General features: G+C 68.0%; 51 protein-coding genes (2 of these 51 cut by a window edge). 12 read left to right on the top strand and 39 right to left on the bottom strand.

The genetic code is table 11. From position 1 onward, the window contains the following. The 6 genes from P2T65_RS05765 to P2T65_RS05740 form a co-directional block, all read right to left on the bottom strand. On the bottom strand, positions 1–69 hold the 5' portion of the coding sequence (locus tag P2T65_RS05765; RefSeq protein WP_276199381.1) for an MFS transporter. It extends 1,086 nt beyond the left edge of the window; only the first 69 of its 1,155 coding nucleotides appear in the window; its start codon is at positions 67–69; the stop codon falls past the left edge of the window. A 9-nt stretch (positions 70–78) separates the two neighbouring features. Then, positions 79–1,407, bottom strand: coding sequence for a protease (locus P2T65_RS05760; protein ID WP_276199380.1), 1,329 nt, complete (start codon positions 1,405–1,407; stop codon positions 79–81). Positions 1,408–1,480: 73 nt separating this feature from the next. Continuing rightward, positions 1,481–2,689 (bottom strand): NnrS family protein, encoded by a 1,209-nt coding sequence (locus P2T65_RS05755; RefSeq protein ID WP_276199379.1) that lies wholly within the window; start codon positions 2,687–2,689, stop codon positions 1,481–1,483. A gap of 35 nt (positions 2,690–2,724) precedes the next feature. Continuing rightward, positions 2,725–3,465: an ATP-binding cassette domain-containing protein gene (locus P2T65_RS05750; RefSeq protein WP_055458569.1), complete on the bottom strand. Its 741-nt coding sequence runs from the start codon at positions 3,463–3,465 to the stop codon at positions 2,725–2,727. Then, on the bottom strand, positions 3,462–4,292 hold the full coding sequence (locus P2T65_RS05745) for an ABC transporter permease subunit (RefSeq protein WP_276199378.1): 831 nt from the start codon (positions 4,290–4,292) through the stop codon (positions 3,462–3,464). Before P2T65_RS05745 ends, P2T65_RS05750 begins: the two co-directional genes overlap by 4 nt. Continuing rightward, the gene (locus P2T65_RS05740) at positions 4,282–5,241 is read right to left on the bottom strand and encodes an ABC transporter substrate-binding protein (RefSeq protein WP_276199377.1); all 960 of its coding nucleotides are present in this window, start codon (positions 5,239–5,241) and stop codon (positions 4,282–4,284) included. Before P2T65_RS05740 ends, P2T65_RS05745 begins: the two co-directional genes overlap by 11 nt. A 224-nt stretch (positions 5,242–5,465) precedes the next feature. Here P2T65_RS05740 and P2T65_RS05735 point away from each other — a divergent pair, with 224 nt between their 5' ends. The 3 genes from P2T65_RS05735 to P2T65_RS05725 are packed head-to-tail and all read left to right on the top strand — an operon-like array spanning position 5,466 to position 6,565. Further along, positions 5,466–5,936, top strand: coding sequence for an Rrf2 family transcriptional regulator (locus tag P2T65_RS05735; protein ID WP_055458572.1), 471 nt, complete (start codon positions 5,466–5,468; stop codon positions 5,934–5,936). Next, a complete protein-coding gene (locus P2T65_RS05730; protein ID WP_055458573.1) occupies positions 5,933–6,238 on the top strand; it encodes a DUF6522 family protein in 306 nt (101 codons plus the stop codon). Before P2T65_RS05735 ends, P2T65_RS05730 begins: the two co-directional genes overlap by 4 nt. A 21-nt stretch (positions 6,239–6,259) precedes the next feature. Then, positions 6,260–6,565 (top strand): HPP family protein, encoded by a 306-nt coding sequence (locus P2T65_RS05725; protein WP_346348315.1) that lies wholly within the window; start codon positions 6,260–6,262, stop codon positions 6,563–6,565. Positions 6,566–6,712: 147 nt separating this feature from the next. On the opposite strand, the gene P2T65_RS05720 is transcribed toward P2T65_RS05725, so the two are convergent. From P2T65_RS05720 to P2T65_RS05700, 5 genes are all read right to left on the bottom strand, one after another. Next, positions 6,713–6,997 carry a putative quinol monooxygenase gene (locus P2T65_RS05720; protein ID WP_019400149.1) on the bottom strand — a complete coding sequence of 95 codons (285 nt, stop codon included), beginning with the start codon at positions 6,995–6,997 and terminating at the stop codon, positions 6,713–6,715. 72 nt (positions 6,998–7,069) lie between these two features. Continuing rightward, positions 7,070–8,440: a Gfo/Idh/MocA family oxidoreductase gene (locus P2T65_RS05715; RefSeq protein ID WP_071924715.1), complete on the bottom strand. Its 1,371-nt coding sequence runs from the start codon at positions 8,438–8,440 to the stop codon at positions 7,070–7,072. A gap of 20 nt (positions 8,441–8,460) precedes the next feature. Continuing rightward, positions 8,461–9,723 carry a TRAP transporter large permease gene (locus tag P2T65_RS05710; protein ID WP_063188741.1) on the bottom strand — a complete coding sequence of 421 codons (1,263 nt, stop codon included), beginning with the start codon at positions 9,721–9,723 and terminating at the stop codon, positions 8,461–8,463. Further along, positions 9,720–10,301, bottom strand: coding sequence for a TRAP transporter small permease subunit (locus tag P2T65_RS05705; RefSeq protein ID WP_055458578.1), 582 nt, complete (start codon positions 10,299–10,301; stop codon positions 9,720–9,722). Before P2T65_RS05705 ends, P2T65_RS05710 begins: the two co-directional genes overlap by 4 nt. Continuing rightward, complete coding sequence (locus tag P2T65_RS05700; RefSeq protein ID WP_055458579.1) at positions 10,298–11,281, bottom strand: TRAP transporter substrate-binding protein; 984 nt, start codon at positions 11,279–11,281, stop codon at positions 10,298–10,300. The genes P2T65_RS05705 and P2T65_RS05700 overlap by 4 nt, the downstream gene beginning before the upstream one ends. Before the next feature lie 229 nt (positions 11,282–11,510). Between P2T65_RS05700 and P2T65_RS05695 the strand changes: the two genes are divergently transcribed. Next, positions 11,511–12,410, top strand: coding sequence for a LysR substrate-binding domain-containing protein (locus P2T65_RS05695; RefSeq protein WP_055458580.1), 900 nt, complete (start codon positions 11,511–11,513; stop codon positions 12,408–12,410). Between the two features lie 3 nt (positions 12,411–12,413). Here P2T65_RS05695 and P2T65_RS05690 read toward each other — a convergent pair whose 3' ends face one another. The 7 genes from P2T65_RS05690 to P2T65_RS05660 form a co-directional block, all read right to left on the bottom strand. Beyond that, entirely contained in the window at positions 12,414–13,112 is a 699-nt protein-coding gene (locus P2T65_RS05690; protein ID WP_055458581.1) for a class II aldolase/adducin family protein, read from the bottom strand. Positions 13,113–13,126: 14 nt separating this feature from the next. Next, entirely contained in the window at positions 13,127–14,560 is a 1,434-nt protein-coding gene (locus P2T65_RS05685) for an FGGY family carbohydrate kinase (protein ID WP_276199376.1), read from the bottom strand. A 12-nt stretch (positions 14,561–14,572) separates the two neighbouring features. After that, entirely contained in the window at positions 14,573–15,421 is an 849-nt protein-coding gene (locus tag P2T65_RS05680; RefSeq protein ID WP_055458583.1) for a sugar phosphate isomerase/epimerase family protein, read from the bottom strand. 2 nt (positions 15,422–15,423) lie between these two features. Continuing rightward, positions 15,424–16,440 (bottom strand): ABC transporter permease, encoded by a 1,017-nt coding sequence (locus P2T65_RS05675; protein WP_071924710.1) that lies wholly within the window; start codon positions 16,438–16,440, stop codon positions 15,424–15,426. Continuing rightward, positions 16,437–17,438 (bottom strand): ABC transporter permease, encoded by a 1,002-nt coding sequence (locus P2T65_RS05670; protein ID WP_071924709.1) that lies wholly within the window; start codon positions 17,436–17,438, stop codon positions 16,437–16,439. The genes P2T65_RS05675 and P2T65_RS05670 overlap by 4 nt, the downstream gene beginning before the upstream one ends. After that, positions 17,431–18,948 (bottom strand): sugar ABC transporter ATP-binding protein, encoded by a 1,518-nt coding sequence (locus tag P2T65_RS05665; protein ID WP_276199375.1) that lies wholly within the window; start codon positions 18,946–18,948, stop codon positions 17,431–17,433. Before P2T65_RS05665 ends, P2T65_RS05670 begins: the two co-directional genes overlap by 8 nt. A gap of 83 nt (positions 18,949–19,031) precedes the next feature. After that, a complete protein-coding gene (locus P2T65_RS05660; protein ID WP_055458951.1) occupies positions 19,032–20,015 on the bottom strand; it encodes an autoinducer 2 ABC transporter substrate-binding protein in 984 nt (327 codons plus the stop codon). Between the two features lie 193 nt (positions 20,016–20,208). On the opposite strand from P2T65_RS05660, the gene P2T65_RS05655 reads away from it, so the two are divergent. Continuing rightward, a complete protein-coding gene (locus tag P2T65_RS05655; RefSeq protein ID WP_276199374.1) occupies positions 20,209–21,312 on the top strand; it encodes a LacI family DNA-binding transcriptional regulator in 1,104 nt (367 codons plus the stop codon). Between the two features lie 18 nt (positions 21,313–21,330). On the opposite strand, the gene P2T65_RS05650 is transcribed toward P2T65_RS05655, so the two are convergent. The 20 genes from P2T65_RS05650 to P2T65_RS05555 all read right to left on the bottom strand — a co-directional run bounded on the left by P2T65_RS05650 (position 21,331) and on the right by P2T65_RS05555 (position 49,291). Beyond that, positions 21,331–22,170: a DUF296 domain-containing protein gene (locus tag P2T65_RS05650; protein WP_276199373.1), complete on the bottom strand. Its 840-nt coding sequence runs from the start codon at positions 22,168–22,170 to the stop codon at positions 21,331–21,333. A 10-nt stretch (positions 22,171–22,180) separates the two neighbouring features. Next, entirely contained in the window at positions 22,181–22,936 is a 756-nt protein-coding gene (locus tag P2T65_RS05645) for an SDR family oxidoreductase (RefSeq protein WP_055458589.1), read from the bottom strand. Between the two features lie 10 nt (positions 22,937–22,946). Beyond that, positions 22,947–24,566 (bottom strand): acyl-CoA synthetase, encoded by a 1,620-nt coding sequence (locus P2T65_RS05640; protein ID WP_055458590.1) that lies wholly within the window; start codon positions 24,564–24,566, stop codon positions 22,947–22,949. Continuing rightward, a complete protein-coding gene (locus tag P2T65_RS05635; protein WP_055458591.1) occupies positions 24,563–25,420 on the bottom strand; it encodes an IclR family transcriptional regulator in 858 nt (285 codons plus the stop codon). The genes P2T65_RS05640 and P2T65_RS05635 overlap by 4 nt, the downstream gene beginning before the upstream one ends. A gap of 3 nt (positions 25,421–25,423) precedes the next feature. Further along, on the bottom strand, positions 25,424–26,227 hold the full coding sequence (locus P2T65_RS05630) for an SDR family oxidoreductase (RefSeq protein WP_055458592.1): 804 nt from the start codon (positions 26,225–26,227) through the stop codon (positions 25,424–25,426). 169 nt (positions 26,228–26,396) lie between these two features. Further along, positions 26,397–27,404, bottom strand: a complete 1,008-nt coding sequence (locus tag P2T65_RS05625) for a TRAP transporter substrate-binding protein (protein ID WP_063188763.1) — start codon at positions 27,402–27,404, stop codon at positions 26,397–26,399. Between the two features lie 38 nt (positions 27,405–27,442). Continuing rightward, a complete protein-coding gene (locus P2T65_RS05620; protein WP_276199372.1) occupies positions 27,443–29,311 on the bottom strand; it encodes a TRAP transporter large permease subunit in 1,869 nt (622 codons plus the stop codon). 234 nt (positions 29,312–29,545) lie between these two features. Next, positions 29,546–32,392 carry an EAL domain-containing protein gene (locus tag P2T65_RS05615; protein ID WP_276199371.1) on the bottom strand — a complete coding sequence of 949 codons (2,847 nt, stop codon included), beginning with the start codon at positions 32,390–32,392 and terminating at the stop codon, positions 29,546–29,548. Between the two features lie 327 nt (positions 32,393–32,719). Then, on the bottom strand, positions 32,720–33,715 hold the full coding sequence (galE, locus tag P2T65_RS05610; protein ID WP_276199370.1) for a UDP-glucose 4-epimerase GalE: 996 nt from the start codon (positions 33,713–33,715) through the stop codon (positions 32,720–32,722). 50 nt (positions 33,716–33,765) lie between these two features. Beyond that, a complete protein-coding gene (locus P2T65_RS05605; protein ID WP_063188769.1) occupies positions 33,766–34,980 on the bottom strand; it encodes a hypothetical protein in 1,215 nt (404 codons plus the stop codon). Beyond that, a complete protein-coding gene (locus P2T65_RS05600) occupies positions 34,980–36,167 on the bottom strand; it encodes a polysaccharide pyruvyl transferase family protein (RefSeq protein ID WP_055458598.1) in 1,188 nt (395 codons plus the stop codon). Before P2T65_RS05600 ends, P2T65_RS05605 begins: the two co-directional genes overlap by 1 nt. 40 nt (positions 36,168–36,207) lie before the next feature. Continuing rightward, on the bottom strand, positions 36,208–37,569 hold the full coding sequence (locus P2T65_RS05595) for a glycosyltransferase family 4 protein (RefSeq protein WP_276199369.1): 1,362 nt from the start codon (positions 37,567–37,569) through the stop codon (positions 36,208–36,210). A 2-nt stretch (positions 37,570–37,571) separates the two neighbouring features. Beyond that, entirely contained in the window at positions 37,572–39,749 is a 2,178-nt protein-coding gene (locus P2T65_RS05590) for a hypothetical protein (protein ID WP_055458600.1), read from the bottom strand. 37 nt (positions 39,750–39,786) lie between these two features. Then, positions 39,787–40,584, bottom strand: a complete 798-nt coding sequence (locus P2T65_RS05585) for a hypothetical protein (protein ID WP_063188773.1) — start codon at positions 40,582–40,584, stop codon at positions 39,787–39,789. A 16-nt stretch (positions 40,585–40,600) separates the two neighbouring features. Beyond that, positions 40,601–41,851: a glycosyltransferase family 4 protein gene (locus P2T65_RS05580; RefSeq protein WP_055458602.1), complete on the bottom strand. Its 1,251-nt coding sequence runs from the start codon at positions 41,849–41,851 to the stop codon at positions 40,601–40,603. Then, positions 41,848–42,687 carry a class I SAM-dependent methyltransferase gene (locus P2T65_RS05575; RefSeq protein ID WP_055458603.1) on the bottom strand — a complete coding sequence of 280 codons (840 nt, stop codon included), beginning with the start codon at positions 42,685–42,687 and terminating at the stop codon, positions 41,848–41,850. Before P2T65_RS05575 ends, P2T65_RS05580 begins: the two co-directional genes overlap by 4 nt. Continuing rightward, on the bottom strand, positions 42,684–44,849 hold the full coding sequence (locus P2T65_RS05570; protein ID WP_276199368.1) for a glycosyltransferase: 2,166 nt from the start codon (positions 44,847–44,849) through the stop codon (positions 42,684–42,686). The genes P2T65_RS05575 and P2T65_RS05570 overlap by 4 nt, the downstream gene beginning before the upstream one ends. A 141-nt stretch (positions 44,850–44,990) precedes the next feature. Next, positions 44,991–45,731, bottom strand: coding sequence for a calcium-binding protein (locus P2T65_RS05565; RefSeq protein WP_055458605.1), 741 nt, complete (start codon positions 45,729–45,731; stop codon positions 44,991–44,993). 390 nt (positions 45,732–46,121) lie between these two features. Beyond that, entirely contained in the window at positions 46,122–47,531 is a 1,410-nt protein-coding gene (locus P2T65_RS05560) for an HlyD family type I secretion periplasmic adaptor subunit (RefSeq protein WP_071924697.1), read from the bottom strand. Beyond that, entirely contained in the window at positions 47,528–49,291 is a 1,764-nt protein-coding gene (locus tag P2T65_RS05555; RefSeq protein WP_276199367.1) for a type I secretion system permease/ATPase, read from the bottom strand. Before P2T65_RS05555 ends, P2T65_RS05560 begins: the two co-directional genes overlap by 4 nt. 251 nt (positions 49,292–49,542) lie before the next feature. On the opposite strand from P2T65_RS05555, the gene P2T65_RS05550 reads away from it, so the two are divergent. Continuing rightward, positions 49,543–50,115, top strand: coding sequence for a MarR family transcriptional regulator (locus P2T65_RS05550; protein ID WP_245280498.1), 573 nt, complete (start codon positions 49,543–49,545; stop codon positions 50,113–50,115). 7 nt (positions 50,116–50,122) lie between these two features. Continuing rightward, a complete protein-coding gene (locus P2T65_RS05545) occupies positions 50,123–51,385 on the top strand; it encodes a glycosyltransferase family 4 protein (RefSeq protein ID WP_071924696.1) in 1,263 nt (420 codons plus the stop codon). On the opposite strand, the gene P2T65_RS05540 is transcribed toward P2T65_RS05545, so the two are convergent. Further along, entirely contained in the window at positions 51,370–52,329 is a 960-nt protein-coding gene (locus tag P2T65_RS05540) for a LacI family DNA-binding transcriptional regulator (RefSeq protein WP_245280499.1), read from the bottom strand. The genes P2T65_RS05545 and P2T65_RS05540 overlap by 16 nt on opposite strands. A 298-nt stretch (positions 52,330–52,627) precedes the next feature. On the opposite strand from P2T65_RS05540, the gene P2T65_RS05535 reads away from it, so the two are divergent. The 5 genes from P2T65_RS05535 to P2T65_RS05515 form a co-directional block, all read left to right on the top strand. Further along, complete coding sequence (locus tag P2T65_RS05535; RefSeq protein WP_082464743.1) at positions 52,628–54,487, top strand: glycoside hydrolase family 2 TIM barrel-domain containing protein; 1,860 nt, start codon at positions 52,628–52,630, stop codon at positions 54,485–54,487. An 18-nt stretch (positions 54,488–54,505) separates the two neighbouring features. Continuing rightward, complete coding sequence (locus P2T65_RS05530; protein ID WP_276199365.1) at positions 54,506–55,486, top strand: TRAP transporter substrate-binding protein; 981 nt, start codon at positions 54,506–54,508, stop codon at positions 55,484–55,486. Positions 55,487–55,562: 76 nt separating this feature from the next. Next, a complete protein-coding gene (locus P2T65_RS05525; RefSeq protein ID WP_055458610.1) occupies positions 55,563–56,087 on the top strand; it encodes a TRAP transporter small permease in 525 nt (174 codons plus the stop codon). Positions 56,088–56,107: 20 nt separating this feature from the next. Beyond that, positions 56,108–57,409, top strand: a complete 1,302-nt coding sequence (locus P2T65_RS05520; RefSeq protein WP_055458611.1) for a TRAP transporter large permease — start codon at positions 56,108–56,110, stop codon at positions 57,407–57,409. A gap of 39 nt (positions 57,410–57,448) precedes the next feature. Then, positions 57,449–57,671, top strand: partial view of a TIM-barrel domain-containing protein gene (locus P2T65_RS05515; RefSeq protein WP_276199364.1) — the beginning only. The gene runs 2,150 nt beyond the window's last position; the window shows 223 of its 2,373 coding nt (coding positions 1–223); its start codon is at positions 57,449–57,451; its stop codon lies off the right edge, out of view.

Genomic DNA, 57,671 nt, shown 5'->3' with positions numbered 1-57,671 from the left:
AACCGCCGCCGTGGCGATGATGCCCGCACGGGCCAGGACGGCGCTGCCCCCGACGATGCTGGTGTACACGCGAACCTCTCAGTCGCCGGACGGCACGGCGGCGGCAGCCGAATGGTCGGACGGAGCCGGATGGACGCGGCCGCCGTCCGGCCGCGGCTCGAACTGGGCGATCAGGGCGCCGACGGCCCGGGCGTAGTCGAGGACGATGCCGGGCGTCCAGGCCATCCACGCCGCCCGGCGGCGCAGCAACCCTGCGATCCACAGCTCGGGTGCGCAGAGGAGGCGCAGCAGCAAGGCGGGTGATCGCGCCGCCTCGGCAAAACGGCCCTCAATGGCGACCTCGAGCGCACTCGCAACCGCGCTGGAGCAGTTGCGATCCGTGAGATTGTAGGTCGCATCCGCTCGGTAGACCTGCCAGAACGCGCGCAGCGCCCGCCGATTGAGGCCGGCGAGCCGCACCTGCACGGTCGAGGGGCACCATTCCGCACTCTCCTCGGCATAACTCGGCTTGAACAGACCGGGCACGTCGTTGTCCGGGGTTGCCCTGAGGGCGCGGGCGAACTGGGAGGGCGCCCGGTCGATCTCAACCGCGGGATAGTGGCTGATGTAGATGTCCGGCGGCGCCTCGAGCGCGGCATGACCGGTCGAGACGATGCCCTTCTCGTCCCGGGCCGCGACATAGCGCTCGACGCCCCTGTGCAGGGGCACGATGCCGCCGGTCGGCGTCCACACGTGCACGATGACGTCGCCCTCGTCCGGCCCCTCACCCCGAACGGGAAGGATCCGCCGCGGAGAGCCGGGCCTCAGATCCCGTGCGCGCCCCCTTGCTAGAATCATCGCGACGGACGTGTCGAGCGGCAGCCGTCGGATGCGCAGCGCCAACCCGCACAATCCCATGGCCGATACGATCATCAGGGTGCCGACGTCGGCACCGACTTCCCCCTGCCAATGGCTCGGCCAGGGCACGAAGGACCAGAGGCCGATCAGGAACTCGACGGCCGCCTTCACGATGGAGAGCCGCCAGCGGTGAAAGCGCACGACATAGGCGCTGCTCGCCCGCCAGACGGCGTCACCGACGAGGAGCGCGCCGACCAGGATGCCAACGAGGATGCCGCTGTGCCATGGCGCCTCGATGATCAGGAGAACGATGATGAGGAGAACGGCCGCCTTGCCGAGACGCAGCAGCCGGCGCCCGTCCGGTGCCGAAAGGCCGCTGACCGCGGAGAAGGCGGCATCGACGAGCAGCGGAATGGCGAAATAGGTGGACGAGAAACGCAGGCTGTCGTCGAGCGCGGTCACGACGAAGAAGAGGCCGATCGCCATCCACAGAAGCCCGAGGACCCCCACGAGCCACCACTTGCGACGCACCATGCCGCCGCCGATAAGCAGGAGAAGAAGCTCCAGCATGCTTGGCCACGCCCCCGGACACCGGCATGTCGCTCGCTCCGCAGCCGGCATCGTATCCCGCGACGTCGCCATGCTAGTTCGCCCCCTTGTCCAAAGTGTTAACGGTGGCGGCCGGCTCCGGACAATCGGGCAGCGCAGGGGCGAGCATGAACGGCAGGAAACCCTGCAGCCACAGCCCGAAGGCGCTCGCCCACAGGAGGGCGGCGAGGCCGTAGTGCAGCCCGTGAAGCGCCGCAACAAGCCCTGTCTCGGGGGCGGTGCGCACCAGCGCGGCCATCGCGACGAGCAGGAACGCGGCCCTCGCTTGCCACGGCATCGCCAGTATCCGGCCGGTGTGCCTGAGGCCTGCGATGGCGAAGACGGCGAGCAGCGCGAGGCCGAGGCAGCCCATGCCCAGCATGTGCAGCCCGGCGGCGGGGGAGACCGATGCCCCGAGCTGCCCCGCGCCGATGAGCAGAAGGCCGGTCCCCGCTGCGGCATTCGCGCCGGCCAGAGCCAGCACGTGGCTTGCCAGCACGCTGCGCCCCACGAACCATTCCGCCAACCGGTCCATGAAGGCCGCGCCGGCAGCGAGCGCGAGGAAGGCCGGCGCCGAGGATTGCGGAAAGGCGAGCTGTGCCGCCCCGTAGAGGGCCGTGAGCCCGGCGGCGAGATTCTGGCGTCCGGGATGGGGCTTGTAGGGCGTCGTCTCACCAGAAGGATCGAGCGCCAAGTTAAGCACGACCACGTTGATCCGCGACAGAGACAGCGCGAACAGGATCACGAAGACAAGGAGGCTCGCGACGAGCAGGCGCTGCGCGAGCGCGAATTCGCCCGCCATCCAGGCAAGGCGGATGGCCATTTCAGCCGCAACGAGCACCACGAGCCAAGCCGCGAAGGACCAATGACGCCACAGGCGCCGCCGCGCCATCGGGACGGCGACATGGGCAAGGAGCAGTGACAGGAAGGCGGCATCGCCTGCGAGCGCCAGCGGCACGAGCGCATCGGCGGCGAGAAGCCCGACGATACGCCCTGGCAACCAGACCCCCACGAGGAGGAGCAGCGCCGGGCCGCGGGGCCGGTCCGTATCGGTCCATTCCGGCACGGCCGAGGTCAAGAAGCCGGCGAGCGCGGCGGCACAGGTGCCGAAGACCATCTCATGCGCGTGCCATTGGCCCTGGGGCACCACGCCCGAGAAAGGCAGGTCGAGCGACAAGACCAGCGTCCACAGGAGCGGCCAGAGGGCGCCGTGCAAGGCGGCGACGGGAAAGAAGAGGCGCAGGCCTTCGTCGAGGAGAAGCAACGGCTGCAACCTAACCGAACGTTCGACGGAGACGCTCATTGCAGCCGTCCGGCCCCGTCGAGGATTTCGGCGAAGGCCTCTTCGCATGACCAGGCCGCTACGAGGTCGAAAACGAAGCGCTCGTCCCGCGCGCCCGGCCGGCCGGGTATGGCCCGCAGGTCGATGATGCCGCGCCGGCGGGCCGAGAGCACGACCAGCCGGTCGGCGATGCGCGCGGCTTCACCGAGATCGTGCGTCACGAAGAGGGCGCAGAAGCCCTCGCGCGCCGCCGCCTGCGCGAGGTGATCCTGCATCATGCGGCGCAGCCCGGCATCGACGGCCGAGAACGGCTCGTCGAGAAAGACCACGTCCGGCGCGACGGCGAGCGCACGGGCCACTGCTGCACGCTGGCGCATGCCGCCAGACAGTTCCGGCGGGAACTTGTCTAGATCATCAGCCTCGAGGCCGACCTCCCTTGCTCGCACGGCGGCGATCTCCCGCCTGTGCCGGCGGGGCGTCCCCGCGCAGGCGAGGCCATAGGCGATGTTGTCGCGCGCCGTCAGCCATGGCAGCAGCCGCGGCTCCTGGAAGACCATGGCGTGGCGCCTGTACGCGCGATGCACGCGGCCACGCAGCGGCACGACGAGCCCGGCGGCGATGTGCATTAGCGTCGTCTTACCGCAACCCGACGGGCCGACGAGAGCGACGATCTCGCCGGCGGCTAGGGCGAGGTCGATGCCTTCGATGACAGTGCGGCCGAGGAAGGCATGGCCGACATTTTCCAGCCGCAGCTTCATGGCCTGACGCTCCAAGGCTGTTTGACACTCCCCGACTGCCCGGCCGTGCGCCAGCGCTCGGCCGCCTCGCGCAGCGGCTGCAGAACGAGGTGATCACTGCCGAGCGCGCAGAGGACGACGAGGACCGTCAGGGCCATGACCTGCGGGATGTCGAACAGGGCGCGCGCTCTGGCGAGTGCACCGCCGACACCGCCGGCATTGCCGAGGAGTTCTGCCATCACCGCGACCTTCCAGGCGGTGCCGATGGCCGTTGTCCAGGCCGCGAAGAGATAGGAGAGAAGATGCGGCAGCGTCACATCCCGGAAGCGGCGGAGCGGCCCGGCGCCGAAGGCGCGCGCCATGGCGTCGAGGCCGCGGTCCCGCGTCGCCACCCCTTCCAGCGCTCCCGCGAAGGAGATGGGCAACGCCGCGACGACGACGGTGGCGACCGCCGAGCCGCCCGAGGCGCCGAACCAGATGAGGGCGAGGACGATCCACGAGATCGGCGGCACGCCGAGGATGAAGGTGACGACCGGCTTCATCAGCCTCAGGGCGGCAAAGGAATAGCCGGCGACGGTTCCCGCGGCCGCGCCGATGCCGGCCGCAAGCATAAAGCCGTTGAGCGCGCGCAGCCCCGTCTCCTTCACGGCCGCGCCGAACCCCGGCTCAGTCGCGAGATCGGCGAGTGTCGCGAGTGTCGTCAGCGGATCCGGCAGGATGAAGGCCCCATAGATCTCGTGCGCCATCTGCCAAGCGGCGGCGAGGCACAGGAGCCCCGTCGCCCCGGCCCAGGCCGACCAGAGATAGCGCCCGAACCAGGCGGCCACCCCCTTCGCGTCAGAGCGCATAGAAGCCGGCATCGGGCTGGCCGCCGCCGATAATGCGCGGGTCGTCTTCGGCCAAGGCGGCAAAGAAGCCTGTCAGCGCCTCGCGGGCGGCGGAGGCACGCAGGGCGACGAGATTGCTGGAGGCGATCGCACGCCCGACGACCGGTGCCGGCAGTTCGAGAGCCGTTGCGGCGGCTCCGCCCGCAGCAGCCGGATCGGCCTTCACGCGGGCAAGGGCGGCTTCGAGCGCCCCCTGCAGGGCTTCGAGCCCCTCCCCGCCTAACCTGTCGGCTAGCGCTGGCATCACAGCGAGGCCGGCCTGCGGCATGGAGGCCGCACCCGTGGCCACCTGCCAGGCCCGCCGGCAATCGACGGCGCGCACCAGTTCCTTGCCCGCCATGCCGCCGCGCAGGATGGCGGCCGAGGCCGCCGGCTCCGACAGGAGCGCGGCATCAACCCGTCCTGCGAGGAGAAGCTGCACGGCCTCCGGCGGCGAGCCGACGTAGTCGAGATGGATATCCCTGCCCGGCGTCAGCGCGGCCTTGGCCAGAAGCCGCCGCAGCACGAGGTCAGGCATGTCGTTGGCGAACGGAACGGCGACACGCCGGCCGGCAAGTCCGACGACCCCCTCCGCGTCAGGCGTGCCGACCACATAGAGCAGACCCTCCGTCAGGACGTTGAGAAGCCGCAGGCCGGCACCCCTGTTGTAGAAATTGGCCGCGACATAGGTCGGCACCACGACCGCCTGCATCGTGCCGCCCGCGATCCCGGCGCGCATCTCGTCAGGCGAGCGCCAGACGCGAAAGTCGAGGGACTGGCCCTGGATACTTCCTGCGGCCACCGCCTGCGCCAGGAGGACGGAGGGTGCCGCGGGCGGGCCCCAGAGCGTCATGGCTGGCGAGGCGGCGAGGGCGGGGCGCACGGCGAGAGCGGCGATGCCGGACAGCATGAGATGACGGCGATCGATCATGACCAATCCTCAGTTTCGTTGGGCTTCCGGCCCGATCACAGACAGGCGGAAGCCCGGGTGGCGCCGGCCCTCCGTCTTGGAATACTTAAAAAGACATATTTTGTATGTCTTTTTTATCGCGCAGGCTTGCCGGCTCCTGTCAAGGGTGGGGACTCGCCCATGTTGAAAAATCGCATCGACGATGCATCTTTTCCGAACACCTTCGCGCATGGGACCCTGCGGGCATGAGGCTCACGAACTTTTCCGACTATGCCCTGCGCATGCTGATGCTGGCGGCATCGGCCGGTGCGCGGCTTATCACCATCGAGGAGACGGCGCGCACCTTCGGCATCTCCCGCGCCCATCTGATGAAGGTAGCGACAGCGCTGACCCGCGCGGGCTTCCTGAAGGCGGTGCGTGGCCGATCCGGCGGCCTTGCCCTGGCGCATGACCCGAAGGACATCAGACTCGGCGACGTCGTGCGGGCGACCGAGCCCGATTTCCATCTCGTCGAATGCTTCGCCACGGACGATACCTGCCTCATCACGCAGCCCTGCCGGCTGCCGCGCATCCTGCGCGAGGCGCTCGATGCCTTCACCGCGACGCTCGACCGCTACACCCTCGCCGACATCCTGCTGAAGCCGGAGGACTTTCTGCAGTCGGCCGCCCGAGATGGGCGGGTCGTATCTCGCTATCGTGACCGGAGCAACCGATGAGACATGCCAGACGCCTGAACCGTAGCAGTGACGGTGGCTTCCTCGTCGACGCGACCCTGCTCGGTGGCCTCCTCGGCATCGCGCCCTCCGCGCTGCCCGAGCTGATGCGCGCCGGTGAGGTCACCAGTCTGTGCGAGCGCGGCGAGGAGGAGCACCAGGGGCAGTACCGGTTGACCTTCTTTCACAAGGGGCGCCGGGTGCGCCTCACCGTCGACGAGGCGGGTGAGGTGCTCCGGCAGTCGGTCGTCGATTTCGGCGAACGCACCTTGCCCGGGGCCATGCATCGCCCGGGCGGGCCCTGACCACCGTCAGTTGATGGAGGGATCGGCGCGCAGGCGCTCGGCGGCGGACATCTGATCGCCGCAACCATCGGTCTCGGCGTGATGAACTTCTTCGGCACGAATGCGGCCATCATGGCGCTCGCCGTTGGTCTCGCCATAGCCGCGATGCTCGTAACGCGCAGGACCCACGCACCGGCCGGCGCCAACCCGCTCCTTGTCATGCTCGCCGGGGCCGACTGGTCCTTCCTCGTGACGCCGGTGCTCACCGGCGCGATGACGCTCGTCGCCGCCGCCCTCCTCTATCACCGCTGCACCGGGCGGAGGGACTATCCGCGCTACTGGTCGTGAAATACCGGCACCTTCTGCAAGATCGAGGTGAGGATCAAGAACCGGCCGCTGGCCGGCAATCCGAAATCCTTGCAGATGACGGTGTTTGGCCTGGTGCGGCTCGTGGAAAACCGCGTGCGCACCCACGCGCTAGGGTGCGCGTGAGCCTCAGCCGATGCGCGTCATGCGCCGCACGTCGGCGGACCTGATGATGCCGCGGCTGCGCTCACCATGGGCCACGAGGTGCGGAGCCGCGAGGTGCCGGTCGAGCGCCGCCTCGTCGCGCCAGTTCTCGTAGAAGATGAAGAGGCCGGGATCGGCGTTGTCCCGGTGCAGGTCGTACTGGATGCAGCCGTCTTCCGCCCGCGTCGGGGCGATGAGTGCTTCGAGCGCCGCACGGGCGGCTTCTTCCTGTCCCTCCTCGGCGCGGATGATGGCGACGACGGTCAGCATGGGCGAACGAACCTCCGGCAAGTGTCCCAACGTGAAGGGGCCGGCGGCGAGCCGGCCCCGTCGCCACCGATCCTACTCGGCCGCGATGCGCCGCGCAGCCGCCTCATGCTCCATGGCGCGGCGCACGCGCACGGCCTCGCTGTCGGCGATCTCGACATCTTCCCAGCGCACGACGCCGCCGGGCGCGACTGGCCGCTTCAGCGCCACCTTGTGCGCAAGGCCGATGGGCAGCGCGCCGATGGCGAGCGAATCCTCCGCCCGCATCACCCGCCCCCAGACGGTGTAGCCGCCTTCGCCGTCGAGCATCTCGCCCGGCACCAGTGCCTTCTTGGCGACGGCCACGACGTCCGAGCGGAAGGCGCTCGGCGCGCCCGTCGCCTCGCCGCGCAGCGCGGCATTGGCGACGCTGACGCCGAGCTCGAGGCCGATGAGATGCACGGTACGGTAGAGCGCGGCATAGCGGCCGGACGGGTCCACGGTGATGTTGTATTCGCGGAAGCAGCGGCGGGCGTAGTCGCCGCGCGCATCACCGTCCGCCGCCTCGAAGACGACGTAGACGCCCCAGCGCAGGTCGTTGACCACCTGGCGCCCGTCGCGCTCGACGCTGGTGACGACCTCGACCATGCCCTTGCGCTCGAGCACGCCGCCGTCGGCGACGGGCCTGAGAACCTGGGGCAGGTCGTGCACGCCGGCGGGCGGAAAGAGGAGGCCGTCCTTCGGCGCGAGCAGACCCGTCGCGTTCGAGATCGCGGCCATCTCGATGGACGATTTGGTGCCGTCGATGAAGGAGTTGAACATCTGCGGGTTCATGCCGCCGAGGGCCGCCTGTTCCGGCGTGATGCCGAAATGCGTCCACACCGTCTCCGGCGTCGACTGGTGGTAGCTCGGCATGTACTTGGTGCCCTTGCCGGCGGCGACGACGCGGAAGCCGCAGGTCTCGGCCCAGTCCACCATCTCGCAGACGAGCGCCGGCTGGTCGCCGTAGGCGAGCGTGTAGACGAGGCCGGCCTTGCGGAATTCCTCCGCGAGATAGGCGCCGGCGAGCACGTCCGCCTCGACATTGACCATGACCATGTGCCGGCCGTTTCTCGCGGCCAGAAGGGCGTGGCGAATGCCGGCGCCCGGATTGCCTGTGGCATCGATGACGACGTCGAGGCCATCAGCCTTGATAAGCGCCTCCGAATCCTCGCCGACGTGCGTGCCGCCCTTCGCCAGGGCATCGGCGAAGGAGGCGGCGGCGACGGCCTCGACGTCCCAGCCGGTGTTGGTCATGGCCTTGCGGGCGCGCTCGGCCGAGAGGTCGGCCACCGCCATGAGGTGCAGCCCGACTGTGGTGCGCACCTGCGAGAGGAACATCGAGCCGAACTTGCCGGCCCCGATGAGGCCGACCCGCACGGGCCGGCCCTCGGCTGCGCGACGCTTGAGCATGGAAGCGAGATTCACGGGGATTGCTCCTGTTCAGATCAGAAGTGGATGGTGAAGGCCGGCACGAAGGCGACGAGCCCGAGCAGCGTGATGGCGACGAGGTAGAACGGCCACATCTCGCGGGTGACGGCGCCTACGCTCTCGCGCGAGATGGCGGAGGCGATGAAGAGCGTCGTCCCCACGGGCGGCGTGAACAGGCCGATGGCGAGGTTGATCGTCATCATCACGCCGAGCTGGATCAGGTCGAGCCCGATGGCCCCGGCAAGCGCCACGAACAGCGGCCCGAGCAAGAGGATCGCCGCCGGCAGGTCGAGGAACATGCCGACGAAGAGCATGACGAGGTTCATCATCAGGATGACGAGCCAGGGCTCCTTGAGCGTGTTCAGCGCCCAGTCCGCCAGCATGGCCGGGATGTTCTCGACGGTCAGGATGAAGCCGATGAGGTTCGAGGCGGCGATCACCAGCATCACGACGCCCGTCGTCGCGAGCGTCGCGATGATATTGGCGAGAAGCCCCGTGCCGTTGAGGTCGCGGTAGAAGGCAAAGCGGATGATGAGCGCGTAGGCGACGGCGATGACGCTCACCTCCGTCGGCGTCGCGATGCCGAAGCGCAGAAGCACGACGATCATGAGCGGCAGGGAGATGGCTGGCGCCGCGACGAGCGCCGTCTTCGCCACCGCCTTCGCGCCGCCCTCGATGCGCACCACCGGCAGGTCGCGCGCGCGGCCGATGAGCCAGCACGAGACCATGAGCCCGATCGTCAGCATCGCGCCGGGCAGGAGACCGGCGAGGAAGAGCTGCGCGATGGAGGCGTTCGAGACCGCCGCATAGAGGATGAGCGGGATCGACGGCGGGATGAGCACGGCGATGATGGAGGAGGAGGCGGTGATGGCCGCCGCCAGCGCCGGCGGATAGCCCTCGCGCCGCATCCACGGGATGAGCATGGCCCCGAGCGCGGAGGCGTCCGCCACCGCCGAGCCCGACACGCCGCCGAACAGCGCCGAGCCGAACACGTTGACCTGGCCGAGGCCGCCGCGGAAACGCCCGACAAGCGCGGCGGCGAAGGCGATGAGCTGCTGTCCCAGCCGCCCCGACATCAGGAGCGCACCCGACAGGATGAAGAAGGGAATGGCAAGCAGCGGGAAGCTCTGCATCGGCTGGAAGATCTTGAGCAGCACCACCGTGCTCGGGATGTCGCCGAGGAGGAGGATCGCCGCCGTGCCGCTAAGGACGAGCGCATAGCCGATGGGCATGCCGACGAGCATGAACGCGGCAAAGAGAATAATGAGCAGGACCGTCATGACACGGCCTCACCATGGTGGCCGCCCGGCTCCATGCCTTCGCGCGCCTTGAGCGGGTCGCCCGCGTCGCCGGCGATCCGGAGGGCCGTGGTCAGCGCCGTGACGGCGATGAGCACGCAGCCGGTGACGAGCGCGAGATAGGCGAAGGACATCGGCAGGCCGAGAACCGGGAACCGCTCGGCGGACGTGACCTCGATCACCATGCGTCCTTCGAGCGCGAGGAAGACGAAGATCGCCGCGACGAGGAGCTGGACGATGACGAGCACGACGCGGCCCATGGCCCGCGGCATCAGCAGGATGCCGAACTCGACCACGATGTGCCGGCCGAACTGCGCCGCGACGACGATACCGGACATGGCGAGCCACGGGAACAGCAGGTCCGGCAGTTCGTTGACCCAACCGATGCTGGCGTTGGTAGCGTAGCGCACGATGACCGAGGTCATCACCGCCACGAAGAGCGCGACTGTGACGAGCGCACCGATCGCCTGGGCGAGGAGAAGCACGGTCCCGTCGATGATGCGCACGAGCGCGGCAAGGCCGCTGCCCGTGCGCTCGGCGGGACGGCTCAGGGCCGTCACGAGCCTGCCCGCGCGGCGTCGACGAGCTTCGGCACGAAGTCGCCGAACTGGGCTTGCCACTTGTCGTAGACCGACTTCGTCGCCTCGCGGAACGGACCGGGGTCGACCTCGTTCACAGCAACGCCGGCGTCCTTGATCTTCTGCAGCAATTCGCCGTCGGCCTTCAGAGACAGCTGGCGCTGGAAGTCGCGCGCCTCGCGCGCCGCCTCGAGGATGATGTCCTTCTCCTCCTGCGACAGGCCGGACCAGGCCATCTTGTTGATGAGGAAGGGCGTCACCTCGTACTTGTGTCCCGACAGGGACATGAACTTCTGCACTTCCTGGAATTTGGAATAGTAGATGTTCATGATCGGGTTCTCCTGCCCGTCCACGACGCCCTGCTGCAGGGCAAGGTAGAGCTCGGAGAACTTCATCGGCGTCGGATTGGCTCCGAGCGCGGCGAAGATATCGGTGCCCATCGGGTCTGGCGGCACGCGCAGCTTGAGCCCCTTGAGATCGTCCGGTTTCGTGATGGGGCGCACATTGTTGGTGATCTGGCGGATGCCGTTGTCCCACCAGGCGAGCACGATGAGGTTCTTCTCCTCGGCCTTCTTGGCAAGCTCGTCGCCGATCGGCCCGTCGATCACCTTCCAGGCGCTTTCGAGATTGTCGAAGAGGAACGGCAGGCCGAGCGTCGTCACTTCCGGCACCACGCCCGACAGCGAGCCCTGGCTGTTGAGCGACATGTCGAGCGTGCCAAGGCGCAGCGCGGAGATCATCTCCACGTCGTCGCCGAACTGGGCATTGCCGGCGACGGCCACGGTCAACTTGCCGCCACTCGCCTCCTTCACCTTCTCGGCGAAGGCAAGGGCGGCCGTATGCCGTGGATTGGTGTCCGACGTGGCATGCCCGAGGCGAAGGGTCTTGGCTTCGACGGCGATGCTCGACAGACCGAGCACGACCGCAAGGGTCGTCGTGGCCGCAACATTGATCCAGCGCATGGAACACCCTCCCGTTCGCGCCGCGCCCGCGCAAGGCGCGGCGACGTTGTAAAAATGAGATTTGCGTTTCCCGGCCATCGCCGCGCCGCGGCGATTACTTCCCTGTGCGATGGCTGCTTGGCTTTTTGCAGTGCAGCACTTGTTGTCACGGTTAAAAGGCTAGGACAGCTTGGTCTTTAGGACAAACCAGTTTTATGATCCGATTGTTTAGCTGGTCTGAAAGGTCGCCATGCATCTTCCCTACCGGGCCATCAGCGCCTTTCACGCTACCGCGCGCTGGCGCAGCCTGACCAAGGCGGCGGAAGAGCTCGGCGTCACGCCCTCGGCGATCAGCCAGCAGGTGCAGTTTCTCGAGACGCATCTCGGCACGTCGCTCCTGACGCGCCGGGGCCGCGGCATCGCCCTGACCGAGGCCGGCGAGCGCTATTTCGAGATGATCGACCCGGGGATCGAGCGCATCGCGACGGCGACGCGCAACATGCGCGGCTACAATGCGGTCACGGTGCTCACCGTCCGCGCTGCCCCCACGCTGGCGACCAAATGCCTGCTGCCGGCCCTCGCCGGCTTCCTCGACGACAACCCCGACCTCGAGGTGCGCATCGACGCGACGAACGAGCCGACGGACTTTGCCCGCGAGGGCGTCGATGTCGAGCTTCGTCACGGCGAGGGGCGCTGGCCGGGCCTGTTCGTCGATCCGGTCTACGAGGAGACGGTCATGCCGCTGTGTGCGCCGCAGCTCGCGCCGCCCGGCTCGCTCGGCGCCGCGGATCTGTTCGGCTTCCGCCTCATCCAGTCCGTCAAGACGCTGGTGCAGTGGCCGGACTGGTTCCGCCACGCGGGCATCGACATGCCCTCGCGCGTCAGGCGCGTGCTCTTCGACCGTTCGTACATGACGATCGAGGCGGCTGCCGACGGCATGGGCATCGCCCTCGAGAGCGACCTCACCACCTGGCGCGAGCGCCGCGACGGGCGCCTCGTCTGCCCCATGCGCGATCCGTTGCCCCTGCGCATGGTCTCGCAATGGTTCGTCTGCCCGCACCAGAACCTGCGCCACCGCAAGGTGCAGGTCTTCATCGCCTGGGCGCGGGAGGTCCTGTCCCGTCAGCCCGGCGGCGGCCGGCGTCCCTGAGCGCTATCCGGCGCCCCCGCGTGGCCGAGCGATGTCGTTGACGCCCTCCGCGTCTGGCGCAAGGCCGTAGCTCATGCGACGCATCTGGCCGATCACGCGCTCCATTTCGTCGTCGGGCAGGACCGGCGGGTCGCCGAGCGTCAACGCCTGGACATAGAGGCGCGACAGGGTCTCGACCTCGATGGCGAGCCACAGTGCCGCCTCCAGCGTCTTGCCGAGCGCGATCTGGCCGTGCTGGCCGAGGAGGCAGGCCAAGCGCCCCTCGAGCGCGGTAAGCGCGTTGTCGGACAGCGCCTGCGTGCCGAAAGTGGCATAGCCGGCGCAGCGGATGTCGTTGCCGCCCGCAACACCGACCATGTAGTGGAAGGCGGGGATGCGCTTGTGGTGGCAGGCGAGCGTCGTCGCATAGACCGAATGACAGTGCAGCACCACGTCGATGTCGTCCCGCCTGCGCAGGATGTCGCGGTGGAAGCGCCATTCGGATGACGGGCGGCGGCCGACATAGGTGCCGTCGAAGTCCATCTCGACAATGTCCTCCGGCGTCATCGTCTCATAGGGCATCGACGAGGGCGTGATGAGAAAACCATCGCCGGTGCGGACGGACAGGTTGCCCGCCGTGCCCTGGTTGATGCCGCTCGCATTCATGCGCCGGCAAATGTCCACCATCTCGCGGCGCAGGGCCTGCGTGTCGCTTGCTGCCATGGAACGCTCCTTTCTCATGATGTCGGGGCAGCCGGCCCGTCGCGATGCACCGCTTCGCGCCACCGCTCCGCATAGGCGGCAAAGACCGGCGGAAGCGGGCCGGCCTCGCTCAGATCGACGGGGGCCGGCTGCGATCGCTCACCATGGCCGGCGAGGAGTGCCGCTCCGGCCGCGACGCCATAGGCATCGAGGCTGAAGCGCACGCGCCGGCCGGGCGCGAAGGCGGCGGCAAGCGCCGGATAAAGCGGCTCGCGCACGAAGCTGCCATCGAGGACGACATCCCTCCCCGGCCCCAGCGCATCGAGGCACTCGGCCGTCAGCAGGGCGCAGTAAAGGACGGCGAGCGCCTTGCGCTCCGCTGGCGTCGCCGGCGGCTCGCCGCGGATATGGCCGCGCCCGGCGCTTCCGGGAAAGAGGCTGTCGCTGTCGCCGAAGGAGGGCATCGCCATGGTGCCGCGCGCGGCAAGCCGGGCGGCGGTCTCGATGGCGACAGGCTCCGCCGGGGCATCCGGACCCGCGATCGCCGCGAATTCCCGCCCGCCCATGCTGAGAACGCCGCCGAGCGGCGCGCCGAAGACATCGCTGTTGCAGGTCATGCCGCGATGCTCGTCGAGCCGCGCGAGCGGCGTTCCGCCCGACAACCCGACGATCCAGGTGCCGGTAGAGACGACGCTCGCCGCGCGCAACCCCGCCGCCTGGTAGCGATAGTAGTTCACGCTGCTGTCGTGGCCGCCGGCGAAGATGGCAAGGTCCTGCGGCAGCCCGTGACGGTCCGCGAGCACCGGCCGGATCCGGCCCACCGCCTGCCAGGCCCTGGCGAAGGGCGGCATCAGCCGTTCCCAGCCGCGCGCGCGCACGATCGCTGCCCAGCGCCGCTCGGGGACGTTCCACAGATGCGACTGGGCGCCGAGCACGCTCGCCTCCGAGACGGCAACGCCGGACATGACCCAGGCCCAGTATTGCGGGATGCCGAGATACCAGCGGGCCGCGGCGACCACCTGCGGCGCCTCCCGTTCCATCCAGAACAGCTGGCGTGCCTGGTGCGTCGCCCCGTGCATCAGCGCGCTGCCGCGGTCGAAGAACGGGCCAGCGAGCGGCGCATAGGCCTCGCGGACGTCCTCCGGCAGCGGCTGCTCGTAATCGATCATCGGCAGCGCCGCACCGTCGCCCGTGTCGGGATCGGCAAGGGCGAGGACGCCGCCGGAGCCGTGCCCGACCGGCACGAAGCCCTGCAGCGCATGGCGCTTCCCCAGCGTGCCGAGCCCGTCGAGCAGCCAGCCACGGATCGCCGCAAGGTCGTGGTGCCGCCAGGGCGGCCCCTCGCGCACCGGATTGGCCACGCTCAGGGTCTCGAGCACGCGCCCGTCGGCGTCGACGGCGCTCAGCTTGATGTTCGTCTTGCCGACGTCGAACACCGCGACGACGCCGCCGGCCCGCATCCCGGCCATCGCGTCCTCCGCTCAGATGAGGCCGTATTGCCGGGCCTTGTTGCGCAGGAAGGGCAGGCCGTTGCCCATGACCTCCGCCTCGTCCTTCGCCACCGGTCGCCAGACGGCGAGGCCATAGGCCACCTCCGGTGGCATGTTGATGAAGCTCTCCATGGCGAGGCCGCCGCGGAAGCCGATGGCGGCGAGCGCCGCGCAGATCTCGTCCCACGGCACGTTGCCGCAGCCGGGCGTGCCGCGGTCGCTCTCCGACATGTGGATGTACTTGAGGTGCTCGCGCGCATCGAGGATGCCCATGGCGGCGCCCTTCTCCTCGATGTTCATGTGATAGGTGTCGAGGTGGACGAAGACATTGTCGGCGCCCACCCGCTCCACCATCTCCACGGCCTGCCGCGCGGTGTTGATGAGGTGGTTCTCGTAGCGGTTGACCGCCTCGATGCCGAGCTCGATGTCGCGCGCCTTGGCGTGCCGGGCCGCCGCCGTCAGCGCGCGGGCAATGTTGTCGTATTCCTGCTCGGTCGGCGGCACGCCGGTGCGCTCGCCGATGCCTCCGAAAATAACGCCGGACAGCGCCTCGGCGCCGATCTCCGCCGTCTTGTCGATGGCGACCTTGAGATAGTCGATCGCCGCCTCGGGCCGCTGCGAGGCCCAGGCCTGTTCGGGCAGGCCGAGCGAGCACACGGCCCTCAGGCCCGCCTTCTCGAGCAGCGCACGCGAATGGGCGGCATCGACCGCCGGCGCGTTGAGCAGCGCGATCTCGATGAAATCCATGCCGTAGGATTGCGCGGCGGCGACCGCCCGCTCCGCCCCGGCCCGGTCCCACGTCATGGTCCACATGCTCGTGTGGACGCCGAATCCCTGCATCGCTACCTCCTTCGTCTTCGTTCGAGTGCCGCCGCGACCTGCCCCGCCAGCCAGCGCAGAACCATGACCGCCACCAGCAGCATGCCCCACACGGCCGTCGCCAGATGCTGGCTGGCGCCGAGGAGGTTGAGCCCGGAGGACAGGAGCTGCAGCACGGCGAGCGCCACGACGACGGGGACTGCCCGGCCGAAGCCGCCGAAGGGATCGACACCGCCGAGAAAGCAGGCGAGCACGGTGATCAGCAGATAGGCCTCGCCATGGCCCACGCGCACGGAATTGAAGCGCGCCATCATGATGATGCCGGCGATCGCGCACATGAGGCCGGAGAGCGTGTAGACGAGGACGATGACCTTGCGCGTATCGACGCCGGAATAGCGCGCCGCGGCGCTGTTCGAGCCGATCATGTAGATGTTGAAGCCGAGCCGCGTGCGCGACAGCATCAGATGCCACAGCCCGGCGCAGGCGAGGAAGACGATGAGCGGCACCGGTACGCCGAGGACCATGCCGTGGCCGAGCGGGCGGATGAAGGCCGGAAAGCCCGAAATGTCGCCGCCGCGCGTCAGGAACTCGCCGAGCCCGCGCAGAAAGATCATCATCGCCAGCGACACGAGGATGGGGTGGGCGCGCGAGAAGGCGATGACGAGCCCCATGACGAGGCCACTCGCCGCCCCTGCCGCGAGCGCCAGCACGACGCCGAGGGCAAAGGCGTCCGGACCTGCGTTGACGCCGCCGTTCTGGTGCAGCACCCAGGCGACCGTCAGCCCAGCGATATTGGCGGTGAAGGTGATGGCGAGGTTGAGACCGCCCGTGAGAATCGGCAGCAGCATGGCGAGCGTGAGCAGGCCGAGCTCGGGCAACTGGAAGGCGACCGAGCCGAAGGTCGCCGACGACAGGAAGCGCGGCGTCGCCAGGCTGAAGATCAGCATCACCATGACGAAGGCGGCGAGCGGTCCCGCCAGGTCCGCGCTCAACCCCTGCGGCGGGCGCTTCAGGGGCAGGACCACGAAGGGGGACGTCATGGCGCCGCCCTCCCCTCGCTGCGCGTCGCGAACAGCTTTCCGATCTGCGCGTTCGACAAGGTGATGGCGACGAGGATGATGACGCCGATGATCATGCGGAAGGCGTAAGGCGACGCCCCGAGCAGGTTGAGCCCGTTCTGCACGATGGCGACGAGCAGCACGCCGAGCACGCAGCCGAGCACCGATCCCCGCCCGCCGCCGAGCCGCGCCCCGCCGAGGACGACGGCTGCCAGCACGTCGAGCTCGCGCCCGTAGAGCGCATTGGGCACCACCTCCTGCGCATAATGGGCCTGCACGAGGCCGCCGATGCCGGCCATGAGGCCGAGCCAGCCGAAGGCGATGAACTGCATGGCTGCGACGCTGATGCCGAAGCGGCGTGCCCCTTCGGGATTATCGCCGAAGGCATAGAGCTGACGCCCGGTCGTCGTGTGGCGGATGAGCGCCCAGGTAGCGAAGACGCAGAGTGCCATGACCAGCACCGGCAGCCGCAGCTCCGCCCAGTTGCCGTCCGCCATCTGCCGCTCGAACAGGATGACCTTGCCCGTCCACCAGTCCGGCAGGTCGTAGATCGACACGCCGCGCGTGAAGAACATCAGGAGGCCGAAGTAGATGTTGAAGGTCGCGATGGTGACGACGATGGAGATGATGCGGAAGCGGTGGATGAGGAAGGCGTTGAACGCCCCGAGCAGGATGCCGATGCTGCCGGCGATGAGAAGGCCGCTCACCCAGCCGCCGCCCCCGATCTGAGCGAGCGCCAGCGCGGTCAGATATTGCACGACGGAGGCCGCTACGGCGAAGGAGATGTCGATGCCGCCGGCGATCAGCACGACGAGCAGGCCGACCGCGAAGATGATGTTGACGGCGCTGGCGTTGGCGAGGTCGAAGAGATTGACGAGCGTGAAGAAGCGGTCGCTCGCCAGCGACAGGACGAGGCAGATCGCCACGATCACCGCGAGCAGCACCATCTCGGTGGTCTGGGTCTGAAGCCTCCTAAGCATAGACCGCCGCCTCCAGCTCCGGCAGCGCGATGCTGCGCGGGTCGTATTCGCCGACGATGCGGCCGCGCGCCATGTGCAGCACCCGGTCGGCGTTGTAGTAGACCTCCGGCAATTCGTCGGAGATGAGGATGATGGCGAGCCCCTCGGCCGCCAGCCGCGCCACGATGTCGAAGATACCGGCCCGGGCCCCGACGTCGACGCCCACGGTCGGCGCGTCGAGGATGAGGAGGCGCGGGTCCGTCGCGAGCCACTTGGCGATGGCGACGCGCTGCTGGTTGCCGCCCGAGAGGGTCGAGACGGCATCCTCCTGCCGGCCGATCTTGATGCCGAGTTCGCCGACCCAGCGGGCGACGAGCCCCTCCTTCCGGCGCCGCGAGATGAGCCCGCCCGTCATCACCTTGCCGAGCGAGGCGATGACGAGGTTGTCGGCGATCGACTGCGGCTGGATGAGGCCGAGCGAGAGCCTGTCCTCCGACAGATAAGCGATGCCGGCGCGGATCGCGTCCCGGTTGGAGCGGAAGCGCACCGGCTTGCCGTCGAGGCGGATGGTGCCCGCATGCGGCCGGCGCATGCCGAAGAGGGTCAGGGCGAGCTCCGTGCGCCCGGCCCCGAGCAAGCCCGTGATGCCGAGCGTCTCCCCGCGCCGCACCACGAACGAGACGTCTTCGAACTCGCCAGGGCGCGTCAGGCCTTCAACCGCGAGGACGGCGGGTGCCGTGCCATGCGAGCGGGCGCGGACATTGGCGTCGAAGGTACGCCCCGTCATCAGCTCCGTGATACGCGAGGGGGTCATCTCCCTCGCCGGATAGACGCCGACGAGCCGCCCATCGCGCAGCACCGTCATCCGGTCCGCGATCTCGATCACCTCCGCGAGGCGATGGCTGACAAAGACGACCGCGATCCCCTCGCGTGACAGGGTGCGCACGATGGCGAGGAGATGGCTGGTCTCGGCCTGCGTCAGCGAGGCCGTCGGCTCGTCCATGAAGATGATCTTCGCCTCGCCGACGAGCGCGCGGGCGATGGCGACGATCTGCCGGCGGGCGATGGAATAGTCGCGCAGCGGCAGGTCGAGGTCGAGGCTGGTGCCGAGGCGCGCCAGCACCTTCCGCGCGGTCTCGCGCATGGCCCCGTGGTCGACGCGGCGCGGGCGGCCGCCAACCACCTCCTGGAAGGCGATGTTCTCCGCCACCGACATCTCGGGGAAGAGGGCAAGGTCCTGCCAGATGACGCGGATGCCCGCCGCTTGGGCCGCGACCGGCGTCATTTGGTCGTAAACCTCGCCGTCGAAGCTGATACGCGCCTCGCCGTCCGGCCGGTAGACGCCGGTGATGACCTTGATGAGCGTGCTCTTGCCGGAACCGTTCTCGCCCGCAAGACAATGCACCTCGCCGGGCATCACTTCGAAGGAGACGCCCTTGAGGGCCGTCACGCCGCCGAAGGTGACGCTGACGTCGCTCAGCGATAGAAGGGGCCGGGGCGCCGGCGCGGCGCCCGGTTGAGCCGTAGCCATGTCTCGTCCGCTCTCGCTTGCCGGCCCGTTGCCGGGCGGACGGGCCACCCGGCCGAGGTGGTTCAACGCTGCCGATCCGGCTCTCAGAGGCCCATGTCGGCGAGCCGGTCCACCGTGTCCTTGTTGATGGCGACGAGCTGGTCGACGATGAGGTTGTTGCCGTCGGGCGTGACCTTGCCGAGGCCCTCGATCTCGTCGCCGGCCTCGATCTTGCCCCCCTTCATCAGCCGGTCGGCCAAAGTGACGAAGACCTCGCCGGCCTGTTTGGGGTTCCACATGAAGCCGCCCGAGATGGCATCGGATTTAATGAGCCGGCGCCCCTGTCCGGGCGAGAACGGCCCGAGCACGAAGATCTCGCCGACCTTGCGCCGCTCCTCGACGGCGCGGCCGGCGCCGATCGGCCCCTGGCTGCCGAAGGCGAGGAACCCCTTGAGGTCCGGATGGGCCGAGATGAGGTCGAGCGCCGTCTTGCGGCTGGCGTCGACATCCTCGGCAACACCGTAGCGCTCGCCGACGAGCTGCATCTCGGGGTACTTCTCCTTGAGGTGCGCGATAGCGGCATCGGCCCAGGCATTGTGCAGTGGCACCGTCAGCGAACCGACGAAGACGGCATACTTGCCCTTGCCGCCCATCTTCTCGGCGAGGAGTTCGGCATGAGCCTCGCCGAAGCCGGTGGCGGAGGCGAGCTCGAAATTCCAGTCGGCGCCCTTCTGGCCGGGCGATTCATGCGTGATGACGATGATCCCGTTGCTCTGCGCCTTGCTCAGCACCGGCTCGAGCACGGTGGCGTCATTCGGCACGACGCCGATGACCTTGACGCCCTGGGCGATGAGATCCTCGATGGCGCGCACCTGCAGCGCCGGATCGGCGCTCGTCGGGCCGACCATGAAGGCGTCGACGCCGAGCTTGGCGCCCCGCTCCTTGATGCCGGCCTCCATGGCGTTGAACCAGGGAATGCCGCCGATCTTGACGACGACGCCGACCTTGCCGGTCTCCTGCGCCGCTGCCGAAAAAGCCGATGCGATGGACAAGGACGCTGCAACCGCAGCGACAAGCAGTTTCCTCATGCTTTCCTCCCAGGCAGCCGTGTCCGCGCCCTTCGCGGACAATCCTGCTCGCAGCCCTGTCGTTGACCGATCTTTGCGGGGCTTGCACAATCGATGGTGCAACTATTCCGCAGTTGCTATCCTGTCGTCAAGCCGCGATTAAGCCCGTCGGGTATTTCCATGCAGGACGGGCACGGCGGCAGTCGGATCGGCCATGACGAGAAGCGGCAAGAGAAAGACGATCTACGACCTGTCGGCCCTGTCGGGCTGCTCGCCGTCGACGGTGAGCGCGGTGCTCAACGGCTCGTGGCGCAAGCGCCGGATCAGCGAGAAGACCGCCACGCTCGTCCTCAAGCTCGCCGATAGCCAGCAATACACCGCCAACCGTCAGGCCCGCGGCCTGCGACGCTCCCGCTCCGGCCTCGTCGGCCTCCTGCTGCCGCTCTACGACAACCGGTATTTCTCGTCGCTCGCCCAGACCTTCGAGGCGATGGTGCGGGCGCGCGGCGAATGTCCGATCGTGGCCAGCGCCAGCCGCGACCCGCGGGCCGAGCGCGAGACGGCGGAAAGCCTCATCGCCTATTCGGTGGACGAACTCTTCATCTGCGGCGCGACCGACCCCGATGGCGTACACGAGATCTGCGAGAAGGCCGGGCTCAGGCACGTCAACATTGACCTGCCAGGCACTCGGGCCCCCTCGATCATCAGCGACAATTATGACGGCGCGTGCCGGCTTACGGAGGCCGTCATCCGCCACTGCGCCGCGACAGAGCCGCTGCGCCCGGAGGAGCTCTACATCTTCGGCGGGCGCGACGACCATGCGAGCCGCGAGCGCATCCGCGGCTTCCGCGCCGTCAAGCGCACGCTGCTGGGCGCCGACCCCGACGTCTGCATCCAGCCCACGGGCTATTCGGCCAACAACACGCGGCTCGCCTTCGAGGCGTTCTTCGCGCGCGAGGGACGGCTGCCGAGGGCCATCATCATCAATTCAACCATCAATCTCGAAGGTTTCCTGCGCTTCATGGCGGGCTTCCCGGACGCCGCATTCAAGGATCTCGTGGTGGGCTGCTACGATTACGACCCGTTCGCGTCCTTCCTGCCCTTCCCGGTCATCATGATCCGGCAGGATGTCGAAGCCATGCTGGCCCGGGCCTTCGAGATCATCGCGGATCCCGCGGCCGCGGCGCAGATCCATCTGGTGGCGCCTGAGCTCGTGCCGCCGCGCACGGCCCTCGCCGGCCCGCTCGACGCGCTGAAGGACATACCGTCGCCGCCGGCGGGTCGCCCGACCGGCGCCGGCGTCGCTCATCCCGCATGACGCGGCGCGGCCTGCCTCTCAGGCGTCCGCCACGATGAGTAGCTCGAAGGTTACGCAGGTCGCGTTGCCATCGTGCCGCAGGCGTCCACCGCCGATGGAGCCGTCCATGCCGACGAGCGCGATGTCGAGATCGCAGCGGCCGGCGCGCACGCAGCCCGCGGTGACGAGCACCTCGGTCGCGTAGGAGGCCATCTCCGGTGCTTCGGTGAAGGTCGCGCCGACGAGGCTGCCGATGCCGTGGACCGAGGCATCGGCGATACCGCTTTCGCGGCAGATGCGCTCAATGGTCGGCACGATATCCTCGTTCGGCTTGATCGTGCAGGCCATCGCGCGGGCGCCGTCGTGCTGCGCCATCTCGGTGGGCACGGCGCGGAACAGCCGGAAGTTCGTCTCTTCATCCTCCCGCACATCGAAGAGCGCACCCGCAAGGCCCCAGGCGGCGACCTCGACGGGCTCGCACAGGCACGAATCGAGCGGCAGGAGATGGCCCATGCGGCGCTCGCCGCCCGCCGGCGTCCAGAGACCGTGGCAGTGCAGGAACGGCTCGCCATCGCGGCGCCCGACGACGAGCCCGGCATCCTCGATCACCGTCACGCCCGCGGGCGCGAAGGTTTCGCTGTACCAGGCGGCGTGCGTATCGTCCGGCGCGGCGGCGGGAATAACGTAGCGTATCGGATCGACGCGGGCGCCGGCGAGGCGGATGTAGCCGCCGGCAAGGCCGGCCTCCGCGAAGGCGCGGCCGACCGCCTCGTTGATGCTGGTGCCGGCGGCAAGCGTCAGCCGCAGCGGCACCGCCGCGCACGGTACGGCGAAGAAGCGTTGGCGGGAGACGGGCCCCGGGTGGCGGATGCTGCGCATCGGAACCTCCTCAGGGCACAAGGCCTGCATGGATGAAGCCGCCGTCGACGGCGAGAATCTGGCCGTTGACATAGGCCGCATCCTCCGAGAGCAGGAAGGCGACCGCCCCGGCGATCTCGCGCGGCGTGCCGTAGCGCCGCTGGGGCACGCGCTCGATCCATTGCCGGCGCACATCCTCGGTGTGGACCGCCTTCGTCAGCGGCGTGTCGACGGGCCCCGGCGCGACCGCATTGACGCGGATACCGGCTGCGCCGAGCTCGGTCGCCATGACGAGCGTCAGCAGGTTCTGCCCGCCCTTCGATGCGCCATAGGCGCTGCGGCCTTTGTTTCCGGTGAGGCCCGACACGGAGGTGATGTTGACGATAGCGCCCGGCTCCTTCGCTGCCAGCCAGTGGCGCGCCGCGGCTCGCGAGACGATGAAGGATCCTGTCAGATTGACGTCGACGATGCGGCGGAAGTCGGCGACACTCGTCTCCACCGCCGGGCGGTCGAGGGCGATGCCAGCGCAGTTGACGACGCCTGCCAGGCGATGCTGTGCCGTGATCGTCCGGATGGCTGTCTCGATCCCGACTTCGTCGGTGACGTCGCAGGCGATGCCGTGCACCATGGGCAGGCCGAGGTCGCGGCAGGCCGAATCGAGCGCCTCGCGCTTCATGTCGATGAGGAAGACGGCTTGTCCGCGCTCGCCGAGAAATCGCGCCGTCTCGAGACCGATGCCGGAGGCGCCGCCGGTGACGGCGACGGCGCCCTTCTCGCTATTGCTCATCGCGCCCTCCTCACGCTGGGGCCTTGCTGGCGATCTCGCCGCGCCGCTCCAGCTCCTCCCGGATCATCTTCTTCGTGATCTTGCCGTAGGCCGACTTGGGCAGGGCCTCCCAGAAGATGAAGCGCTTGGGCATCTTGTAGCGGGCGATCTTGCCGTCCAGCCACCGGTCGAGCCCGAGGCTCTCGGGCGCGACGCCCGGCCGGGCGACGCAGACGGCATAGCCCACCTCCCCCCACAGCGGGTCTGGCACGCCGACCACCGCGACTTCGCCGATGTCGGGATGCTGCAGGATCTTCTCCTCGATCTCGCGCGGGTAGATGTTCGACCCGCCGGAGATGTACATGTCCGACGCGCGGCCGGTGATGTAGACGAAGCCGTCCTCGGCCATATGGCCGAGATCGCCGGTGCGGAACCAGCCGTTGCGGAAGGCCTTGGCGTTGGCTTCGGGGTTGTCGTAGTAGCCGGCGAAGACGGCCGGGCCGATGACGCAGATCTCACCCGTCTCGCCCGGCGCGACGGGATTGCCATTATCGTCCTGGATCTCGACCTGCATGCCCGTGCGCTCGAATCCGCAGGTGCCGATGCGCGCCTGCGGTCCGTCCTCCAGACTGTGGTAGACCGGCGGGAGCACGGTGATGTTGCCCGTCACCTCGCCGAGGCCGAAATATTGCACGAGCACCGCCCCGAGCGTTGCGAGCGCCTTCTTCTGGTCCTCGCGGTACATGGGAGCGCCGGCATAGATGACGTAGCGCAGCGAGGAGTGGTCGAATCGGCCGACGCTCTCGTCCTCCACCAGCATCTTGAGGATGGTGGGCACCGTGAAGAGATTCGTCACCCGCCATTCCTCGACGAGCCGCCAGACGGTCGGCACGTCGAGCTTGTCCGTGGGTAGCAGGATGGTCTTCGCCCCGTGCGCCACCTGCACGAGCTGGTGCACACCCGCCCCGTGCGACAAGGGCGCGACCACGACGGACGCATCCTCGCGCGTCGTGCCCGGCATCAGGTCGCACAGATGGTTGGTGATGACGAAGGCCATCTGACCGTGTGTGAGCACGGCCGCCTTCGGGCGCCCGGTGGTGCCAGAGGTGTAGAAGAACCAGCACGGATCGTCTCGCTCCACCGCAACGCTCGGCACCGTCCGGCCGATGTGCTGCGCAACGAGGGCGTCGTAATCCTCGCCAAAGTCCGCCGGGCCGATGGCGATGGTGAACGCAAGATCCGGCGCCGCCTCGCGACAGGCGTGCGCATGGTCGGGGAAGCCTGCGCCGCAGATGAGGCCGCGCGCGCCGCTTGCTTTGGCGAGATAGGCGACATCCTCCGGCGACTGGCGGTAGTTCGCCGGCACCCATACCGCACCGAGGCGGAAGCAGGCAAACATCGATTCGAACATCTGGTTGCAGTTGGCGGACTGGATGAGGACCCGGTCGCCCTTGCGAAGGCCGAAGCGGTCGCGCAGGGCCGCCGCCATGGCGTCAACCCGCGCCTCCATCTCCCGCCAGGTCCATTGCTGCTCGCGCCAGACGAAACCGATGTCGTCCGGATTGCGCCGCGCCGTCTGGGTAAGGAAATGGGAGAGGTTCATCACCCGCGTGGAACAGGGCACAACCCCTCCGGGTGGCGTCATCGTCATCGTGGCGATCTCCTGACCTGATTCCTCATGGCGGCCTGTCCGCGCGGCGAACCGCGGGTCGCGAACATCTGGGCGAGGCGCTCCTCGACCACCCGCACCTCGAGCGCGAGATAGCCGGCAAGTTCGCTCTGGCGCTCGGGCTGCATGCGGCTGTCGATAGCTGCGATCGACAGCGCTCCGGCGAGCCGGCCGTCGGGACCCCGCACCACCATGCCGATGCCCCAGGAATTGGCGAAGATGAGCCCGGGGTTGAGCGCGAACCCCCGGGCGCGGGTCGCCGCCACGCCCTCGCGTATGCGCGATGCCGGCAGCATGGGATATTTCGCCTTGAGCACGGACTCGTTCGCCGCCAGCACCGCCTCCACCTCCTCGTCAGGCAAGGCCGCGAGCATGGCGAGCGAGCCGGCACCGACACCGAGCGGATGCTCGAACCCAGCCTGCAGCGCATGGGTGCGCACCGGATAGGTGCCCTCCTCGCGGTAGAGGCACACGGAGAAGGTATCGCGCCGGACCGACAGGAAGCTCGAATCCTCCGTGCGCTTCGACAGCCGCGTCAGGCTTTCCATGGCAACCTGCAGCAGGCCGAAGCGCCGCGAGGCCAGCGAGCCGAGCACATAGGCCTCCTCGCCAAGGTAGTAGCGGCGGCTCGTCTCGTCCTGCTCGACGAGGCCGGCACGCATCAGCGCGAGCAGCAGGCGGCGCGCGGTCGGCTTGTTGAGGCCGCTCTCCTCGACAATGTCGGTGAGCGAGGCACCCCGGTCGGCGTGGCGCCCGACCATCGAGAGCAGGCCAAGCGCCCTGTCGACGCTCTGCGCCCCGGTCTGGTCGCGATCACGGGACAGCGCGAGGGCCATGGCTCAGGACATCGGTCCGACGGCGCAGCTCTGGCCGCCGTCGACCGGCAGACACACGCCGGTGATGAAGCGCGCCTCGTCGGAGACGAGGAAGACGGCCGCGGCGGCGATGTCCCAGGCCGTCCCCATGCGGCCGGTCGGCACGAGCGCGTTGCGGGCGGCCACCATCTCCTCGACCGAGCCGTACTGGCCGGAGATCTGCTTGTAGATCATCGGCGTGTCGATGAGGCCGGGCATGATGCAATTGGCGCGGATGCCCTGCCGGGCATATTGCATGGCGAGGGCCACCGTCGCCTGGTTCACCGCCGCCTTGGTGGCATAGTAGGAGAAATACGGATAGCCGACGTAGCGGATGGCCGCGAGCGAGGAGATGTTGACGATGGCGCCGCCGCCACCCGTCAACATGTGCGGCAGCACGGCCTTGGCGGTGCGATAGACGGAGCCGATGTTGAGGTCGAGCGCGGCCTGGAACCGCTCCTCGTCAAGCTCGACCGGGCCGCCCATGTGGGTCACGCCAACATTGTTGTGCAGGATGTCGATGGCGCCGAACGCCTCCATCGCGGCGGCAGCCGCCGTCTCGACCGACGCGAGGCTCGTCACGTCCGCTGCAAGCGCGATGGCTTCGTTGCCCTCCGCGCGAATGATCGCCGCCGTCTCGGCCGCGGCCGCCTCGGCAAGATCGACGCAGGCGACCCTCGCCCCTTCGCGGGCGAAGGCGACGGCGGTGGCCTTGCCGTTGCCCCAGCCGGGGCCGGACGAGCCGGCGCCGAAGACGATCGCGCATCTTCCCTTCAGTCGATCGGCCACGGTCGATGTCTTCCCTTGTGATGAACTTCGCCTTTGCCGGCCCGCCGCGACGAGCACGACGCGGACCGACGCAGGTCTTCACCTCCCCTCGCCTGCGAGGGGAGGAAGAAGCCTACCCTCATGGTGCGACTAGCGCCCGTCGCTCCTTGAGAGACCTGCTCCAGACCGGTTACGCTGGCGAGATCGCCTTCTCGAAGATCGCCCACGCCTCGTCGCCGTACTTGCTCTTCCATTCCGCATAGAAGCCGGCGTCGCGCAGCTTCTTGCGGAAGGATTCGGGCTCGGGCTTGTTGAACTTCATGCCCTTGCCGGTCAGTTCCTCCTGCAGCGAGGCGTTCAGGGCGGCGACATCCGCGCGCTCCTTCACCGCCGCATCGTTGAGGTTCTTCGCCACGATGGTGCGCAGGTCCTCCGGCAGGCGCTGCCAGGCGCGCCTGTTGGCGAGGAACCAGAAGCCGTCCCACATATGGTTGGTGAGCGAGCAGTACTGCTGCACCTCGTAGAGCTTGGCGGTGGCGATGATGGCGAGCGGGTTCTCCTGCCCGTCGACGATCTTGGTCTGCAGGGCGGAATAGACCTCGGCGAAATTGATGCTCGCCGGTGCCGACTCGAAGGCCTTGAACATCGAGGTCCACAGCGGGCTCACCGGCACGCGGATCTTGAAGCCCTTGAGATCGTCGGCCGTGTTGATGGGCCCGGTCGAACTCGTGATCTGGCGAAAGCCGTTGTCCCAGATCTTGTCCATGACGACGAGATTGGCCTTCTCGATCTCGCCGCGCACATATTTGCCGAGGTCGCCATCCATCGCATGCCAGACAGCGTCGTAGTTGGGGAATGCGAAGCCCATGCCGCTGATTGAGGCGTTGGGCACCAGCGTCGACAGGATGAGCGGCGACAGCGTGAAGAACTCGACGCCGCCCGAGCGCACCTGACTCAGCATATCGGTGTCGGCGCCGAGCTGATTGTTGGGGAAAATCTGGATCGAGACACGACCGCTCGTCTCCTCGCGGATCTTCTCGACCGCCTCCTGCGCGCGCTTGTTCATGGGATGCGTCAGCGGCAGGTTGTTGGCGTACTTGTAATTGAACTCGGCGGTCTGCGCGCCGGCATATTTCAGCGTCCCGGCGAAGGCGACCGAAGCGGTGCCTGCAAGCATCGTGCGACGAGAGATCTTCATGGGTCGTTTCCTCCTGATTGGACGTCTTCTTAATGTTTTCAAAGATAAGCCGTCGACAGCGCCGGAATGGCCGCGATCAGCAACAGCCCGACGACGAGCGCGCCGAGATAGGGCCAGATCGCCGCCATGGCCTCGTCCGGCGAGACGTCGCCGATCTTGCAGGCGATGTAGAAGCCGATACCGATGGGTGGCGCCATGAGACCGACGTTCATCGCCGTCACGATGACCATGGAATAGTGGATGTCGTTGATGCCGAGCCGCGCCGCGATGGGAAACATGATCGGCGCCATCAGCACGATGGCCGGCAGCCCCTCGAGCACGCAGCCGAGCACGAGGAACACAACGATGCTGACGAGCATGAAGGAGAACCAGCCGCCCGGCAGATCCGTCATGTAGCCGGCAAGCTGGTTGGCGAAGCCTGTCTGCGTCAGCGACCAGGCCATGGCCGAGGCCGTGCCGAGGATGAGCAGGATGGCGCCCGAGAGCGCCGCCGTCTCCACCAGCATGCTGTAGAACTTGCGCAGGCTGATGCCGCCATAGAGCACGATGCCGATGACGATGGCATAGAGCACCGCGATCGTGGAAACTTCGGTGGCCGTCGCGACACCGCCTCCGACCGCGCCGCGGATGAGGAAGGGCAGGACGAGCGCCGGCGCCGCGACGACGAGCGCCTTGCCGACGACGGCCAGTGGCGCGCGCCTGACCCCCTCCATGTTCTCGCGCGCCGCCTTGATGCGCGCCAGCACGGCGAGCACGACGAGCAGCACCATGGCAATGACAAATCCGCTCGTGAACAGCCCCGCGATCGAGACGCCCGCCACCGAGCCGAGCACGATGAGCACGATCGAGGGCGGCACCGTGTCCGCCATCGCCGCACCCGTGGCGAGCAGCGCGATCATCTCGCGCGGCTTGTGACCGCGACGCTTCATCTCCGGGAACAGCGCCGGCGCCACCGTCGCCATGTCGGACACCTTGGAGCCGGAGATGCCGGAGACGAGGAAGAGCGAGCCGAGCAGGACATAGGACATGCCCGCCTTCACGTGCCCGAGCAGCGAGGCCATGAACTCGACGATGGCCTTGCCCATGCCGGTCGCGTCGAGCACGCAGCCGAGCAGCACGAAAACCGGCACCGAGAGCAGGATGAGGCTCGACATGCCCTCGTCAATGCGGCCGATGAGCACGATCACCGGCACATGCGTGCTGAAGAGGATGAAGGCGATCGTCCCCATGCCGAAGCAGAAGGCAATCGGCACGCCGGCAAGAAGACACAAGGCGACCACGCAGACGAGGAAGATGAGGATGTTCAGATAGCCGAGCGACAGGAAAAAAGGCGAGAAATGCCAGCCGAGCAGCCCGAAGGCAGCGACGAGCGCCACCGCGCCGGCAAGGTTCGGCAGCGTCGATTCCCGCACCGCATGGCCAACCGCGAGCGCGAACATGAGCACGAGCCCGACGACGAGCGCCGAAGCGCGGAAACTCATCGGGATGTTGAGCGCCGCCGAAGTGACGTACCATTCTTCTTCGACATATTCGACCGCCGGCATGATGAGTGCCATGAGGACGGCGGCGACGATGACGAGCGCGAGCGTGCTGACAAAGGCCCTGGCCCTCTCCGGCATGAGGCCGAGGAAGAGCGTCAGGCGCAGGTGCTCGTTGCGGTCGATGGCGATCGCCGCGCCGAGCATGGCAAGCCAGAGGAACGAGATCGACGCCGCTTCATCGATCCACACGATCGGCAGCGACAGCACATAGCGCGACACGACCCCTATAAGGAGCAGGCCGACGACGGCAACGAGCAGAACCGACGCCACGAACTCGACCGGCCACATCAGGCGCGAGCCCGGCCGCGCATCGACAACCTCCGACGGCGTCTCGAGCACCAAAGAGTCGTTGTTCGCGGCAGCCATCCTGCGCGCCTCCTCCCGTTTTCCTCTCCGGCCCACCCGCCCTGATGACGGCGAGGCGGCACGCGGTTCCACATTATGATTTTTGATGGCGTAGGAGAGCAGTCATCGCACGGAATGGCGAGGCAGGCAATACTGATCCTGCAGCGCGGAAGGTCCGTATCGTGGACTTACAACATCCGTCCGGTGGGCTTGAGCCCATCCGGACGCCCTCGCCAGACTTGGCCCGCCTCGGGATCAGCCGCCACCGGCCCGCGCCGCCGGCCCGCGGCGTCCCGGAGCAGCACAGCTTTCGTCGCCCGGCAGGCGCGTCAGAAAGGCCGTGACGTCACAGGCGCTCATCGCCCCGGCGTAGAGATGGCCCTGCGCATTGTCGCAGCCGAGCTCATGCAGCCGGCTGGCCTGGCTGAGCGTTTCGACGCCCTCGGCCGTGATCTGCATTTTCATGCGATGACCGAGGTGGATCACCGCCGAAACGATCGCCTCGTCGTCCTCGTTGCGCTCGATCTCGTGGATGAAGCTCTTGTCGATCTTGATGTGGTCGATCGGGAAACGCTTGAGATGGCTCAGCGATGCGTAGCCAGTGCCGAAATCGTCGAGGGCGATGGAGAAGCCTGCGGCGTGGAGCTCTTGCAGCGTCGCCGCCGCGTCGGCCAGCATCTGGTCGAGGAAGACGGCCTCCGTGATCTCCACCTCGATCCACCGGGCGGGTATTCCTCGCCTGTCGAGCATCTCCATGATGGAGGAGGCGAGGCGGCGATCGCTGAACTCGGCCGGTGAGACGTTGACCGCAACCTGCACCGGGGCGAGGCCATGATCGAGCCAATGGCGCATGTCCGCGGTGACGCAGGCGAGGACCTGCTCGCCGAGCGCGCGCGACAGCTCCGGATCCTCGAATGCGACGCTGAACGATGCCGGGGTGAGCAGGCCGCGATCCGGGTGATTCCAGCGCGCCAGCGCCTCGAAGCCGACGATCCGCCCGGAGGCGAGGCAGACCTTGGGCTGGTAGTAGGGCACGATCTCGCGGGCCCTGAGGCCGCGCCGCACGTCCTCGACGAGCGCGATGCGTTCCTCCACGGCCGCACGCAGGGCGGGCGTATAGGTGACGAAGCGATTGCGGCCCTCGGCCTTCGCGCGATAGAGCGCGATGTCGGCGCTCTTCAGCAGATCCTTGGCATTCGCCCCGTCGTGGGGAAAGGTCGCGATGCCGATGCTCGCCCGCGTCGCGAACGTCCGCCCACGGGTTGCAAAGGGCGCGAGGAGCGTCGTGCGGATGCGCTCGGCGAGCTTCTCCGCCCAGCCAGCGGCAGGCGGCTCACGCACGAGAACGGCAAATTCGTCGCCGCCGAACCGCGCCACCACGTCGCCAGCGCGCACCGCCCGGCGCAGGCGGGCACCGACCTCCATCAGCAACTGGTCGCCCGCATCGTGGCCGAGCGTATCGTTGACGTCCTTGAAATGATCGAGATCGACGAGGAGCAGGCTGAAGGCCGGGGCCTCACCGGACATACCGCTGCATATATGCTCCAGCGTCTCCTGGAACGAGGCGCGGTTGCTGAGACCCGTCAGGCCATCGAGGCTCGCCATGCGCCAGGCCTCCTCCTCCGCCTGCTTCTGCGCCGTGATGTCGAAGGTGACGCCGACGAGGCGGTCGTTCCCCACCCGCTCGCCGCGGATGGCGAGCCACAGGCGTTGCCCGTCGGGCCGCAGGTAGCGGATTTCGATGGTGTCGCCGCAATCGGGCGAGTGCAGGAAATCGCGCCTGAGCTGCCGATCCTGGGGGTGAATGCAGGCGAGGATCTCCTCGACCGGTCCAGAGCCGATCCCCAATATGCCGACCGCATTTTCACTGCGGGTGACGAAACCCGTCGTCAGATCCTGTTCCCAGGCGATCATCCGCGCCGCCTGCAGCGCCAGCCTCAGGCGGCGCTCGCTGCTACTGAGCGCCTGCAGCGACCTCTTCCGCTCCGTGATGTCGCGAACGGTACCGATCTTGCGGACAGGCCGCCCGCGACCGTCAACAACGGTGCGTCCCGTCGCCGCCACCCATCGTTCCTCACCCGTGTCCGCCCGCAGAATCCGGTATTCGCCGCGATAGACGGAGCCGTCGGCCGGGCTGTCGACAAAGAAGCGCCGCTCGACCTCCTCGCGGTCGTCCGGGTGAACACGCGCGCGGAAGGAATCGCGATCAACCGGCATCTCGTCGGGCAGACCGAGGATGGCGCGCGCCTGCGTGTTCCATTCACGCCTGCCGGTGACGAAATCGGCATCCCAGATGCCGAGCGCGGTACTCTCGACGGCGAGGCGCAGCCGCTCCTCGCTGGCCCGCAGGGATTCCTCTGCCTCCATACGCTCGTGGATGTCGGACAGCTTGCCCACCCACTCGCGGATTGCCCCGTCAGCATCCCGCACGGGCACGGCCCGTGCCTCGACCCAGCGGAAGTCGCCGCTGCGCGTCAGCACCCGGAAACTGGCATCATAGACAGACCCGCCGGCCAGCGCCGTCTGCCAGCGCGCCATGACCCGCTGACGATCCTCGGGGTGGACCGCCGCGAGCCAGCCCCAATCACGGAAGTCGTCGCCCTCCTGCGCCGATACCGACGCCCAGCCCCATTGCTCGGTCACGCGCCCGTCCGGTAAAGCGATCCACAGGACCATGGCGCTCGTCTCATGCAGCGCGCGGTAGCGCTGGGCGTTCAGCGCGAGCAGCAGCTCGGCCTTCTTGCGGTCGTCTATGTCGATCGTCGTCCCAAGCCACCCCTCCATCCGGCCATCGGCGTCGTAGGTAGGAGCGCCGCGGGCCGTCACCCATCGATAGGCGCCGGAGTGATGCCGGAGGCGATAGTCGATCTCGTATCCGTCCTGTGCGCTCAAGGCCCGCCGCCACGCATGTCGGACCCTGGCGCGGTCGTCCGGATGGATCCATTGCGCCAGGTTGTCCGACGTGATCGTGCCGGGCGGGACGCCTACAAAATCGTGCCAGGCCTTGTTGAAGGCATCTCCCTTGCCGTCGGCGCGGCTCATCCAGAGCATCTGCGGCGTGCCGTTGATGATCCGGTCGAACCGCCGGGAAAGGTCGCTCACCTGCCGCCTGAGGCGGGGAGCCGACCAGGCATTGCTCGCGGATGGCGCCCGCCGCGCGACGCGGCGTTTCCTTCTCGGCATCTCGACGTCTCACCGCACCGGCCGGCCCGGGGGCTCACCGCTCCCGGACGGCCGACCCTTCCCTCCCGCCGAAGGCGAGGCCGGCGCATGATCGTCACGCCGGCTGCCCTCGAATTAGGCATTAGGTCAGCAGGAAAAACGTGAAGCAACACTTAAGTCTGTCGCCCGCCCCGGTGAGGCGCTCGCGGCCTTGGGTTGCGAGGGCCGCCGGAAGCGATGCGCCCGGCCGGCGATGCGGCTCTTCCGCTATTCCGCGGCCTGCCGCCGCGCGGCAAGGTTGCGCTCCCAGGCAAGCGCGTGGGCCACGATGGTGTCGAGGTCGTCGAGCTCCGGCTTCCAGCCGAGCGTCTCGCGGATGCGCCCGGCACCGGCGACGAGCGCGGCGGGATCACCGGCCCGGCGCGGCGCATGGTTGACCGGAAAATCGACGCCGGAGACGCGCTTGACCGCCTCGATGACCTCGAGCACCGAATAGCCGCGCCCGTAGCCGCAGTTGAAGACGGCGCTCTCGCCGCCCGCGGCCAGATGGTCGAGGGCGAGGACATGGGCCCGCGCCAGGTCGCTCACATGGATGTAGTCGCGCAGGCAGGTGCCGTCCGGCGTCGGATAGTCCGTGCCGAAGACATCGAGATGCGTGCGCTCGCCGAGCGCCGCCTGCGTCGCGACCTTGATGAGATGCGTGGCGCGCGGGCTCGACTGGCCGGAGCGACCGGCCGGGTCGGCGCCCGCCACGTTGAAATAGCGCAGCGCGACATATTTCAGCGGATGCGCCCGCGCCGTGTCGCGCAGCATCATCTCGGTCATCAGCTTCGACGTGCCGTAAGGCGAGACGGGATCGAGCGGCGCCGCTTCGATGATCGGGCTCTCCTTCGCATCGCCGTAGACGGCGGCGGTCGAGGAGAAGAGGAAGCGCGGCACGCCGTTCGCCACCGCTGCGGCGATGAGCGCGCGCGACCTGACCGTATTGTTGAGATAGTAGCCGAGCGGATCGGCGACCGAATCCGGCACCACGATGGAGCCCGCGAAATGCACGATGGCATCGACGCCGTGCTCGCGGATCACCTTGCCGAGCAGCGCCTCGTCGCCGCAGTCGCCCTCGACGAAGGCGGCCTCGGGGTGCACCGCCCAGCGGAAGCCGGTGCTCAGGTTGTCGAGGACCACGACCTCGCGCCCTGCATCGCGCAGGGCGAGTACCATGTGGCTGCCGATATAGCCCGCACCGCCTGTCACCAGAACCGTCATCGCCACCCTCTTGAGATCATCCGTCGTTGCATGTGTCCTGCCCGGCCTTATCAGCCACCGCGCTTCAGTTCCACCGGCACGCGGACGAGATCCCGATCCCACGTGACCTTGCAGTTTCTCAGTTGATAACGCGTGAGATAGAGATAGCCGCGCTCGCCGAAATCCTCATAGGAAAAGGTCTTCGCATCGGGGTCGATGAGCGAGGGGTAGAAATAGGCGTGCCGTTCGTCGCACGACTTGTCCCACAGGAGCTCGGCCGCCATGACGAGCCGCGGCTCGCTCCATTCGATGAGATCGCGCGAGGTGGAGGTGAAGAAGCCCTCGACCACGCGGCCGTCCGGCATCTTGCGCTTGTCGCCGAACACCGCCATCACCTCGCCGCTATCGCGCAGCGTGACGAGCCCGCCGATCATGCGGCCGATGATGCGCGTCGCCACTGGCGTGCAGGTGTGCGCGTCGGCATCGGTCACCTCGTCGCGGAAAGGATCGACGAAGCGGGCGGAGAAATCGCGCCCGTTCCACGCCCGCCAAGACGCCGGATCGCCAAGGTTCTTCGTACGGATGAGACAGGCGCCGCGCTTCTGCGCCCGGTAGCCGTCGGCGAAGATGAAGGCGTAGTACCAGCCGTCGCGCTTGATGATGTTGGTCGGATTGGCGTAGCCGACGCGCGCCTTGCGATCGGTCGGGAAGTCGTAGGGCAAGGTCGCCACGACGGGCGGGCCGCCCTCCCCCTCCGGCCGGAAGCTGCGGCCGCCGTCACGCGAGACGAGCCCGGTGACGGTGTTGAGCAGGCAGGCGCTGTACTTGCCGGCCGGACACTGGCCCGGGGTGCGCTCGCCGCGCAGTTCCGTGTGGGCCAGCGCATAGACCGTGCGCCCGTCGCCCGTATAAACGCTGCTGATCCAGCTGAGGTCGTCGAAGGCGGCGAGCTTCGGCGAGCGGTTGGCTTCGTAGATCACCGCGCAGCTCGGCACCACCGCATCGAGGCTGGGGCCGAGCAGCGCGCGGTTGTCGTTGTGGCTGATGATCAGCCGCACCTCGCCATCCGCGTTGCGGAAGGCACGCGCCGGAGCATCCGGCACGTGGCTCTTGACGCAGGCGTCGCGGGACCAGTCGAACACGGTCTCGACCGGCCCCGTCGGCGCGAGGGAATAGCCGCCGGAGGTCTGTGCGCGGGCCGCGCCGGGCATGAGCCCGGTCGCGATCGCACCCGCGAGCGCTCCTGCAATGACAGCGGTGGCTACCCCCCTCGCGCTGGCCGCCATCACGCCACCTTGCGCGCCGGCTCCGGCGTCTTCTGCATGACGTCGACCATCTTGGTGTCGGCGCCGTTCTCGACGAGGAACTGGCGCATCTCGCGATAGGTGTGATGATAGGCCCGGTTGAACTTGTCGAACAGCGACTGGTCCCAGTATTCCTCGAGCACGAAGTCCTTGCCCGAGAAGACGTCGAAGCTGGGGATCTGATACGTCTCGGCGAATTCCACCGTGCGGCTGTCGTAGGTGAAGTAGATGGATGGAGTGCCGTTCGACAGGGCCATCAGGTTGCCGTGCAGCCGGTAGCCGAGGACGATATCCTTCTGCTGCACCAGCGCCTCGTAGTCGGCAACGACGTCGGAATAGAACAGCCGCTCGCGGTGCAGCTTCTCCATCACCTCGTCGAGATACCACTCGGAGACCCACTTGTTGGCCCGCAGCGCCTCGAAGGCTTCCTCCTTCTGCTCGGGCGTGCCGAAGACGATCTTCTTCTCTTCGACCTCGCCCTGGGCCATCAGGACCACGTCGAAGCGCTGGGCCAGCGACTTCACAAGGTCGCGGTGGAAGGTGAGATAGCGCTTGATGTCCTGCGCATAGGCCGGCGAGACCTCACGGCGCATGGTGATGCCGGCGTATTTCACCTTCTCCAGCGGCGGCAGGGTGATCGCCAGGTTCGGGTCGTTGCGGCGGAAGGCCGTGGGGCAGCCGACGATGCGCACGTTGCGGATGCCGATGTCCCACAGGACCTGCGCCGAATAGGCGCCGCGCACGCCGATGGAGGTGGTGGAATCCGCCATCATGCGCAGCACGGTCTTCGTCTCGTCGGACAGTTCGATCTTGCCCTTGACCGGTGCCTGGGCGCCGATGCCGAAGGCGATGACCGGGATCTTCAGCCGCTGCAGGACCTCGAGCGTGCGGCTCCACTTCATGTCCTTGTGCACGTAGTTGGAACCGCGCAGGAAGACGTAGTCGTATTCCCGGTTGATGCGGTCGATGTCGTCGAGGTTCGGGTTGGCGATCTGCAGCACGTCGAGCTTCTCGTAGTTGAGAAGCTTCAGCGAGGAATCGAAGACGAAGGCGTCGCCGATGTTATGATAATGGTTGATGTGCGCCTGAACATCCTTGTAGCGGTACCAGCGGACGCAGTCGTGATCGTAGACCTCTCCCGAGGGGATCATCACGAGAATTCTTGCCATAGGACCTCTCCCTTTCACCTGTGGCGTTACGATGGACAATTCAGGCGCTGCGCGCCGCCGCCGAGGGCACCGCGGCGGTGGCCCGGGTCGCGGCGCGCTCCGCGGCGACGGCGTTGTAGAGATCGAGGTGGCGCCGCGCGCATTCCTCGTAGTCGATGGGGCGGGTGATGCGCGCGCGCAGCCGCTCCCACAGGGTCTCGTCCGTCAGCGCCTCGACCATGCGGTCGACGAGGTCCTCCGACGAGCCGACGCGGAAGTGCAGGCCGTCGACGCCGTCGGTGATCTTCTCGGCCATGCCGCCGATGTTGCTCGAGATGAGCGGGCGGCCGTGGAAGAAGGATTCCTGGATGACGATGGGCGAGTTCTCCCACCAGATGGAGGGGATGATCGTCCAGTCTATGGAACGCATAAGGCGCGGCATCTCGCTGTTCTGGTAGGCGCCGTAGAAGCGCACGCGCGGGCCGGCCCGCTCGATCAGCGCCTCGATCTTCTCCTGGAAGGGTTTGGGCTGGCGCTCGAGGTTGCCGCCGAAGATCATCAGCTGGGCATCCTCGCCCCACACCGCTTCAGGAATCCGCCCGACCGCATCGAGCAAGACGTCGACGCCCTTGAAGGACGTGATCTGGCCGAAATAGGCGAAGCGGCAGCGCCGCCCGCCCGCCGGCAGCGGCCGCGGCGGCGCAGGCTCGGCGATGTCGAGCCCATTCTCGATGACAGTGAAGCGCGAGGCGTCAAGCCCCCAGTCGACATAGCGCTCGACGAGGAAGCGGCTCGGCGAGACGAAATGGTCCGCAACGTCGAGGAGGCCCCGCACGAAATGCTCCCGCCGCAGGAAACGGGCCGGTGAGATGTCAGGGAAGCAGGCGTTGCAATCCGCCGGCGAAGCGCGGTTGCAGAGCTTGGCGCCACCGGTCTTCACCATCTGCCCGTGGTGGTGACAGATGGAGAGGAACTCGTGGAAGGTGACGATGATCAAGGTCTCGGGCAGTGCCTGCCGGACGGCATAGAGGCATTCGAGGCCGAGGCCGATGAAGTGGTGGAAATGCACCACGTCCGGCCTGAGATCGCGTACCACGCGCAGAAAATCGCACTCGATCTCCTCCGTATTGCGGTTCGACAGCAGAAAATGGTCGTATTCGTCGGCGTGGTAGAGGATCTCGCCCTGTTTCTGGCGCAGGCTCAGAAGTGCCGTCGCGCCGTGGCGCGCGACCGGATGGCCGACGCGGGCGAGGTAGCGCGAGCCGACGCCATCGATGCGGTTGAGCCCCTTATGCAGGTTGTAGGATGCAATCTCGGCGCCGCCGAGCGAAAAGCTCGGGTGGCCATGCGAGACGACGAGCACGCGCAGCGGATGGTTCGCGGCACGCGGCGTCTGACGGTCGGCTCTCGAACGATCGGTCATCTTCACCCCCGCATGTTGGCGACAAGGAGCGACCAGCGGCGGTTGAAGCTCCAGCTATCGGCACGCTGGGCGAGCTTCTGCCACGGTGTCGCGATGGCGCCGGCGTTCTCTTCCGCAGCGATCATCTCGACCTCCGGCAGCCACATGGACGGCGTGCCGGCGAGCTTGAGCTGCAGGCACAGGTCACGTCCCTTTTCCGTGGCGCCGAGATAGGACCGGTTGAAGCCCCCGACGGCCTCCATGGCGGCGCGCGGCAGCATGCAGCAGGCCACCGTACCGGCGACGACGTCACTCGGTTCGGCGTTGCGCACCACGTCGCGCGGATAGCCGATGTAGCGGTCGCTCAGCCGCCGCTCGCCATCCTCGGTCTCGAGCCACGTTCCCGCGAAGCGGATGGAATCATCCTCGAAGACGATGGTGGGGCTGACGAGCACCTTGCCGCCGCGGGCCCGGTAGGCGCGCTCCATGCGCGACAGCCAGCCGGCCTCGCGCGGCAGCACCGAGGCGGAAAGGAAGGCGAGCGTCTCGGCGCTCGTGGCGCCCACGGCCGCCTCGAAGGCGTCGCACATGTCCTCGATGCCCTCCGCAACGACGAGCCTGAGGCGCAGCCCGTAGAAGCCGGCGAGACGCTGCGCGTCGGCGCCGATGCGGTCGGCATGGCCGATGGGCACGGACAGGATGATCGGGACGTTGCGCGTCTCCGGATCGAGCGCCAGCAGGCAGAGGGCGACCGCCGCCTCCTCCGGCTCGCCGGCGGCGCCGACGACGAGCGCCAGCGGCGCCGCCTCGTCGAAGCCGAAGTCGCGCGTCTCGACGACCCGCGGCGCGGGCCGCTCCATGGCCTGCAGCATCGGCCCGATGTGGCGCTCGATGGCGACCGACGCGGTCGCGGTGTGCGGATCGAGTGCCGACATCAGGCGCTCGAGCGCCCGGCGCGACAGGCCGCGCGTGACCGTCAGCGGGTAGAAGGCGATCGTGTCCTCGCCGATCGCCAGCTCGAAATAGGCTGGGGCGCCGTCGCTCGCCGAGACGCCGGGCACGAAGGCGAGGAAGCCGTGATCGTGACGTGCGGGATCGACACGCCCGGCAAAGAGCGGATCGTTCTGGAAGGCATGAGTCACGTCCGGTCGCGGCAGGCGCGTCCAGGTGCCATTGATGCCCTCGGCCATGGTGCCGCAGCGCAATGCGATCGTGTCGACGAGCCCGTCTGGATCGAGCATCCAGCCCGACACGAGCATGCCACCGCCCGGGACCTCCGCCACCATGTCCATGCCGAGGCGGATCGGCTTCTGCAGTGCCGAAACGGTGTCGCGGCCATCGAAACGCTGCGCCGCGCGGCGCAGCTGTCGCAGCGTCTCGGGGCTCGCCTCGGCGCGCGGCAACACGTCACGGATGTGCGCGGGTACGTCGGTCGAAGCGAGCAGCACGCGCCGCTCGTAGATGTCGAGCGCGCGCCAGCCCTCAGCACCCCGGAAGAACAGGCGCTCGAAGGCATCCGCCTCGACGGGCACCTTGCCTGGATCGAGCAGCCCGACGAAGCCGCGGCCGTTCCCACCGAGGTCCTCGCGCGGCACCGTCGCGGCGACGAAATCGCCGACGAGGAAGCCCTCGTGCGAGACGAGCAGGCGCGTCGCATCCGCCGGCAGTTCGGTGGACCATCCCTGCAGGTAGATCTCGCCCGTATCGAGAGCACCCATCACCTCGACGAAACCGTCGTTGCGCGCCGCGACCTGCAGCATGGTGAGCGCCGCGGCGAGCCGCCGCTGACTGCCCTTGCCCGCCATCAGCGCCTGGATGAGCCCGTCGACAGCCTCGGCGAAGGCGTCGCCCGCATCGCCAGCCATGAGGTGGAGCAGCCGCGGCAGCGGCAGCGCGCGGCGCATCAGCGTGAAGCGCGCCGGCCGCCCCGCCCGCCGCATGACGACGGAGCCGAGACGCAGGCGCCCGTTGATCTGCAGCGGTATGGCGGCCACGAATCCGACCGCGGCGTCGGACGGCGCGCCCGGCCGGCGCCAGGAGACGACCGTCGCCTCCATGCACATCGCCGGGTCGCCGTTGAGCAGCACTTGGAGCGTCTGAGGCATGGCATCGGCCACGCCGAGGACAAGCACGAATTCCTCGCCGATGGGCGCGGCGAGCGCCGTCTCGCCGTCGATGGGCAGGTCCGCCTGGTCGGTCATTGATCCTCTCCCCCTGATCGAACGTGCCAGACCCGCCTCACGCGCCCATCCTCCCGACGAGGACCAGCAGCACCGCGATCGACGACGCAGCGGCCACGAGGCTGAGCGCGCCGAGCAGCGCCACTGCGCGGCGCATCGGTCGGTCGGCCGTGTGCGTCAGGTCGCGGATGCGCTCGTCGAAATCGGCAAGCGTACGGTCGAAGCGCATGAGGAACACCTCGATGTCCGATACGCGGCGCGTCAGCTCGGCCTGGCTCGCACGTACGAGCTCGACGGCGGCGCCTATGCCCTCCTCATTGGAGGACATCTTCTCCACCTGCTCGGCAGTCATGCGCAGCGCCTCGGCCGCCTCGCGCTGGATGATCTGCGAACGGCGCTGGGCCGCGATCAGAACGTCGAGCTGATCCAGCACCCGGCCGAGGGGCGTGTTCATCGCCGCCTCCGCCGCTCGCTCGTCCTGCGAGGGCATGCGCAGCGCCGTCTCCTGGCCCGTCGACGGCGAAGTGGCGATGATGGACAGCTGGTCGATATGGTGCAGCACGAATTCCGGCAGATCGACCTCGAAGGCATGGGCGCCGTCGCCGACACCGTTGCGGCGCAGGTCCACCCGCGGCTTGTCGGCCACCGTCGACAACACCTGGCGCCCGGCGATGAGCACCTTGACCTGCAGTCGCTCCAGCGGGCGATTGCGGTCCCATACCCAGCCGAACAGACGCGATCCCTCGATGGCATCCATGCGACCGTTGATGTCGGCGGCGAGATTGGCGGCCGCTTCGGGCGCGGGCGTCGCCGACTGGGGCGCTGGTCGTTCTGTCGTTGCTTGCGCAGCAGTCATGAGGCTTTCTCCTCGTTCAGGCGGCGTCGGCCATACGGCCGGCGCGGCTGTAGAGGGCGATGTGCCGGTCCGCGACCTCGCCGATATCCGGCGGCGCAGCGATGCCTCCGACGAGCCGATCCCAGAGGCCCTGGGTCTCCGCCGCCTCGCGCATCGCCGAGGCGAGCGCGGACGGATCGTCCGGCCGCACGAGCAGGCCGTCGACACCGTCGCGCACCATTTCGGCCATGCCGCCGATGCCGCTCGCGATGACCGGGCGGCGGTGGCGGAAGGCCTCCTGGATGACGAGCGGGGCGTTTTCCCACCAGATCGAGGGCATCACCACCCAGTCGACGGCCGCCATCAGGGCCGGCAGTTCGTCGCGGCGGTAGGGGCCGAGCCGCACCACATGCGGCTCCACGGCGGCGGCGAGTTCGTCGACTTCCGCCACGAAGTGCTCGGCCTGGAACGGCGCCCCGCCATGCAGGCGCAGCGCGAAGCCATCGAGGTCCGCGAGCCGCGCCGCCGCCTTCAGCAGCACGGTCACACCCTTCCACGGATTGAAGTTGCCGAAATAGCCAAAAACCGGCCGCCGCCCGTCGGGGGAGGAGCGATGGGCGGCAGCCGGCACCGCCGGCCGGCCGTTCGCGACCACCTCGATCGCGCCGGACGGCAGCCCCCACGCGACGTAGCGCTCCTTGAGGAAGCGGCTCGGCGCAATGAACAGGTCGACCTGCGAGAAGTGCGTCTTCAGGTGGCGCTCGCGCAGCAGGAAGCGGTCCGCACCGATCTCGGGGAAGCAGCCATGGCAACGGTGCGGCGAGGCCGCGTCGCAGCGCTCGCGCTCCTTCGTGCGCATCATCAGCCCGTCATGCGCGCAGATCGGATAATAGTCGTGCAGCGTCACAACGATGCGCGTTTCGGGCAGAAGGCGTCGCACGAGGGCGATGAACTCCACGCCGACGAGCAGGAGGTGGTGGATATGCACCACGTCCGGCCGGAAGCTCTCGATGAGGCCCTTGAGGTCCGGCACGACACCATAGGTATCGGTCTGGCTCATGTAGAAGCGGTCGAAATGGCCGCTCCACAGCACCACCTCGTCGCTCGCCCCCGGCAGGCCCTGAAAGGCCGTGCCCGGCCGCGGATCGCGGTGGATGCGGTTGGTGGCGGCCAGGAACAGGGCCTCGAGCCCCCGCTCCTTCAGGCTCAGGAACAGGTCGTGCGCGAAGATCTCCGTGCCGCCGGGATGGAAGTCGGGATGGTTGTGCGCGACGACGAGCACCTTCATGCGGGTGCCCCCGGGCTCTTCGCCACGATGACGTCCTGATAATGCGGCGCGTCGGTGCCGCCGCGCCAGTGGCCGAGGCTCACGCGCTCGATGCGCAGGCCCATGGTCTCGACCGCATTCTCGACGAGGCCGGAATCGAAGCCGATGGCCCCGAGCGGCGCCTCCGGATCGGCCACCCAGGTGCCGGCCTCTTCGCCGCGCTGGAAGCGCGGGCGGGCGCCGTCCCGCGCATGGTCACCCGGCGTGACGATGAAGGCGGTGAGGAACAGGCGCCCGCCCGGCGCGAGCAGGCGCGCGACCTCGCGCATGTAGGCCGTGATCTCGGCGAGCGGCAGGTGGGTGGCCACCGACACCATGGCGGCGAAGTCGAAGCTGCCGTCAGAGAAGGGCAGCACCACGTCCTCGCCGGCAAGCGGCCCCTCCGGGTTGTAGAGGGGATGCGCCACGTCGAGGCGGCAGAAGCGGAAATTGGGATAGACGGGCGTGATCGTCTGCGTGCACCAGGCGATGCCCTCGCCCACCGGGTCAATGCCCTCGTAGACGGCGTCGCTGTCGAGATATTGCGTCAGCGGCACGGCCATGCGGCCAATGCCGCAGCCGATGTCGAGCACCCTGTCGCAGGGCTTGAGACCGCCGAGGCGGACGAAATGGCCGAGGAACTCGGCGCCGATGGCGCGGTAGTCGCCGTCGCCGACGAAGACGTTCTCGGGCGGCGGCGCGGGCAGGAAACGGTTGTTGAGCACCGACCCGGTCAGCCAGGTCAGGCGCGCCTCCTCCGCCGCCGTGAGCGGTGAGGCATCGCGCGAGGAAATGCGGTGGGCAATCTGGGCTGTCATGCACAAAGGCTCCTCTCCCGCCGGCGCCGACGGCTGCCGCGGGATTCCATGATGTCGGTGATGAGATCGCCCCAGCGCGCCGTATGGAGGGCGCAGTTGTATTGCCAGGCGATGCCGCGCATGTAGTCGGCGCTCTCCTTCATCGACTTGCGCTCGAGGTGGTAGAGCTCCACCGAAGGCGCATAGAGGATGCGCCGCCCGCGCGCCGTGATCTTCAGGCACAGGTCGCTGTCCTCGTAATCGCCGATGACGTAGTCTTCGGTGAAGCCGCCAACGTCGTCGAAAAGCGGGCGCGGCAGGACGAGGCAGGCGCCGGTCACGGCAGGCACGATACGCTCCTTACAGGCCGGCGCATAATCGCGCGGCATGCCCTTGTGGAAATGCTGGTTGAGCCAGCGGCCGCGATGGTCCTGCGAGAAGAACATGCCCGCATGCTGAAGCGAGTCGTCCTCGAAGAGCAGCTTCGGGCCGACAGCCCCGATGCCGCGGCGCCCGTCGAGGCGTTTCGCCAACGCCGGTAGCCAGCCGGGCGCTGTCGGCACCACGTCCGAATTGACCATGGCGAGGACCGGGCCTCGCGCCTCGGCGGCGCCCGTGTTGCAGGCCCGCGCGAAGCCGGCGTTGCGCGCCATGACGACAAGCCTCATCGGCAGCGCATAGACGAGGTGCAGCCCGGTGAGGAGATGCTCCACGTCCCACGCCTGATCGGGCGAATCGAGCACATAGATCAGCTCCGCATGGTCGCGGAACCACGCATCGGCCGCGAAGGTAGCGATCTGGAAGCGCAGGAAATCGAGCACGCGATAGAGCGGCACGACAACAGATACCCGGGGCCGCGCCAGAGGGCGCCCGATCGTCACCACGGATGGTTCGCCGATACGACCGCGTGCCTCGGCGTGGAGCCGCTCGATCACCGGCGCGATGGTGCCGGCCAGAACCGCTTCGTTCACATGCTGCGGTGGCACGGCCCGCAGGGCGGCCGCGCGGCGCTCGGCCGGATCGACCGGCTGCGGGCCGGGCACGAGATCGTGGAAGGCGCCCGACTTGAGGCGCAGCCGGAAGCGCGGCTGCAGCAGCGGCACGGCGCCCTGAAAGGCCGGCGCCCGCACCGCGAAGCCGGTGGCGCGCAGGCGGATATCCTCGCCAGGCCCCTCGATGTCGACGGGAAAGCGGTGAAGGCCCGGTGTCAGATCCTGGGGCCCTTTGCACGTCACGGCCTCGATGCCGGCAACGAGGTCGCTCGGATCGCGATACCAACCGGTGACGAGCGTGCCGGAGGCCGTCGCCAGCGCGGTGGCAATCTCGGCCGACGGCGTGGCGCCCCCGCCCGCGACGCGACGCGGTTGCAGAGGGGCGCGCAGCTGCGCTTCGAGCGCCATGGCCTGTCCCGCCTCGGACCGCTCCGAGAGCTCGCGCAGGAGATGCTCGCGCAGGCCGGGCGCGCCCTGCGCCTTCTCGCGCAGCCAGCGCACCATCGTCGGCGGCTGCGTACCTGCCTGCGTCAGCGCGCGCACGCTCATGCCGTCGGGCCCTGTCAGCACGATGAGGGCTCCCGGCCCGGAGAGCGCGGCATCGCCGGCCAGCCAGTGCACGCTCTGGCGGCCGTCCCGCCGCAAGGGCGCGCAATGCGGCACGCCTTCGAGCTTGCAGAGACCTCGGTCGCTGACGGCATAGGCGGCATCGATCCGGCCGAAGCCGGCGGCCAGCATCGTTTCGACGAGAACGAAATCATCGGCGGCGCGCGCCAGGATGACGGCAGCCGGCGGATTGGGCGCCATCGCCTGCAGCAGCGAGCGCAGCAGCCGCAGATAGGCGCGGCTGCGCCGCAGGCGGAACAACGACGGCCAGAGACTGAGGAGCGCGGACAGTAGAGCAAGGCGGCCCGCGGCGTCGAGGCCGTCCAGCAGACTTGCCGCATCGGCCGGGGCAACCGCCTCCTGCGCGCCGATCGCGATGTCCACCCGCTCGCCGGGAGCGCTCGCGGACAGGCAAATGTTCAGCGGCATGCCGGCCGGCCGGCGCAGGGCCCACAGAAGGCGCGTGCCGCCCTCGGCCAGCGTCAGGCGCAGCGAAGCCGTGGGTGCGATCGACAAGCCACCTGCGACGGACAGCGGCACCACGGCATCAACCGCCTTCGCCACGTCCCATGCGAGCAGAAGCACCTCGCGATCAAGGAGAAAAACTCTCGGATGCCCGGCCTCGGCAGGCTCGGCAGCCCTTTCGTCGACATCAATCAACGCCATCCGTTCACCCCGCATCGGCGGGGGCGTCGCAGCCGGGCCCGGCCGCGACGCCCCTCATTGTCAGTGGACGGTGAAGTAGTCGCCCGGATTCTGCTGGACGCTCTCGGCGTCCGTATTGACGAGGGTGATCGTGTCGCCGTTGCCGAGGTCGATCACGGTATTGGCGCCCGCCTGGTGGATACGGTCGACGAGATCGTCGGCCGATGCGATGCCCGTGCCGTTGATGTCCTTCGCGATCTGCAGAACATCTTCGCCGACCTTGAAGTCGAGCACGACATCGTTTCCGCCGCCGCCGGTGAAGACAAAGACGTCGTTGCCGGCGCCACCCTGGAGAATGTCGTCACCGGCACCGCCCTGCAGGATGTCGTTACCCTGGCCGCCGATGAGGACGTCGTTGCCTTCTCCGCCCTGCAGGATGTCGTCGCCCTGGCCACCGCGCAGAATGTCGTCGCCAGCGCCGCCCTGCAGGATGTCGTCACCCCTGCCACCGTCGAGAATGTCGTCGCCGGCGCCGCCCTGGAGGATATCGGCCCCCTGGCCGCCAAACAGGATGTCACTGCCTGCCCCGCCCTGCAGGATGTCATCGCCCTGACCGCCAAACAGGAGGTCGTCTCCTTCGCCGCCGAACAGGGCGTCATCGCCCTGGCCGCCGAAGAGCCGGTCGTCACCCTCGCCGCCGAACAGAACGTCATCGCCCCGACCGCCGAAGATCAGGTCATCGCCGCCGTGGCCCCAGATCACATCTGCGCCTCGTGTGCCAAAGAGGGTGTCGTCGAAGGCGCCACCTTCGAGAGTCGCCATAGCTGTCTCCTTCGTTGGTTCGCCGGAGAGCGGACATCCAGCCCGGCCTTGCCGGCTCGTCTTCATGTGCAGTGTGCAGCGCACAACAGCATTTGACGGCGGGACTATAGGGGCGCTTTCTGCGAGTGTGAAGTCATAAAATAATAGTTCATGGAATGACTTTTGTATTGCCATAATATCGTCATCAAATCAGCAAGTCATTTTCATATATTAATGCTTCAATTTGCTGCGAAAAAAGTTCGAAACTCGAATTAAATGCCGCGGCGCAACACCGGAAGACGTCGCCACGATGCGATAGACGACAGGTATCGTTGGGCGGTTTGGCGGTGCAGCAAGGCAGCCCCTCCGGAGTTGCCGGGCTCCGGGGGGCGCAGCGAGACCCGACGCCGGCTATTCTTCGCGGAAAGCCCGGTTGAAGCTCTCTGTGATTGGTGCCAGCAGGTAGTCGACGGCAAGCCGCGGCTTGTTGATGATCAGGATCTCCGCCGGCATGCCGGGATAGAGCCGTACCGACGGATTGGCCGCAAGGCTCTCCGGCAGGATTTCCGCCCGCACGACATAAAACGCGGCCTGGTTGCGCTCGTCGATCTGCTGGTCGGCCGACAGATAGATGAGACGGCCGTCGAGCGGCGCCTGGCTGCGATTGTTGTAGGCGAGGAGGCGCACCCGCACCGGCGCCCCGACGTGTACGGAATCGATGTCGCGCAGACTGACCTTCGCCTCGACGATGAGCCGCTCCTGATCCGGCACCAGATCCAGGATCGCCTGGCCGGCAGCGATGACGCCGCCGGGTGTGCGCATGCGGATATCGGTGACGATGCCGTCCTCCGGCGCCAGCACCGCGACGCGCTCCAGCACGTCCTTGGCGGAATGCATGCGCTCGGTCGTGTCCGCGAGCTCGAGCTGAGCCTGCTGTAAATCGGCCGCCACCTGCTGCTGGAAGTCCGTCTGAAGTGACAGGATCTCCAGTTCGGCCGCAGCCTTGGCCTGCTCAGCCTTGGCCTTGCGGGCCACGAGCTCGCCGGCGCGCCCGGCAAGCTCGCTCTCGCGTGTCTGCAGCTCGGTCAGGCGCGGACGGGGCGCATAGCCCTTCTCGACGAGAGTGGAGATGGCCTGCAATTCGCGGTCGAGCAGTTCCCGCTGGCGGGTGTTGGCCTCGGTCTGGGCACGGATGGCGGCAAGCTCCGCCTCCTGCTGTTCGATGGTTTTCCTCTGAATGTCCACCTTCCGGTCGAACATCTCCCGGCGTGCTCTGAAGAGGTTGCGCTCGGCGCGCGTGACCTCGCGGGCGATGGGACTCGGCGACGTCTCGAACGCCTCCGGAAAGACGAGTTCCCCGGCCCCCGCCTGCTCCGCCCTGAGACGCACCAGGCGCGCCTCGAGACCGATGCGCTTGGCATCGAGGGCGGCATAGTCGGCGCGGGCACGCGTGTCGTCGAGGCGCACCAGCGGCTGGCCGGCCTTGACGGTCTCGCCCTCGTGCACCAGCAACTGCTTGAGGATGCCGCCCTCGAGGTGGCTCACCGTCTTGCGCTTCGTATCGACGATGACCGTCGCCGTCGCGACGGCAGCACTGTCGAGCTGCGCGGAGAAAGCCCATCCCACGAAGCCCCCGAGGCCCAGGACGACGGCCACCAGCCCCGCGATGACAGGACCGCGCAGCGTCGGCACGGGCGGCCCATCTGCCTCGTAGCGCTCGGCCCAGTTCTGCGCGGGCACCGCCTCGAGGCGGCGTTCGTTGGCGCGCTGGCGTGCGGCCTCGCGCGTCTCCGGCGCGACGATCTCAATGTCCTTCTTCATGCCGGCCTCCCGGAACCCGCGAGCGCAGCGACGCGGCCCCCGCCGTCCGCCACTGCAGCGGCCGGCTTGTCGGCCGGGTGAATGCTGGCCACGATCGAGGTGCGGGGCCCGAACTGGCTGACACGGCCGTCCTGCAGGACGAGCAGCTTGTCGACGACCTGCATGATCGACGGCCGGTGCGCGATGAGCACGACGATGGCACCGCGCTGCTTGGCCGCCACGATGGCTCGCATCAGAGCCTGCTCGCCCTCGGCGTCGAGATTGGCGTTGGGCTCGTCGAGCACGATGAGCCGCGGCTCTCCGTAGAGCGCGCGGGCGAGGCCGATGCGCTGGCGCTGACCGCCCGAGAGCGTGTAGCCGCCGTCGCCGAGTGGTGTGTCGTAGCCGAGCGGCAGCCGGCCGATCATGTCATGGACATCCGCAAGGCGCGCGGCCGCGAGCACTTGGCGTGGATCCGCCTCGCCCATGCGGGCGATATTCTCGCGAATGGTGCCATCGAGCAGCGACACGTTCTGCGGCAGGTAGCCGACCATCTCGCCGAACGAGCCACGCTCCCACAGGAACACGTTGTGCCCATCGAGATAGACGCCACCGGCCGTCGGCTTGAAGACCCCCACGAGGAGCCGCGCGAGCGTCGACTTGCCGGCTGCGGACGGCCCGACGACGCCGAGAATCTCGCCGGGCGACAGGGCGAAGGACACGCCCTTGAGCACCGGCACATCCGATCCGGGCGGCGCAAAGACGAGACGGTCGACAAGCAGGTCGCCCTCGGTGCGCGGGGTCGGGGTCGTATCGCGCACGGGTGCCTGCTTCTCCAGCAGCTCCCGCACGCGCTTCCAGGCCGCGATGGCGAAGACCCAACTGCGCCAGCCGTCGACCATCGTGTCGAGCGGCAGCAGGAGGCGGCCGGTGATGATGCTCGCCGCGATCATGGAGCCGGGGCTGACCTCCTGCTCGATGACGAGCGTCGCGCCGACGGACAGGACGGCGATCTGCATCATGTAGCGACACGTGCGGGTGACGGAATGGATGGCCCGCCCGCGGCGCGCGGCCGTGTCGAGGAGGTCGAGCGTCCGCATTTGTGCGCTGCGCCAGCGCCGCGCGAGCGCCGGCAGCATGCCCATGGCCTCGATGGCCTCGGCATGACGGAGGCTGGCGCTGATCTCGCTGATGTTCTCGACCGACGATTCGCTGGCGCGCTTCAGGGCGCGTCGGGTGAGAAAGTCCGATACGAGGCTGAGCACGACGAGAATCGTCGCCGAGATGAGCGCGAGGATGCCATAGAGCGGATGCAGGGCGAACAGCACGGCGAGGAAGATGGGGCACCAGATCACCTCGAGCGGCACGCCGATCGCGCTGCCGGTGAGGAAGGAGCGAATGTCGTTGAGATCGCGAATCGCCTGGCTGGCGCGCACGCCGCCCCGGCCTACCGAGGCGGCGATGGCCGCCTGCAGCACCGGCAGGTTGAGCCGGCGCACCAGCGCCCCGCCCATCACCTGGAAGGTGAGTGAGCGAATATAGTCGAGGACGCCGAAGAGGACGAGCCCGATGCCGGCGATGATCATGAGCATCACCAGCGTATCGAGGCTCTGGCTGTTGATCACCCTGTCATGCACCTGAAGCATGAACAGTGGCACGATCAGCTGCAGCATGTTGATGATGCCGCTGAGGATGCCGGCATAGACGAGGCCCACGAAGAAGGTCTTCTGGCCCTGGTGAATGAGGTCCGCGGCGCTGGCCGGCCTCTTGGTGTTCTTCATGCGTATACCGCTCCGGACGGATGGGCTTCGGCCGTCCCTCACTTTTGCCCGAAAATTCGTGCAAGAATGTGTCGATGCGTGCCTCTTCGCAACGAAGACTTTGCCATCGCGGAAGAATCGCATGCATTGTAACGTTATAATGATATAAAGGCCGCCGGCGACTCGATCGGACAGGCCTAATGAACTGGGAAAACGCTGCAAGGATAGTTCGAAAATCGATCTAAAACTGCAGCGATACGACGGGAACCAGCATGGAACACAAATCTGCCAATGAGATGACCGCTTTGACAGCCATGCCGACCAACGGGCACAGGGCCTATTTTCCCGGCTCAATGCCTCGCGAGGAGGCGGGCGATGCCGGCTCGGTGGCGCACCTTGAGCTGGTTCGCTGCATCGAGCGGCTGCACCGCCGCTATCTCGACCTGTTCCGCGTCGACCTCATGCGGATCGGCGCCGACGATCTCAGCCCTGCGCAGGTGATGATGCTGTTCACCATCGGGCCCGACGACCTGTCGGTGCGCGACCTCATCGACCGCGGCTACTATCTGGGCTCGAACGCCTCCTACAATCTGAAGCGGCTGGTCGAAGCCGGCTATGTCGAGCGCAGTGCCTCCGTGCGTGATCGCCGCTCCGCCCGCATCCGCCTGTCGGACAAGGGGCGCCAGCTCTGCGAGCTGGTGCGCGGCGTGGACGAGGGCTACCATCGGCTGGTGGTGCGGGATGATGGGGAACTGCGCGACCTCGAGATCACATTCCGCACGCTGCGCCGGATCGAGCACACCTGGACGGACGCCCTGAGGTCGGGCGAAGCGCGCATCGCCTGACGGCGCGATGCGGGCGATCTTCGTCCACCGGCACTTCCCGGGGCAGTTCGGCCGCCTCGTCGACCGCATGGCGGCCGAGGGGTGGGACATCACATTCGTCTGCGAGCGGGCGGAGCAACGCCCCTCGCACATCGCCATCGTGCGCTACATGACGGAGGGCCGGCGGGCTGCGACGCCGCATCCCCATCTGCTGGCGACAGAGCTGCACGTGCGCACCGGCGCGCAGGTGGCCGCGGTGCTCGACAATCTCAAGCAGCGCAGCGGCCCGCCGGCGGTCGTCATCGGCCACATAGGCTGGGGCGGCCTCCTCTTCGCCAAGGACGTGCTGCCGTACACGCCGATGCTCGGCTATTGTGAGTTCTTCTACCGCGGCGAGGGCAGCGACGTGGGTTTTGCGCCGGGTGAAGAGCCCGCGCTCGACGACCGTATGCGCCTGCGCATGCGCAATTCGGCGCAGCTCCTCACCATGGAGGCGATCGAGGCCGGCCTCAGCCCCACCCGCTGGCAGCGCCACCAGTATCCCGCCGAATTGCGCCGGCGCATCGTCGTGTGCCACGACGGCATCGACATGGCTCTCTGCCGGCCGCAGGCCGGCGTCCGGATGAAGCTGCCCGACGGCCGCGTGATCGCCGAGGGCGATCCCGTCGTGACCTTCGTCGCACGGGACCTCGAGCCCTATCGCGGTTTTCCCCAGTTCATGCGTGCCGCCGCGCGCGTCGCCGCGCGCCATCCCACGGCCCTCTTCGTCGTCGTAGGGGGCGACGGCATCAGCTATGGCCGTGCGCGAGACGACGGCCGCTCCTGGCGGGAAGCGATGATGGAGGAAACGGGCCTCCCGCCCGAGCGCATCGTCTTCCTGGGGCGCATCCCCCACGCGGCGCTCGTGCGCCTGTTCCAGATATCGGCGGCGCACGTCTATCTGACCTACCCCTTCGTCCTGTCGTGGTCGTTCCTTGAGGCGATGGCTTGCGGCTGCCTCGTCATCGGGTCCGCCACCGCACCGGTGCGGGAGGTGCTCGCGCATGGACGCAACGGGCTCCTGGTCGATTTCTTCGACGAGGAGGCACTGGCCGAGACCATCGTCGCAGCACTCGCTCGCGGGCGGACCCTCGCACCGCTCAGGACAGCGGCCCGGGCGACGGTGGCGATGCGCTTCGCCCTCGAGCGGTGCCTGCCCCGCCAGATAGGTCTCGTCGAGACACTTGTGGAGCGGATGACCCTGCGTCGCGTTGCCCACCGGCCGCAGGGGCGGGGCTATCCGAAGGCATAGGGCAGCAGCCGCTCGCCCGGATCCTCGCCGGCCCAGATCCGCTCCAGGCTGTCGACGATCACCGGCCCGTAATCCTCATAGGGAATCACGACGGAGGACAGCCACGGCGCAAGCCACGGATTGATGGGATTGCCGTCGATGCCGACCAAGACCACGTCGTCCGGCACGGCAAGCCCCGCCTCCGTCAATAGGCGATGAGCGCCATAGGCAATGAGGTCGCTTGTGCAGAGCACGGCCCGCGGCCGCTGCGGCGCCGCGACGATCGCAGCGGCCGCCTGATAGCCGATATCGAGATGGTCGTCGCCCGGCGCGCTCAGGCGCATAAGCATCTCGGGCGCGATCCCGGCTTTCGTAAGGACATCGATGAAGCCGTATGTCCGGTCCCGTACCGCCGAGGAGGAATGATCGGAATGGATGACGGCGAGTGGTGCATGGCCGTTCGCCAGAAAATGCGCCGCGACGGCGGCCCCCGCGCCGCGGTTGTCGATGCCGACGAACGGGGCTCGCTCGTCGTGCGGATTGCGCCGGTTGACGAAGAGAAAAACCTCGCCTGCCTCGCTCGCCGCCCGCAGGGCCGGGCTCGCCACGGCGCCGAGGAAAATCACGGAGCGCACCAGTTGCGCAGCCATCGCGGCGAGATATTCGTCCTGCAGGTCGGCCCGGTCGTGTGTGTCGCACAGCACCATGACATGGCCGACGCGGCGCAGGGCCTCTTCGGTCGAGGCGGCGATGGTGGACATGGCCGGGTTGGCGAGGTTGGGGGCCAACAGCGCCACCACGTTGCTCTGGCGTTGCCGCATTGCCCGTCCGATTCGATCCGGCCGGTAGCCCAGTTCATCCACAGCCTGACGCACGCGGGCGACCGTTTCGGCAGAAGCGCGACCGACGATGCCGTTGACGATGCGCGAGACGGTTGAGATGGAAACACCCGCACGGTCCGCCACCTCGGCGAGGGATGCCCGCGACCCTGGTTTCGTCGAAGTGCCCCTGATCCTGGCAGGCGCCAAACCCCATCCCTCCCCCTTGCTTGCATGGACAATCGTCCGCAGACCTGCCGTAAGGTCAACTCTGCGCTTTGGTTTCAGCGCGACTTGAGATTCAACTTGCATGGCAGGCAAACGTTTGCCAAGTTCCTTCTGTCGGAAGGCAAACGTTTGCCAATGCCCTTTGAGCAGCGCCTTTCGCGAGCAAACGAGTGAGACGCCGCCGAAGCGGCGCGGTTGGAAGCGCACGGGAAAGAGAATGTCGGCGCAGGACGAAATGGATGGTCCGGGCCAAATCGACCCCTACCACCACCTTCATGACGAAGCCTACGAGCGCCGTTTCGCGAAAGGTTACGTGGGCTGGCGCGACATGGTCTTCATGGGTGGCCGCGCGGCCGAATCGCTCGACGGCGAGTGGCGCTTTGCGATCGACCCCTACGACGAGGGCCTGCGGCAGAAGTGGTATGCCGACGCCCCCGCCCCGGTCGAGGCCTGGCCGGTGCCCCGCGACTACGACACCAACGCCGAGGTGACGGCGCCGGTGCCCTCGTGCTGGAACGTGCTGCGGCGCGAATGGACCTATCTCGAGGGCGCGGCCTGGTACACGCGCTTCTTCACGCACCGGACGGGCGCAGATGAGCGCATCGTTCTGCGGGTTGGTGCGGCGAATTACGAGGCCCGGGTCTTCCTCAACGGCATCTTCGTTGGCGCCCACCGCGGTGGCTCGACGCCCTTCTTCATCGAGCTGACTGGCCATCTCGTCGACGGCGAGAACCGCCTGCAGATCCAGGTCGACAACCGTCGTCGTCCAGACCGGGTGCCGATGCAGCACACCGACTGGTTCAACTACGGCGGGCTCTACCGCGAGGTGTCGCTCGTCCGCCTGCCGCCGGTCTTCATCCGCGACTTCGGCGCCGCCCTGGTGCCCGGCAGCGGCGGACGGCGCCTGCGTTTCGACGTAACCCTGTCCGATCCCGTAGACGGCACCGCGACCATCGCGGTCGACGGCCTGATCGACGCGCTCGCCCTGCCCGTCAGCGGCGGCTTCGGCTCCATAGAGGTCGAGGCCAGCCCGGCGCTTTGGAGCCCGGACACCCCGCGCCTCTATGCCGTCACCGTTCGTTGCGGTGACGACGAGATTGGCGACCGCGTCGGCTTCCGCGAGATCAGCGTCGACGGCCGGCGCATCCTCCTCAATGGCGAGCCCATCTTCCTGCGCGGCATCTGCGTGCACGAGGACGACGTCGCCCTCGGCAAGACGACGAGTGAGGCCGACCTCGTCCGCCGCTTCGACCATGCCAGGGCGCTCAACTGCAATTTCCTGCGCCTCGCCCATTATCCGCACCATGAACGGGCGGCCGAGCTCGCCGACGAACTGGGTTTCCTTTTATGGGAGGAGATCCCCGTCTACTGGGCCATCGCCTTCGAGGCGGCAGATACCTTCGCCGATGCCGACAACCAGCTGCGCGAGATGGTGCGGCGCGATCGCAACCGAGCCAGCGTCATCATCTGGGGCATCGGCAACGAGAATGCCGACACCGATCCGCGCCATGCCTTCATGAGCCGGCTCGCGGCAACGGCGCGCGAGGCTGACGGCACGCGGCTCGTCTCGGCCGCCTGCCTCATCAATCGCGCGCATTTTCGCATCGAGGACAGGCTCGCCGCCCATCTCGACGTCATCGGCCTCAACGAGTATTTCGGCTGGTACGAGCCCTCGATGGAGGGACTCGAGCGCCTCCTCGCAAACTCCGACCCCGACCGTCCGGTCATCATCACCGAGACGGGGGCCGACGCCGTGGCGGGCCTGCGCGGCCCCGCCACCACCTTCTTCACCGAGGACTGCCAGGAGGCCGTCTATCGCGCCCAGCTTACGACGCTGGCGCGGGCCGGCTATGTGCAGGGCGTCTGCCCCTGGATCCTCTACGACTTCCGCACCGAACGCCGTCAGACCGTCTTCCAGCGCGGCTATAACCGCAAGGGCCTCGTGGCCGAGGACAAGACTACGCGCAAGCGGGCTTTCGACGTCCTCGCCGCGTGCTGGGCCGAACGGCGGCGGGCGGAGAACGGCGGCGCGGGCGGGCAGGCGCCGCTCGCGACGACGAATCAAGGCGCCAGTTAAACCGGGAGGACCCTCGTGATGTTCAAGACCACACGCCGCAGCGCCATCGCGCTCGCTGCCATCGCCGCTCTCGCGCTGCCCCTGCCGGCGGCGGCCAAGACCACGCTGCGCCTCGCCCATTCGCTCGCCAAGGACCACCCGGTCGACAAGGCGATGGAGAACTTCGCCGCACTTGTGAAGGAGCGCTCCAACGGCGAGGTCGAGGTCCGTGTCTTCGCCGCCGGCCAGCTGGGCCAGCAGCGCGAGCTCATCGAGCAGCTGCAGAGCGGCGCACTCGACTTCGCTCACACCAATGCCGCGCCGTTGGCCGCCTTCGAACCGACCTTCGGCATCTTCGACCTGCCGTATCTGTTCCGCGACGACGCGCACTTCTTCAAGGTGACGGATGGCGAGATCGGCCGCGAGATCCTTGATTCGGCGGCGGCCAAGGGCCTCGTCGGCCTGTCCTACTACGATAACGGCACGCGCAGTTTCTACGCCAACAAGCCGGTGCCCACGCCCAAGGATCTCGCCGGCCTCAAGATCCGCGTGCAGCCCGGCCCGGTCGCGACGCGCATGGTGAACCTGCTCGGCGCCACGGCAACACCGCTCGCCTGGGGCGAGCTCTATACGGCGCTGCAGTCGAAGGTTGTTGATGGCGCGGAAAACAACGTGACCGCGCTGACACTGGCCAAGCACGGTGAGGTGTCAAAGGTCTACACGCGCGACGAGCACACCCGCGTGCCGGACGTCTTGCTCATCTCCGAGATGACGATGTCGCGGCTGCCCGCCGCCCAGCAGGACATCATCCGCCAGGCCGCGGTCGATTCCGGCAAAGCCCACAACGAAGCGTGGAAGGCCGAGCTCAGGAAGGCCGAGGGTGATGCCGTCGCCATGGGTGTGACCTTCGTCGATGCCGACAAGGCCACCTACCGCGCCGCCGTGCAGCCCATGTACGACGACCTGAAGGCGACACCGGCGCTCGCCTCGCTCGCCGAGCGTATCCAGGCGCTCAAGTAAGCCACGCAGACTGCGCCCCGCTCCGAATGGGCCGGGGCGTTCCACGCTGGTCAAAGCTGTCGGAGAGGACAAGAGCATGGGCACAGGCCTCGGCGTCATACGGCGCCTCCACCGCGCACTCGATGCGCTCGTGCTCGCCATCACCGTCCCGCTCATGGTGGTAATGCTGGGCTGCGTCGTCTGGCAGGTGCTCGGGCGCTACTTCTTCGGCGCCTCCACCTCATATACCGACGAGATCGCCCGCTTCACCTTCATCTGGGTGAGCCTGCTCGGCGCGGCCTATGTGCTCGGTCGGCGCGGCCACATCGCCATCACCGCCCTCACGCAGCTCCTCTCCTTCGGACCGCGGCGGGTGCTCGAGTGGATCATCGCCCTGCTCGTCGTCGGCTTCTCCGTCGCCGTCATGGTCTACGGGGGCTATGCGCTGACCGAGCGCGCGGCGCGCCTCGTGCAGGTGTCGCCGGCGCTCCAGGTCTCGATGGGCCTCGTCTATTCCGTCATTCCGATCTCCGGCGCCCTCACCGCGCTCTACGCCGCCCTCGTGCTCGCCCAGTGGGCGAGCGGCGGCGAGGTCGCGGAGGACCATGTGAGCCTCGACTGATCGGCCAGGGACGACCTCGCATGGAACTCTCCCCCGCCCTTGTCCTCAGTGTCGCCTTCGCCGTTCTGCTGGCAGCAGGCGTGCCTATCTCCTTCGCCACGGGCCTTGCCTCGATCGCAGCGCTCCTCACCATCATGCCGCCGGGGCCGGCACTCGCCGTCACCGCCCAGCGCATCGCGACCGGGCTCGACAGCTTCGCCCTGCTCGCCATCCCCTTCTTCTTCATGGCCGGCGCCATCATGAACCGGGGCGGCATCGCCCGCCGGCTCATCGACTGTGCCAAGGTCTTCGTCGGCTGGATGCCCGGTGCGCTGGCGCAGATCACCATCCTCGCCAACATGCTCTTCGGCTCGGTATCGGGCTCGGCCGTCGCCGCGGCCTCGGCCATCGGCGGCACCATGCAGCCCCTGCAGAACAAGGAAGGCTACGACAAGAGCTTCAGCGCTGCCGTCAACATCTCCTCCTGCATCACCGGGCTCCTCATTCCGCCGTCCGGCGCCTTCATCATCTATTCGCTCGTGTCCGGCGGCACCTCGATCGCCGCGCTGTTTGTCGCCGGCTACCTGCCGGGCCTCGTTCTCGGTCTCGCCATCATGATTCCCACCTGGATCATGGCGAAGAAGCGCGGCTATGCCCGCGCACCCCGCCTCTCCACCGGCGAGAAGCTGCGCGCCATCGTGGCCGCCCTGCCAAGCCTCGGCCTCGTTGTCGTCGTCATCGGCGGCATCGTCGGCGGCGTGTTCACGGCGACCGAGGGCTCGGCCATCGCCGTCGTCTATGCCCTGACGCTCGCGCTTCTCTACCGCGAGCTGTCCCTGCAGGACCTCTATCGCATCCTCGTCGACACGCTGGAGGCAACCGCCATCGTCTCACTGATGGTCGGCACTTCGATGGCCATGGCCTATGTGATGTCGCTGGCCGAGATCCCGCAGATGATCGGCGAGTGGGTGCGCCAGGTGTCCGACAGCAAGGTGATGGCGCTGCTGCTCGTCAACATCGTGCTGCTCATCATGGGCACCTTCCTCGACCTGACGCCCGGCATCCTCATCTTCACCCCCATCTTCCTGCCCGTTCTGCAGAGCTTCGGCGTCGATCCGGTGCATTTCGGCATCATCCTCGTCTTCAACATGTGCCTCGGCATCGTCTCGCCGCCCACCGGCAGCGCCCTCTTCATCGGCTGCGCTATCGCCAAGGTATCGATCGAGCAGGTGTTCCGCCCCCTCATCCCCCTCTTCCTGTGGAGCACCGGCGCCCTGCTCCTCGTCACCTACATCCCCGCCATCTCGCTGTGGCTGCCGCGGTTCTTCGGGCTGATGCCCTGACCCGCGCCGCTGCAGACCCGACGACCTGGAGACTAGAACATGCTCGTGCTGACGGGAGCTCGTCTCGTGTCGGTCGACGCGGGCCGCGTCGAACTCGCCCTCGACAGCGGCTATCGCGCCATCATCGACCTGCTCGACACCCATCTCGCCCGGTTCCTCGTGCTGCGGCCGAACGGCCTGCGCATCGACCGCACCTGGTCGCTGTCGCCGGAACTTGCCGGCGAGGCTGAGGAGCCCGACGCGCTCACGGGGCGCAACCGCC

Origin of the sequence: Chelatococcus sp. XZ-Ab1 (genome assembly GCF_029309855.1) — a bacterium.
GTDB lineage: Bacteria > Pseudomonadota > Alphaproteobacteria > Rhizobiales > Beijerinckiaceae > Chelatococcus_A > Chelatococcus_A sambhunathii.
This window is presented reverse-complemented; position numbering and strand designations above follow the sequence as displayed.

Coding starts and splice junctions, on each gene's coding strand:
- P2T65_RS05760 (WP_276199380.1), bottom strand. CDS start 1,407: ATGCTGGAGCTTCTTCTCCTGCTTATCGGCGGCGGCATGGTGCGTCGC.
- P2T65_RS05750 (WP_055458569.1), bottom strand. CDS start 3,465: ATGAAGCTGCGGCTGGAAAATGTCGGCCATGCCTTCCTCGGCCGCACT.
- P2T65_RS05745 (WP_276199378.1), bottom strand. CDS start 4,292: ATGCGCTCTGACGCGAAGGGGGTGGCCGCCTGGTTCGGGCGCTATCTC.
- P2T65_RS05740 (WP_276199377.1), bottom strand. CDS start 5,241: ATGATCGATCGCCGTCATCTCATGCTGTCCGGCATCGCCGCTCTCGCC.
- P2T65_RS05735 (WP_055458572.1), top strand. CDS start 5,466: ATGAGGCTCACGAACTTTTCCGACTATGCCCTGCGCATGCTGATGCTG.
- P2T65_RS05730 (WP_055458573.1), top strand. CDS start 5,933: ATGAGACATGCCAGACGCCTGAACCGTAGCAGTGACGGTGGCTTCCTC.
- P2T65_RS05720 (WP_019400149.1), bottom strand. CDS start 6,997: ATGCTGACCGTCGTCGCCATCATCCGCGCCGAGGAGGGACAGGAAGAA.
- P2T65_RS05710 (WP_063188741.1), bottom strand. CDS start 9,723: ATGACGGTCCTGCTCATTATTCTCTTTGCCGCGTTCATGCTCGTCGGC.
- P2T65_RS05700 (WP_055458579.1), bottom strand. CDS start 11,281: ATGCGCTGGATCAATGTTGCGGCCACGACGACCCTTGCGGTCGTGCTC.
- P2T65_RS05695 (WP_055458580.1), top strand. CDS start 11,511: ATGCATCTTCCCTACCGGGCCATCAGCGCCTTTCACGCTACCGCGCGC.
- P2T65_RS05690 (WP_055458581.1), bottom strand. CDS start 13,112: ATGGCAGCAAGCGACACGCAGGCCCTGCGCCGCGAGATGGTGGACATT.
- P2T65_RS05685 (WP_276199376.1), bottom strand. CDS start 14,560: ATGGCCGGGATGCGGGCCGGCGGCGTCGTCGCGGTGTTCGACGTCGGC.
- P2T65_RS05680 (WP_055458583.1), bottom strand. CDS start 15,421: ATGCAGGGATTCGGCGTCCACACGAGCATGTGGACCATGACGTGGGAC.
- P2T65_RS05675 (WP_071924710.1), bottom strand. CDS start 16,440: ATGACGTCCCCCTTCGTGGTCCTGCCCCTGAAGCGCCCGCCGCAGGGG.
- P2T65_RS05670 (WP_071924709.1), bottom strand. CDS start 17,438: ATGCTTAGGAGGCTTCAGACCCAGACCACCGAGATGGTGCTGCTCGCG.
- P2T65_RS05665 (WP_276199375.1), bottom strand. CDS start 18,948: ATGGCTACGGCTCAACCGGGCGCCGCGCCGGCGCCCCGGCCCCTTCTA.
- P2T65_RS05660 (WP_055458951.1), bottom strand. CDS start 20,015: ATGAGGAAACTGCTTGTCGCTGCGGTTGCAGCGTCCTTGTCCATCGCA.
- P2T65_RS05655 (WP_276199374.1), top strand. CDS start 20,209: ATGACGAGAAGCGGCAAGAGAAAGACGATCTACGACCTGTCGGCCCTG.
- P2T65_RS05650 (WP_276199373.1), bottom strand. CDS start 22,170: ATGCGCAGCATCCGCCACCCGGGGCCCGTCTCCCGCCAACGCTTCTTC.
- P2T65_RS05645 (WP_055458589.1), bottom strand. CDS start 22,936: ATGAGCAATAGCGAGAAGGGCGCCGTCGCCGTCACCGGCGGCGCCTCC.
- P2T65_RS05640 (WP_055458590.1), bottom strand. CDS start 24,566: ATGACGATGACGCCACCCGGAGGGGTTGTGCCCTGTTCCACGCGGGTG.
- P2T65_RS05635 (WP_055458591.1), bottom strand. CDS start 25,420: ATGGCCCTCGCGCTGTCCCGTGATCGCGACCAGACCGGGGCGCAGAGC.
- P2T65_RS05625 (WP_063188763.1), bottom strand. CDS start 27,404: ATGAAGATCTCTCGTCGCACGATGCTTGCAGGCACCGCTTCGGTCGCC.
- P2T65_RS05620 (WP_276199372.1), bottom strand. CDS start 29,311: ATGGCTGCCGCGAACAACGACTCTTTGGTGCTCGAGACGCCGTCGGAG.
- galE (WP_276199370.1), bottom strand. CDS start 33,715: ATGACGGTTCTGGTGACAGGCGGTGCGGGCTATATCGGCAGCCACATG.
- P2T65_RS05605 (WP_063188769.1), bottom strand. CDS start 34,980: ATGGCGGCCAGCGCGAGGGGGGTAGCCACCGCTGTCATTGCAGGAGCG.
- P2T65_RS05600 (WP_055458598.1), bottom strand. CDS start 36,167: ATGGCAAGAATTCTCGTGATGATCCCCTCGGGAGAGGTCTACGATCAC.
- P2T65_RS05595 (WP_276199369.1), bottom strand. CDS start 37,569: ATGACCGATCGTTCGAGAGCCGACCGTCAGACGCCGCGTGCCGCGAAC.
- P2T65_RS05590 (WP_055458600.1), bottom strand. CDS start 39,749: ATGACCGACCAGGCGGACCTGCCCATCGACGGCGAGACGGCGCTCGCC.
- P2T65_RS05585 (WP_063188773.1), bottom strand. CDS start 40,584: ATGACTGCTGCGCAAGCAACGACAGAACGACCAGCGCCCCAGTCGGCG.
- P2T65_RS05580 (WP_055458602.1), bottom strand. CDS start 41,851: ATGAAGGTGCTCGTCGTCGCGCACAACCATCCCGACTTCCATCCCGGC.
- P2T65_RS05575 (WP_055458603.1), bottom strand. CDS start 42,687: ATGACAGCCCAGATTGCCCACCGCATTTCCTCGCGCGATGCCTCACCG.
- P2T65_RS05565 (WP_055458605.1), bottom strand. CDS start 45,731: ATGGCGACTCTCGAAGGTGGCGCCTTCGACGACACCCTCTTTGGCACA.
- P2T65_RS05560 (WP_071924697.1), bottom strand. CDS start 47,531: ATGAAGAAGGACATTGAGATCGTCGCGCCGGAGACGCGCGAGGCCGCA.
- P2T65_RS05555 (WP_276199367.1), bottom strand. CDS start 49,291: ATGAAGAACACCAAGAGGCCGGCCAGCGCCGCGGACCTCATTCACCAG.
- P2T65_RS05550 (WP_245280498.1), top strand. CDS start 49,543: ATGGAACACAAATCTGCCAATGAGATGACCGCTTTGACAGCCATGCCG.
- P2T65_RS05545 (WP_071924696.1), top strand. CDS start 50,123: ATGCGGGCGATCTTCGTCCACCGGCACTTCCCGGGGCAGTTCGGCCGC.
- P2T65_RS05535 (WP_082464743.1), top strand. CDS start 52,628: ATGTCGGCGCAGGACGAAATGGATGGTCCGGGCCAAATCGACCCCTAC.
- P2T65_RS05530 (WP_276199365.1), top strand. CDS start 54,506: ATGTTCAAGACCACACGCCGCAGCGCCATCGCGCTCGCTGCCATCGCC.
- P2T65_RS05525 (WP_055458610.1), top strand. CDS start 55,563: ATGGGCACAGGCCTCGGCGTCATACGGCGCCTCCACCGCGCACTCGAT.
- P2T65_RS05520 (WP_055458611.1), top strand. CDS start 56,108: ATGGAACTCTCCCCCGCCCTTGTCCTCAGTGTCGCCTTCGCCGTTCTG.